At 70.4% G+C, this 55,747-nt stretch carries 50 protein-coding genes and 1 pseudogene (1 of these 51 cut by a window edge); 24 read left to right on the top strand and 27 right to left on the bottom strand.

The genetic code is table 11. The features are described from left to right. From E3O23_RS16750 to E3O23_RS16680, 15 genes and pseudogenes are all read right to left on the bottom strand, one after another. A pseudogene (locus tag E3O23_RS16750) lies at nucleotides 1-827 on the bottom strand (hypothetical protein); the annotation flags it as partial. Further along, nucleotides 824-1,462, bottom strand: a complete 639-nt coding sequence (locus E3O23_RS16745) for a C40 family peptidase (RefSeq protein WP_134493005.1) — start codon at nucleotides 1,460-1,462, stop codon at nucleotides 824-826. The gene E3O23_RS16745 and the pseudogene E3O23_RS16750, both read right to left, overlap by 4 nt. After that, complete coding sequence (locus tag E3O23_RS16740) at nucleotides 1,459-1,893, bottom strand: flagellar export protein FliJ (RefSeq protein WP_134493003.1); 435 nt, start codon at nucleotides 1,891-1,893, stop codon at nucleotides 1,459-1,461. Before E3O23_RS16740 ends, E3O23_RS16745 begins: the two co-directional genes overlap by 4 nt. Further along, nucleotides 1,890-3,218, bottom strand: a complete 1,329-nt coding sequence (locus E3O23_RS16735; RefSeq protein ID WP_241983524.1) for a FliI/YscN family ATPase — start codon at nucleotides 3,216-3,218, stop codon at nucleotides 1,890-1,892. The genes E3O23_RS16740 and E3O23_RS16735 overlap by 4 nt, the downstream gene beginning before the upstream one ends. Beyond that, nucleotides 3,215-3,823 (bottom strand): FliH/SctL family protein, encoded by a 609-nt coding sequence (locus tag E3O23_RS16730; protein ID WP_166790565.1) that lies wholly within the window; start codon nucleotides 3,821-3,823, stop codon nucleotides 3,215-3,217. Before E3O23_RS16730 ends, E3O23_RS16735 begins: the two co-directional genes overlap by 4 nt. Then, on the bottom strand, nucleotides 3,813-4,841 hold the full coding sequence (gene fliG, locus E3O23_RS16725) for a flagellar motor switch protein FliG (protein ID WP_134492999.1): 1,029 nt from the start codon (nucleotides 4,839-4,841) through the stop codon (nucleotides 3,813-3,815). The genes E3O23_RS16730 and fliG overlap by 11 nt, the downstream gene beginning before the upstream one ends. After that, a complete protein-coding gene (gene fliF / locus E3O23_RS16720; RefSeq protein WP_134492997.1) occupies nucleotides 4,838-6,439 on the bottom strand; it encodes a flagellar basal-body MS-ring/collar protein FliF in 1,602 nt (533 codons plus the stop codon). Before fliF ends, fliG begins: the two co-directional genes overlap by 4 nt. Then, nucleotides 6,439-6,771 carry a flagellar hook-basal body complex protein FliE gene (gene fliE / locus E3O23_RS16715; protein ID WP_134492995.1) on the bottom strand — a complete coding sequence of 111 codons (333 nt, stop codon included), beginning with the start codon at nucleotides 6,769-6,771 and terminating at the stop codon, nucleotides 6,439-6,441. Before fliE ends, fliF begins: the two co-directional genes overlap by 1 nt. Next, entirely contained in the window at nucleotides 6,771-7,163 is a 393-nt protein-coding gene (locus E3O23_RS16710; RefSeq protein WP_134492993.1) for a flagellar basal body rod protein FlgC, read from the bottom strand. Before E3O23_RS16710 ends, fliE begins: the two co-directional genes overlap by 1 nt. Beyond that, nucleotides 7,163-7,504: a flagellar basal body rod protein FlgB gene (locus tag E3O23_RS16705; RefSeq protein ID WP_134492991.1), complete on the bottom strand. Its 342-nt coding sequence runs from the start codon at nucleotides 7,502-7,504 to the stop codon at nucleotides 7,163-7,165. Before E3O23_RS16705 ends, E3O23_RS16710 begins: the two co-directional genes overlap by 1 nt. A gap of 186 nt (nucleotides 7,505-7,690) precedes the next feature. Beyond that, complete coding sequence (locus E3O23_RS16700) at nucleotides 7,691-7,996, bottom strand: hypothetical protein (protein WP_134492989.1); 306 nt, start codon at nucleotides 7,994-7,996, stop codon at nucleotides 7,691-7,693. Beyond that, complete coding sequence (locus tag E3O23_RS16695) at nucleotides 7,989-8,417, bottom strand: flagellar export chaperone FliS (protein WP_134492987.1); 429 nt, start codon at nucleotides 8,415-8,417, stop codon at nucleotides 7,989-7,991. Before E3O23_RS16695 ends, E3O23_RS16700 begins: the two co-directional genes overlap by 8 nt. Then, nucleotides 8,417-9,727 carry a flagellar filament capping protein FliD gene (fliD, locus tag E3O23_RS16690; protein ID WP_241983526.1) on the bottom strand — a complete coding sequence of 437 codons (1,311 nt, stop codon included), beginning with the start codon at nucleotides 9,725-9,727 and terminating at the stop codon, nucleotides 8,417-8,419. The genes E3O23_RS16695 and fliD overlap by 1 nt, the downstream gene beginning before the upstream one ends. Before the next feature lie 162 nt (nucleotides 9,728-9,889). Further along, the gene (locus E3O23_RS16685) at nucleotides 9,890-11,080 is read right to left on the bottom strand and encodes a flagellin N-terminal helical domain-containing protein (RefSeq protein ID WP_134492983.1); all 1,191 of its coding nucleotides are present in this window, start codon (nucleotides 11,078-11,080) and stop codon (nucleotides 9,890-9,892) included. 243 nt (nucleotides 11,081-11,323) lie between these two features. Then, on the bottom strand, nucleotides 11,324-12,187 hold the full coding sequence (locus tag E3O23_RS16680; protein ID WP_134492981.1) for a sigma-70 family RNA polymerase sigma factor: 864 nt from the start codon (nucleotides 12,185-12,187) through the stop codon (nucleotides 11,324-11,326). Nucleotides 12,188-12,489: 302 nt separating this feature from the next. On the opposite strand from E3O23_RS16680, the gene E3O23_RS16675 reads away from it, so the two are divergent. The 8 genes from E3O23_RS16675 (at nucleotide 12,490) to E3O23_RS16645 (ending at nucleotide 20,537) form a co-directional block, all read left to right on the top strand. After that, nucleotides 12,490-12,981 (top strand): flagellar protein FlgN, encoded by a 492-nt coding sequence (locus E3O23_RS16675; RefSeq protein WP_134492979.1) that lies wholly within the window; start codon nucleotides 12,490-12,492, stop codon nucleotides 12,979-12,981. A 10-nt stretch (nucleotides 12,982-12,991) separates the two neighbouring features. After that, a complete protein-coding gene (flgK, locus tag E3O23_RS16670) occupies nucleotides 12,992-14,449 on the top strand; it encodes a flagellar hook-associated protein FlgK (RefSeq protein ID WP_134492977.1) in 1,458 nt (485 codons plus the stop codon). Nucleotides 14,450-14,452: 3 nt separating this feature from the next. Continuing rightward, nucleotides 14,453-15,343 (top strand): flagellar hook-associated protein FlgL, encoded by an 891-nt coding sequence (flgL, locus tag E3O23_RS16665; RefSeq protein ID WP_134492975.1) that lies wholly within the window; start codon nucleotides 14,453-14,455, stop codon nucleotides 15,341-15,343. After that, nucleotides 15,340-15,723 (top strand): flagellar assembly protein FliW, encoded by a 384-nt coding sequence (locus E3O23_RS16660; protein ID WP_134492973.1) that lies wholly within the window; start codon nucleotides 15,340-15,342, stop codon nucleotides 15,721-15,723. The genes flgL and E3O23_RS16660 overlap by 4 nt, the downstream gene beginning before the upstream one ends. 230 nt (nucleotides 15,724-15,953) lie before the next feature. Next, nucleotides 15,954-16,775, top strand: a complete 822-nt coding sequence (locus tag E3O23_RS16655; protein WP_134492971.1) for an FAD binding domain-containing protein — start codon at nucleotides 15,954-15,956, stop codon at nucleotides 16,773-16,775. Next, a complete protein-coding gene (locus E3O23_RS16650) occupies nucleotides 16,772-19,609 on the top strand; it encodes a molybdopterin-dependent oxidoreductase (RefSeq protein WP_134492969.1) in 2,838 nt (945 codons plus the stop codon). The genes E3O23_RS16655 and E3O23_RS16650 overlap by 4 nt, the downstream gene beginning before the upstream one ends. Nucleotides 19,610-19,676: 67 nt before the next feature. Further along, entirely contained in the window at nucleotides 19,677-19,850 is a 174-nt protein-coding gene (locus E3O23_RS18235; protein WP_166790564.1) for a hypothetical protein, read from the top strand. A 33-nt stretch (nucleotides 19,851-19,883) separates the two neighbouring features. Then, complete coding sequence (locus tag E3O23_RS16645; RefSeq protein WP_134492967.1) at nucleotides 19,884-20,537, top strand: nucleotidyltransferase family protein; 654 nt, start codon at nucleotides 19,884-19,886, stop codon at nucleotides 20,535-20,537. Nucleotides 20,538-20,583: 46 nt separating this feature from the next. Here E3O23_RS16645 and E3O23_RS16640 read toward each other — a convergent pair whose 3' ends face one another. Together E3O23_RS16640 and E3O23_RS16635 are read right to left on the bottom strand one after the other, a co-directional pair. Beyond that, the gene (locus E3O23_RS16640; protein WP_134492965.1) at nucleotides 20,584-21,897 is read right to left on the bottom strand and encodes a glycosyltransferase; all 1,314 of its coding nucleotides are present in this window, start codon (nucleotides 21,895-21,897) and stop codon (nucleotides 20,584-20,586) included. Continuing rightward, nucleotides 21,894-24,128 carry a glycosyltransferase gene (locus E3O23_RS16635; RefSeq protein WP_134492963.1) on the bottom strand — a complete coding sequence of 745 codons (2,235 nt, stop codon included), beginning with the start codon at nucleotides 24,126-24,128 and terminating at the stop codon, nucleotides 21,894-21,896. The genes E3O23_RS16640 and E3O23_RS16635 overlap by 4 nt, the downstream gene beginning before the upstream one ends. A 131-nt stretch (nucleotides 24,129-24,259) precedes the next feature. Between E3O23_RS16635 and E3O23_RS16630 the strand changes: the two genes are divergently transcribed. From E3O23_RS16630 to E3O23_RS16620, 3 genes are all read left to right on the top strand, one after another. Continuing rightward, a complete protein-coding gene (locus tag E3O23_RS16630) occupies nucleotides 24,260-24,598 on the top strand; it encodes a hypothetical protein (RefSeq protein WP_134492961.1) in 339 nt (112 codons plus the stop codon). Between the two features lie 60 nt (nucleotides 24,599-24,658). Next, a complete protein-coding gene (locus tag E3O23_RS16625) occupies nucleotides 24,659-25,219 on the top strand; it encodes a hypothetical protein (protein ID WP_134492959.1) in 561 nt (186 codons plus the stop codon). 197 nt (nucleotides 25,220-25,416) lie between these two features. After that, nucleotides 25,417-25,785: a hypothetical protein gene (locus E3O23_RS16620; RefSeq protein WP_134492957.1), complete on the top strand. Its 369-nt coding sequence runs from the start codon at nucleotides 25,417-25,419 to the stop codon at nucleotides 25,783-25,785. A 67-nt stretch (nucleotides 25,786-25,852) separates the two neighbouring features. Here E3O23_RS16620 and E3O23_RS16615 read toward each other — a convergent pair whose 3' ends face one another. Beyond that, entirely contained in the window at nucleotides 25,853-26,653 is an 801-nt protein-coding gene (locus E3O23_RS16615) for an HNH endonuclease family protein (RefSeq protein ID WP_134492955.1), read from the bottom strand. 80 nt (nucleotides 26,654-26,733) lie between these two features. Here E3O23_RS16615 and clpS point away from each other — a divergent pair, with 80 nt between their 5' ends. Both clpS and E3O23_RS16605 read left to right on the top strand, forming a co-directional pair. Next, nucleotides 26,734-27,018 carry an ATP-dependent Clp protease adapter ClpS gene (gene clpS, locus E3O23_RS16610; RefSeq protein WP_241983523.1) on the top strand — a complete coding sequence of 95 codons (285 nt, stop codon included), beginning with the start codon at nucleotides 26,734-26,736 and terminating at the stop codon, nucleotides 27,016-27,018. Continuing rightward, nucleotides 27,015-27,611: a DUF2017 family protein gene (locus tag E3O23_RS16605; protein ID WP_134492953.1), complete on the top strand. Its 597-nt coding sequence runs from the start codon at nucleotides 27,015-27,017 to the stop codon at nucleotides 27,609-27,611. Before clpS ends, E3O23_RS16605 begins: the two co-directional genes overlap by 4 nt. Nucleotides 27,612-27,636: 25 nt before the next feature. Here E3O23_RS16605 and E3O23_RS18895 read toward each other — a convergent pair whose 3' ends face one another. Further along, the gene (locus tag E3O23_RS18895; RefSeq protein ID WP_420897678.1) at nucleotides 27,637-27,738 is read right to left on the bottom strand and encodes an MFS transporter small subunit; all 102 of its coding nucleotides are present in this window, start codon (nucleotides 27,736-27,738) and stop codon (nucleotides 27,637-27,639) included. Between the two features lies 1 nt (nucleotide 27,739). Next, nucleotides 27,740-29,131 (bottom strand): OFA family MFS transporter, encoded by a 1,392-nt coding sequence (locus tag E3O23_RS16600; protein ID WP_134492951.1) that lies wholly within the window; start codon nucleotides 29,129-29,131, stop codon nucleotides 27,740-27,742. Between the two features lie 146 nt (nucleotides 29,132-29,277). Here E3O23_RS16600 and E3O23_RS16595 point away from each other — a divergent pair, with 146 nt between their 5' ends. Next, complete coding sequence (locus E3O23_RS16595) at nucleotides 29,278-31,593, top strand: FdhF/YdeP family oxidoreductase (RefSeq protein ID WP_134492949.1); 2,316 nt, start codon at nucleotides 29,278-29,280, stop codon at nucleotides 31,591-31,593. 143 nt (nucleotides 31,594-31,736) lie between these two features. Here the strand turns inward: E3O23_RS16595 and fdhD are convergent, their stop codons facing one another. Then, nucleotides 31,737-32,597: a formate dehydrogenase accessory sulfurtransferase FdhD gene (gene fdhD / locus E3O23_RS16590; protein ID WP_134492947.1), complete on the bottom strand. Its 861-nt coding sequence runs from the start codon at nucleotides 32,595-32,597 to the stop codon at nucleotides 31,737-31,739. A 6-nt stretch (nucleotides 32,598-32,603) separates the two neighbouring features. Next, entirely contained in the window at nucleotides 32,604-33,728 is a 1,125-nt protein-coding gene (moaA, locus tag E3O23_RS16585) for a GTP 3',8-cyclase MoaA (protein ID WP_241983522.1), read from the bottom strand. Between the two features lie 214 nt (nucleotides 33,729-33,942). Between moaA and E3O23_RS16580 the strand changes: the two genes are divergently transcribed. Both E3O23_RS16580 and E3O23_RS16575 read left to right on the top strand, forming a co-directional pair. Continuing rightward, nucleotides 33,943-34,260 (top strand): hypothetical protein, encoded by a 318-nt coding sequence (locus tag E3O23_RS16580; protein ID WP_134492945.1) that lies wholly within the window; start codon nucleotides 33,943-33,945, stop codon nucleotides 34,258-34,260. A 32-nt stretch (nucleotides 34,261-34,292) separates the two neighbouring features. Beyond that, on the top strand, nucleotides 34,293-37,658 hold the full coding sequence (locus tag E3O23_RS16575; RefSeq protein ID WP_166790563.1) for a DNA polymerase III subunit alpha: 3,366 nt from the start codon (nucleotides 34,293-34,295) through the stop codon (nucleotides 37,656-37,658). 8 nt (nucleotides 37,659-37,666) lie between these two features. Here E3O23_RS16575 and E3O23_RS16570 read toward each other — a convergent pair whose 3' ends face one another. Then, a complete protein-coding gene (locus E3O23_RS16570; protein ID WP_166790562.1) occupies nucleotides 37,667-39,985 on the bottom strand; it encodes a transglycosylase domain-containing protein in 2,319 nt (772 codons plus the stop codon). Nucleotides 39,986-40,265: 280 nt separating this feature from the next. Between E3O23_RS16570 and E3O23_RS16565 the strand changes: the two genes are divergently transcribed. From E3O23_RS16565 to E3O23_RS16545, 5 genes are all read left to right on the top strand, one after another. Beyond that, on the top strand, nucleotides 40,266-41,105 hold the full coding sequence (locus E3O23_RS16565) for a TIGR00645 family protein (RefSeq protein ID WP_241983521.1): 840 nt from the start codon (nucleotides 40,266-40,268) through the stop codon (nucleotides 41,103-41,105). 121 nt (nucleotides 41,106-41,226) lie between these two features. Continuing rightward, entirely contained in the window at nucleotides 41,227-42,702 is a 1,476-nt protein-coding gene (locus E3O23_RS16560) for a maltokinase N-terminal cap-like domain-containing protein (protein WP_166790561.1), read from the top strand. A gap of 88 nt (nucleotides 42,703-42,790) precedes the next feature. Further along, entirely contained in the window at nucleotides 42,791-44,512 is a 1,722-nt protein-coding gene (locus E3O23_RS16555) for an NAD(P)/FAD-dependent oxidoreductase (RefSeq protein ID WP_134492939.1), read from the top strand. After that, nucleotides 44,509-45,909 carry an adenylate/guanylate cyclase domain-containing protein gene (locus E3O23_RS16550; protein WP_134492937.1) on the top strand — a complete coding sequence of 467 codons (1,401 nt, stop codon included), beginning with the start codon at nucleotides 44,509-44,511 and terminating at the stop codon, nucleotides 45,907-45,909. Before E3O23_RS16555 ends, E3O23_RS16550 begins: the two co-directional genes overlap by 4 nt. An 89-nt stretch (nucleotides 45,910-45,998) precedes the next feature. Beyond that, the gene (locus E3O23_RS16545) at nucleotides 45,999-46,538 is read left to right on the top strand and encodes a flavodoxin domain-containing protein (RefSeq protein WP_134492935.1); all 540 of its coding nucleotides are present in this window, start codon (nucleotides 45,999-46,001) and stop codon (nucleotides 46,536-46,538) included. 32 nt (nucleotides 46,539-46,570) lie between these two features. Here E3O23_RS16545 and E3O23_RS16540 read toward each other — a convergent pair whose 3' ends face one another. Further along, the gene (locus E3O23_RS16540; RefSeq protein ID WP_134492933.1) at nucleotides 46,571-48,229 is read right to left on the bottom strand and encodes an ABC transporter permease; all 1,659 of its coding nucleotides are present in this window, start codon (nucleotides 48,227-48,229) and stop codon (nucleotides 46,571-46,573) included. Beyond that, the gene (locus tag E3O23_RS16535; protein ID WP_134492931.1) at nucleotides 48,226-49,167 is read right to left on the bottom strand and encodes an ABC transporter ATP-binding protein; all 942 of its coding nucleotides are present in this window, start codon (nucleotides 49,165-49,167) and stop codon (nucleotides 48,226-48,228) included. Before E3O23_RS16535 ends, E3O23_RS16540 begins: the two co-directional genes overlap by 4 nt. Nucleotides 49,168-49,365: 198 nt before the next feature. Here E3O23_RS16535 and E3O23_RS16530 point away from each other — a divergent pair, with 198 nt between their 5' ends. Then, nucleotides 49,366-50,418: an ATP-dependent DNA ligase gene (locus E3O23_RS16530; RefSeq protein WP_134493022.1), complete on the top strand. Its 1,053-nt coding sequence runs from the start codon at nucleotides 49,366-49,368 to the stop codon at nucleotides 50,416-50,418. A gap of 30 nt (nucleotides 50,419-50,448) precedes the next feature. Here E3O23_RS16530 and E3O23_RS16525 read toward each other — a convergent pair whose 3' ends face one another. Further along, the gene (locus tag E3O23_RS16525; protein ID WP_134492929.1) at nucleotides 50,449-53,346 is read right to left on the bottom strand and encodes a putative bifunctional diguanylate cyclase/phosphodiesterase; all 2,898 of its coding nucleotides are present in this window, start codon (nucleotides 53,344-53,346) and stop codon (nucleotides 50,449-50,451) included. Between the two features lie 233 nt (nucleotides 53,347-53,579). Here E3O23_RS16525 and E3O23_RS16520 point away from each other — a divergent pair, with 233 nt between their 5' ends. Both E3O23_RS16520 and E3O23_RS16515 read left to right on the top strand, forming a co-directional pair. Then, nucleotides 53,580-54,449 carry a TIGR03084 family metal-binding protein gene (locus tag E3O23_RS16520; RefSeq protein ID WP_134492927.1) on the top strand — a complete coding sequence of 290 codons (870 nt, stop codon included), beginning with the start codon at nucleotides 53,580-53,582 and terminating at the stop codon, nucleotides 54,447-54,449. Beyond that, a complete protein-coding gene (locus E3O23_RS16515) occupies nucleotides 54,446-55,042 on the top strand; it encodes a TetR/AcrR family transcriptional regulator (RefSeq protein ID WP_134492925.1) in 597 nt (198 codons plus the stop codon). Before E3O23_RS16520 ends, E3O23_RS16515 begins: the two co-directional genes overlap by 4 nt. 70 nt (nucleotides 55,043-55,112) lie before the next feature. Here the strand turns inward: E3O23_RS16515 and E3O23_RS16510 are convergent, their stop codons facing one another. Further along, a protein-coding gene (locus tag E3O23_RS16510) for an acyl-CoA dehydrogenase family protein (RefSeq protein ID WP_134492923.1) crosses the window boundary here: on the bottom strand, nucleotides 55,113-55,747 show its 3' portion. Its footprint extends 517 nt past the window's final position; the window shows 635 of its 1,152 coding nt (coding positions 518-1,152); its start codon lies off the right edge, out of view; its stop codon occupies nucleotides 55,113-55,115.

Below are 55,747 nucleotides of genomic sequence, written 5' to 3'. Positions count from 1 at the left end.
GTGGACGCGGCATCCGGGGCGAGGCTGCTGTCCGGTGCGCTCGGCGCGACGTCCGCCACGGTCCGCGCGAAAGCCGCGATCGGCGGAGCCCCCGCAGCGTCCGGGGTGGCCGCGGAGGCTCCCGTGCTGGCGCTGGGCCGGCTCGGTGCGGCCGGTGCGGCCGGGGCGGCCGTCGTCGGAGACTGCGGCAGGGCGGTCGGCGCGGCCGGGGTCAGCGATGCGGGGGCCAGAGCCGCCGGGGTCAGTGAAGCAGAGATCAGTGACGCCGGGATCAGTGACGCCGGGATCGCCGTGGCGGGCGTGGCTGGTTCCGTCCGCTGCGCCGGTGCGGCGCGGCGATCGGCCGTTGCCGGGGCGACGGCGGAGGCCGGAGCGACTGCGCTCCCCGCGGCCAGGTCGGACAGGTCGGGTGCGGGCAACTCGGGCTGCGCCGGCTCGCCAGCCGCCGGGACGGCCACTGGAACTGACACTGGAGCGGCCACTGGAACGGCGTTCCATGCTGCGTCGGAGACGGGAGCGGCGACTCCGCTGCCGGGCTCGGACAGAGCACGTTCGGCGCCGGGCCTGGGCTTAGCCTGACTGGCCTCAGCCGGCGCGGACCCGGCAAGCACGGACATGGCAGGCGTGGCCTCGGCCGGCGTGGACTCGGCAGGCGCGGGGTCGGCGGGCAGGGTCTCGGCGGGCAGGTGCGCGGAGGTGTCCGCTCCGAGGGCGCCGGTCAGGACGGCGGCGAAGCCGGTCGCGCCCGCACGGGGGCCGGCCGGCGCGGACGCGGTGGGCTGCGGCGCGGACTGCGGCGCGGTCATCCGCGCGAGGGAGAGGCTCACTTCGACCCGCCCGCGGCGAAGGCGGCCAGCGCGGCGCTGAAGGCGTGACTGCCGCCGGAGGCGAGCGACGCCGGCGCGGACGCGGTCGGGATGACCCGGCGGATCGTGTCGATGTCGGAATCCTTCATGTAGGCGTCAACGAGGCAGACGGTCCGGCCGGGATAGGGAGCGTGGATGACCTTGTTGTTGCCGGCGTAGATCAGGATGTGTGCGCCGCCGCCGGTCACGATCAGGTCGCCGGGCAAAGCCTGGGCCAGGGAGCCCACCTCGGTGCCGATCTTCATCTGGCCGGAGACGAGACGGGGAACCTTGACCCCGACGTCGGCGTAGACGCGCTGCACGAGACCGGAGCAGTCCATGCCCTTTCCGTCCTCACCGCCGAAGACATAGGGCACGCCGAGGTACTTCTTCGCGGCGTTCGTCACGTCGGTGCCGGAGACGCCGGAACCGGACCCGGGCGTGGCCACGGAGGGCACCCCCGAGGTACCGGGTGTGCCAAGGGCCGTGGCCAGCTTCGCGGCGAAGGCGTCGACCGGAGCCGGGGCGGCGGTCTTCTGCCCCGCCGGAACCCCGGTGAGCTGGATCAGGGTGGACTGGATCTCGGCGACCCGGCCGAGGGCTGCGACCATCGTCATCGTGCGGCTCCCGCCTGGTCCCGGTGCCAGCGGGCGGAGGCGATCTCGTCCAGTGCGGTCTGTTCGCCGTGGAGTTCCTCGGCGTTCCACGCCGCGGCGTGGCGGGTCGCCAGCTTCTCCAGTCCGATCGACTGCGCCCTGGCGACGTCGAAGGCGTTCTGGGCCTCCCCCACGGCGACGGCGTAGTTTCTGCCGAGCCCGTCCAGGTCGGCGAGCATGCTGCGCGACGACGCGCGCGCGGCCGCCATCGCGTTGAGGGCGGCGCTGGTGGTGGCCGACACCGGGGTGTTCGCCAGCGCGCTGTGGGTCTCGGTGCGGTGGGCGCTGTTCTCCGTGGCGTTCCGGTTCGCCGCGGCCAGCGCGCCGGCGGCTTCGTCCTGCTGCAGGTGGCGCAGTCGGAGCAGTCCGGTGAGCGAGAATGCGCGATTCATGAGATGCCTTCCAGGGTGTTCGTGAGCCGGGTGAGGGCGTACCAGGATGCCGAGGCCGGCGTCTGGTCGTCCATCGTCTGCTGCAGGAAGGCCGTGATGGAGGCCTCGTGGTCGACGGCTGCATCGACCAGCGGGTTGGTGCCCCGCCGGTACGCGCCGACGTCGAGCAGGTCCTGCGCGGCCCGGCGCGCGGCCAGCACGCGCCGAAGGGCGCCGGCGACCCGGTTGCGTTCGGCGGTGTTGACCCGGGAGGCGACCCGGGAGATGGAGCCCAGCACGTCCACGGACGGGAAGTGCCCGGTGATCGCGAGCTTGCGGTCGAGCACCACGTGCCCGTCGAGGATGGACCGTGCGGCGTCGGCGATGGGCTCGTTGTGGTCGTCGCCGTCGACGAGGACCGTGTAGATGCCGGTGATCGACCCGGTCGCGTCGGTTCCGGCCCGCTCGAGCAGCCGGGCGAGCACGGAGAAGGTGGAGGGCGGATAGCCGCGCGTCGCCGGCGGTTCGCCGACCGACAGGCCGATCTCGCGCTGGGCCATGGCGACCCGGGTGAGCGAGTCCATCATGAGCATCACGTCGGTGCCGCGGTCCCGGAAGGACTCGGCGATGCGCGTGGCGGTGAAGGCGGCGCGGAGCCGCATCATGGCCGGTTCGTCCGAGGTGGAGACGACGACGATGGAGCGGGCGAGGCCCTCGGGGCCGAGGTCGTCTTCGAGGAACTCGCGCACCTCCCGGCCGCGCTCCCCCACCAGGGCGATGACGGACACCTCGGCATCCGTGCCGCGGGCGATCATCGAGAGCAGGGAGGACTTGCCGACGCCGGATGCCGCGAACAGGCCCATCCGCTGGCCCTTGCCGACGGTCGTCATGGTGTCGAGCACCCGCACGCCCAGCTGCAGCGGGGTGTCGATGCGGGCGCGGTGCATGGCCGAGGGGCTGTCGTTGTCGAGGGAGACCATCCTGTCGTTCAGGAGCGGCCCCTTGCCGTCGATGGGACGGCCGAGCCCGTCGAGGACGCGCCCGAACAGGCCGGTGCCGGTGGGCACGAGCAGCGGGGTCCCGGTGGACCTGGCCGTCGTGCCGATCCTGACCCCGGTCATCCGGCCGAGCGGCATGCAGCGCACTCCTTCGCGAGTCGTCGCGACGACTTCGGCGTCAATGCCGGGACCCTCGCCGATCGTGACCAGGTCGCCGATCGAGGCGGGCAGGCCGGTCAGCTCGACGCCGAGGCCGACGATCGAGGAGACCACGCCCATTCGCTGGGGCCTGGCCGCGTGGAGGGCCGCGTCGAATTGCCGCGCCCGCGGGCGCCAGGTCGTGGTCACTGCCGGACTCCGTCGAGGGCCGCCCGGGCACGCCGGAGGGCCGTGCCGATCCGAGCGTCGAGGAATCCTTCGCCGAATTCCGTCATGGCGTCGCCCCGCGCCAGCTGCGGGTCGGCGGTGAACCGCACACCGGCGCGGGCCGCAATCTCGGTGCCGAGGAGTTCGAGGTCGTCCGGATGCATCCGCACGGTGTGCACTTCGGGCGCGTGTTCGTGGTCGAGCGCCCGGCGGAGGGCCAGGCGGGCCGCGGACTCCCGGTCGCCGAGTTCGGCGCCGATGACGGCCTCGGCGAGGTCGACGGCCGACGCGACGAGGGCGAGCTCGACGCCCTGGATCAGGGGAAGCGCGCTCGCGTCCAGGGCGCGCGCGGCGGCGGCCAGGAGCTCGACCGTCCGGTCCGCCTTCGCCTCGGCGTGCCGGAGGGCCGCGGCGTGGTCGGCCTCGAGTCGCAGCGACTGCTCGTGCATCCGGGTTGCGGCCAGCCGGAGGCCTTCCGCGTAGCCCGCGGCGTGGCCCCTGGCCCGGGACTGCTCGTCGATGACCTCGCGGCCGTCCTGCCCGAGGCTGGGGAAGGCCACGCGCGAGAACGCCAGGTCAGTAGACATATTCTTCCTCGTCCCCGCGGACGACGGTGATGCTGCCCTGCGCGGCGAGATCGCGGATGGCGCGGACGATTTCGGCCCGGGCATCCTCGACATGCGACACGCGCACCGGGCCGATCGCGGCGATCTCGTCGTCGAGGGTTGCCCGGTTGCGCTCGGACAGGTTCGCCCGGATGACCTCGATGACCGATTCGGACGACCCCTTCATGGCGGCGGCCAGGATGCTGGAGTCGATGCCGCGCAGCACCTGCTGCACGTCGCGGCTCTCGAGCTTGACGATGTCGGCGAAGGTGAGCATCCGCGAGCGCACCTCTTCGGCGAGGGCGGGGTCGCGTTCGTCGAGGGCCTCGAGCATCGCCCGCTCGGTGGCGACGTCGGAGCGGTTGATGATGTCGACCAGCGGCTGGACCCCGCCGATGACCTCGGCGGCCTCGCTCGAGCCGACGACGGAGCCCGCCCGCAGCTTGAGGGTGTCGGTGACGATGCGAACCGCCTCCGGCGTTGCCGTCCCCATGGTCGCAATGCACTGGGCGACGTCGGTGCGGCGCGAGGCGTCGAGCCCGGCGAGCACGGCGGATGCCCGCTCCGGCCGCAGGTGCGCCAGCACCAGGGCGATCGTCTGCGGAAGCTCCCCGTCGAGGAGGGTGAGCACCTGGCCGGGCTCCGCGGCGTCGAGGAACTCGAACGCCTTACCGGCCATCGACGAGGCGACCCGGTTCATGACTCCGGCTGCCTTCTCGGCACCGAAGGACGCTTCGAGCAGCCCGAGCGCGAAGTCGTGCCCGCCGTGCGACTGGCGTGCGCCCGTCGCCATCAGCCGATGGAACTCCGTCAGGGTTTCGTCAGCGACGGTGTCGTCGACGCGGCGCAGGCCGACGATCTCCGCGATGATCGCGGCGGCTTCGAGCTCGCTGAACTCCTTCATCACCTCGGCGGCATGCTCCTGGCCGAGGTTCATCAGCACGATCGCGACCTTCTGGGTGCCCGTCAGGGTCTTCGCGGTAGCCGGGGCGGCGCTCATGCGGGCTGCCGTTCGTCCATGAAGCCGCGGAGGTACTGCGCCGTGCCCTTGGGGTCGCGCTGGGCGAGGGCGTCGATCTCCGACCGCAGGTTCTCGGCGTCGGTCGCCTCATAGGCGATCGACGGTCCCGGGTTGATGACCCGCGGGGCGATCGACGGGGCTCGGACCAGCGGAACCGTCGGTGCGTCCAGGGCGCTGCGCAGCTCGGACAGGTCACCGACATCCATCGGTTCGCGGCTCTGCCGGCGCGACCGACGGGCGTACACGATCAGGCCGAGGATGAACGGGATGACCAGCGCGGCCGCGATGATGGCGATCCGGATCAGGCCGGCGACGCGGTCGGCGTTCTCGGCCGCCTGGGCGGCGGCGAGGGCGGCCGCGGCATCCTGCGCCCCGGCCGTGTTGAAGTTGACGACCTCGACCGTCACCGCGTCACCGCGGGCGACGTCGATCCCGGCCGCGGAGGCGACGAGGGAGGACAGGTCGGACACGTTGATGTCGCCGGCGGCCGCGGAGTCCACGGCAACGGACACGGTCTGCCGGTTGATCGCGCCGGACGGGATCGTGCGGGATTCGGTGACCTTGTTGACGGCGTTGTTGCGCGTGCTGTCCTTGGACGTGAAGGTTCCGTCGCCGTTCGCCCCGGCCGGGACGGCGATGTTGTCGGGGCCGAGCACACCGGTGGCGCCCGCGCCGCTCTTGCCGCCCGCGTATGTCTCGGACTTGACCGCTTCGTTCAGCGCCGGGGCGTCCGTGGGGGTCGTGAAGGTCTCTTCGACTCGCTCGGCGGACTCGTAGCTCATGTCGGCGGCGACCACGACGCTGGCATTGCCCGGCCCGACGATCTTGTCGAGCATGGCCTGCACCGAGCCCTGGACGCGTTCTTCGTACACCGAGGACTGCTTGTCGGCGCTGCCGGTGGCGCCAACGCCAACGGCCGAGAGCACGGCGCCGCCGGCGTCGACGACGGCGACATCGGACGGGGACATGCCGTCGATCGAGGAGGAGGTGAGGTGCACGATGGCCTCGACCTGCTCGCTCGTCAGGGTGATTCCGTTCTCGGCTTCGATGAAGACGGATGCCGTGGGGTCGTTCGCCTCGGCGACGAACACGCTCTCCTTGGGGATGGCCAGGCGCACCGAAGCGGTCCGTACACCGTCGAGCGCCTCGATCGTGGCGGCGAGCTCTCCTTCGAGCGCCCGCTTGTAGGTCACCGACTGCTGGAACTCGGAGGCGGTGACGCCCATCTTGTCGAGGAGCGCGTATCCCCCGGTGCTCGAGGAGGGCAGCCCGGCCGACGCGGCCTTGAGCCGTTCGTCGTAGACGCTCTTCTCGGGAACCAGGATCGTCGCACCGCCGTCGCTGAGCTCGTACGGCACGCCGTCCGTGCGGAGCTGGTCGACGATCGTGTTGGCGTCCGACCCGCTGAGACCGGAGAACAGGGGCGTGAAGGCGGGCTTGGTTGCCCACATCGAGAGCGCGGCGATGCCCAGCACGAGCACCGCCACGCCGATGAGCGCGACAGTGCGCTGCGCGATGGTGAACTCGCGCAGCGCGTTTCCGAAGCGCCGGAACGCCGAGGTGACCTGAGCCGGCATCAGGCCTGCATCCGCATGATCTCGTTGAACGCGTCAACGCCCTTGTTGCGAATGCCGGCGACGAGCTCCATCGTCACCTGGGCCCTGGTCGAGGCGATCATGGCCGTGTGGATGTCGTTCAGGTCGCCGGTGACGGCCTGGATGGCGAGGGTGTTCGAGGCGGACTGGGTCTGCTGGAGGTTGTCGACCGCGCCGGTGAGCGCGTTCGCGAAACCGGCGCCGCCGGCATCCTGGGTTCCCTGCGTTCCCTGCGTGGCCAGGAGGCCCTGCAGGCCGGAAAGCGCGCCGGTTCCGGCCGTGCCCTGCACACTGTCAATGGCGCCGAACGGCATCAGGAACGTCCAATCTGTAGGGCTGCTTCGTAGCTGGTCTTCGCGCGGTCGACGACGGCGGCGTTGGCCTGGTAGCCGCGCTGCGCCATGATGAGCTGGCCCATCTGGGTGGCCATGTCGATGTCCGGCAGGCGCACGTACCCTTCCTTGTCGGCGAGGGGGTGGTCGGGCTGGTACGACAGCCTTCCCGCCGCGTCGCCGAAGGCGGCCCCGGCGACATACGCGCCGGAGTTGCCCTCGCCCTCCTGGGCGACGACGTACCGGGCCTGGAAGGCGCTCCCGTCGGTGCTCTTGACGGTGTTGATGTTCGCCATGTTGTCGGCGACGGCGTCGAGCCACTTGCGGTGCAGCGTGAGCCCGGTTCCGGCGATCCCGATCGCGTCGAACGTCATCAGCTGGTCCTCAGGGCGGCGCGAACGGCGCTGAACGGGGCATCGGCGGCGCGGGCGGCGAACTGGAAGCGGAGCACCGTGTCGATGTTCGAGAGCGTCTCGGTGTCGAGGTTGACGTTGTTGCCGATTTCGTTGGTCGGCTCGAGGGAGCGTGCCGTGGTGGCCGAGGCGTGGCCGTCGCCCGCCGCCACCGACTTCGCCAGCGCGCCCTCGAAGGCGACTCGCTTGGCATGGTAGTTGGGGGTGTTGACGTTCGCGATGTTGTTCGCGATGGTGCGCTGGCGCAGGGCCAGCCCATCCAGGGCACTCGCCAGAGCGCTGGCGGTCACGGATTCAAGCACGGAGTCCCGCTTCGTCAAAGGAACAGACGGCCGATCCGTGGCCAATTGGCGAGCAATCCGTGCTCGGTGTCAGCTATCGGGCGCGCCCGGGGCTTCGTTAGGGAATCCTGGGAAGTTCACCCGGATGGGGGGTCTGCGCCCCCTCAGGACATCGCCGGCTCAGGACATGGCCGGCTCATCACGTCGTCAGCTCATCACGTCGACGTACACGGATGTCTCGGCGCTGCGAGCTGCCGAGACCGCGCGAACCGCCGCGAGGTGCCTGCCGGTTTCCTGCTGTGCGGCCTCGAGTTCGCGCACGAGCTCCCGCTGGCCGGCCAGGACCTTGTGCGCCCGTCCGACGAGTGCGGGCGGAAGCGGACCCAGGCGAACCGGCGCCGTCCACGGCGTGGCGTCCATGCCGTCGCCGACGGAACCGAGGAACCTTTCGAGTTCGTCGAGCACGCGCATCCATTCGTCGTGTGGGTCCTCGGCCCACTCCGCGCTAGCCAATTCCGAGCCCCCCGCCCGTGGAGCGCGCCGGCTGCGCGGGAATCGACTGCGCGGCCTCGTGCCAAGCCTGGCGCAGCGGTTCGAGCAGCGCGATGCTTTCGCGGGTGCGCTCGACGTCGCGGTGGATGTTGCCGTTGACCAGGGAGTTCGACACATACGTGTAGAGCGCGAGCAGGCCTTCGCCGCCGTCCCAGAGTTCGACTTTGAGCGACCCGGAGAGCTCGCTGACGATCGCCTGCGCGTGCAGCAGGTTCTCCGAGGCGACGGCCCAGTTCGCCGCGATCTGCGCGGCCTCGGCCCGGCCGAGGTCGAGCATCAGCCGGTCGTAGAGCATGGTGAGCAGCCGCACGGGCGTGGCCGAGAGCACCGCCTCGCGGTTGTACCGCAGCCTCTGGGCCTCGGCCCCGGCCGTCATGCTCATCAAGCACCGCCTGACGGGAGGCCCGCGATTTGCGCGCTGAGCCAGGACGACTGGGAGTTCATGTTGCTCAACTGAACCTCGAGTGCGGCGTAGGTGCGCTCCAACGAGGACTTGCGAGACGCCAACCGCAGATCCCAGTCGGCGATCCTGTTCCCGAGGTCCTTCACGAGCGACTGCTGGCCGGTGACCTTCGCGGTGATCTGGCCCGAAAACTTGTCGGATGCCGAGCTCGCCGCGACCGAGACCCGGGAGGCGATCTCCTGCAGGGTTGCCTCGACGCCGGCCGGGTCCTTCTGCAGGGCCGCGGCGAACTTCGTGGCGTTGAATTCCATCGTGCCGGTTTTCGAGATGCTGATCCCGATTTCCGAGGGCGAGCGTCCGTTCACCGGAAGCGAGGCCGCCGAGAGGATGCGCTGGTTGATGTCGCGCACCGTGCTGTCGCCGGTGAAGACCCCGCCGGAGACAACCGCGGCCCCTGAGCCAGTGGTGCTGTTCACCACGGCCGACTTCGTGGCGATGAGGGCGAAGACCCCGTTGAGGCCGTTGACGAGGTCCGAGGCAACCGTGCTGATCGCCGCGTCATTGCGGGCGACCTTGACGGACACCGGGTCAACCGAGACCGCGGAAACGGTGATCGCGACCCCTGGGAGCAGGTTGGCGAAGGTGTTCGTGGACGAGGTGATCGCCTGTGCGGCGCTCGTTCCGGCCCACAACGTGACCTGGGCATCCTGGCCGGCCTTGACCTCGGTCATCGCGGCGGCCGTGCCGGAGACGGTGAAGCTGCCCGCCGCACCGCTCGCGGTCGCGGTGAGCTGCAGGCGGAAGCCGGCCGCTCCGACGGCGACCTTGGTCGCGGTGACGCCGGCTCCGGCGGTGTTGATCGCCGAAACCACGTCATCCAGCGAGGTCGAGGCTGCGGTGATCGTGGTGGGCGTGCCGCCGGCGCTGGTGATGGTCAGGCTGGTGTCGGGCCAGGCGGTGAGCGCGTCGGAGACCGACACGTGGGTCTGGGCGAGTTTGTCGACGACGAGGTCGATCTGGCCGGCGCTTGCGCCTGTCGTCACCGCTGCGGTGACCGTGGGGGGGCTGCTCGACGCGGTGAAGAGATCGAGTGAATCGGTCTTCGCTGTCTTCGTTGCGAGGGTAGCGAGGCCGGCGACGCTCGTGTTCAGGCCCTGGAGGGCGGAGATGAGCGCCGTTGACTCGGAGACCTTGTTCTTGAGCAGGGTCTGGGGAACCGCTTCGAGCTGCATGAGGGACTTGATCAGGCCCGTCGTATCCAGGCCGCTGACGAGACCATCGATTGCCATCGACACGATGTGTTCCTCTCTTGCTGTTCGATGCGAAAGTGCTTCAGTGATGCTGCGGAAAGCGCCTGGTGACAATCGCGGGAGAGGTCCAGTTCTCCCTCGATTGCCACCAGGCGCCGTTCACCGTGCGTGAGCGCGGATGAGTTGGGCAACCCCGCTTAGTTAGCGGAGGAGCTGCAGAACGCCCTGGTTGGACTGGTTCGCCTGCGCGAGCATGGCGGTACCGGCCTGGGTCAGGATGTTCGAGCGGGTGAACTTGACCATTTCCTCGGCCATGTCGGTGTCGCGGATGCGAGATCCGGCCGCCGTCAGGTTCTCCTTGGAGATGGCCAGCGTCTTGACAACGCTCTCAAACCGGTTCTGGTTCGCACCCAGTTCGGCGCGAGCGGTGGAGACGCTCTTGATCTGGGAGTCGATCAGGGTAATCGATGCCTGCGCGTTCGCGGCGGTATCGAACCGCACTCCACCGGTCAGGGCAGCGCTCGCCGAGCCGGCTGCCAGCCCGACGGCACCGTCGGGCGACGTCACTCCGACTGAACCGCCGTCGAGTGCGGTGACGACGATCCCGTTGCCCGCGCCGTTAGCGTCCTTGGACACCGAGACGCTGAAATTGGCCGAGAAACTTGCATCGGAGCGGAGCGCCGATGCGTACTCCTCCACGCTCTGGAAGGAAGCCGCGCTCCCGTCAGCCGTGTCCGCCAGCGCCGCTGTCACAACGGTAGTCGTGACTCCACCGCTCGTGGAAGTGAACGTCGCTGCACCGGTGGTGAGTGCCGTGATGTCAGCAATCGCGAACGAGGTTCCCGCAGCTGAAATGCTGCCTCCGGTCAAAGCGTTCGCGATAGCGGTCACGTTCGCGCCGCTCAGGTTCACGTCGATCTGGCTGTTCAGATCGCCGTTTGCGCCGACCTGGAACTTCAGCGAGGTGGCGGAGCCATCCAGCAGCTTCGTGCCGTTGAAGTTCGTGGAGCCGGCGATCCGGGTGAGCTCCTTACCCAACGCATCGACCTCGGTCTTGATGGCGGTGCGCGAGTCGGCGTTGTTCGAGTCGTTACCGGCCTGAACGGCGAGGTCACGAACGCGCTGCAGGATCGACTGCACCTCGCCCAAGGAACCTTCAGCGGTCTGGAGAACGCTGATGCCGTCCTGGGCGTTGCGGCTGGCGACCGTGAGGCCACCGACCTGCGACTTGAGGCCCTCGGAGATGGCGAGGCCGGCCGCGTCGTCCGCAGCGCGGTTGATGCGGAGGCCGCTGGACAGCTTCTCCAGCGACTTGGACATGTCGTTCTGCGTTGCGGCGAGGTTGCGGTACGAGTTGTTCGCCGCGAGGTTGGTGTTGACCTGCATACCCATGATGATTTCCTCCGTGATTGGGTGGTGTTACCGGCCCATCCATGGGCCGGCACAATGAACCATCGGCCGGGTGCGGAGGCGCGTTAGCCGTTCTGCGCGGAAAGTTCCTCCCGACTCGGTGACCCCGCCACGAACTGCCCCAAAAGGGTTGAGTTGCGGAGAAAGCACCTTGATTCTTGAAATTGAGGTGCTTTTTCCGCAACTCAACCTGGAATGCCGTTGACCGTAGCTGAGCCGGGCGCGTTAGCCGTTATGCGCGGAAAGTTCCTTGGCCGGCACTCCGGCCGCGGAGATCGCGGCGATCGCGGCCGGCACCCGGTCGTGGGCGAGGCTGGCGATGCCGATCATCGCGTGGTCCGCGAGCCGGGCCAGGTAGGCGCTGCGGCGAGCGGGCGCGACACGCGACTCCGGCACGTACGCGGTGTCGGAGTCGTCGGAGTAGTGGGTCCCGAGGCCGTCGCGGAGCAGCCGGATGGCCTCCGCGCGCTGCTGCGAGACCGCCGAGTGCGTGATCCCCAGCTCGGCGGCGATGTCCTTGACCGGTCGGTCGTCGAAGTAGATCTGCTGCACGACCAGGCGCATGTTCTCCGGCAGGGCCGCGATGGCAGCTCGGAGGTAGGCCAGCCGTTCCTCGGAGAGGAGCGACTCCTCGGGGAGCGCCGTGTCGGCGACGAGGAACTCGGCGGTCGTGTCATCCAGCGTGGACAGCGTGCGCGAGGCGTCGGCCAGGCCGGCGGCCGCGGTTTCGCGGTCGACCCCGAGGGCCGCCGCGATCTCGTCGACGGTGGCGGTGCGGCCGAGCGCCGCGGCCAGGGTTTCCTGCACGGCGACGGTCTCCTTGATGCGCCGCCTGGCCGAACGGGTTGCCCAGTCGCTGGAGCGCATGTCGTCGGCGAACGCGCCGATGATGCGTCGCCGCGCGAACGCGCCGAACGGGACCCCGAGGTCGGGATTGAACGCATCCGCCGAGGTGATCAGGGCAAGCGCGCCGGCCGAGGCCAGGTCGTCCCGGGAGAGGTGGCGGGCCTTGGCCCACACCTCCGAAACGAGGTAACCGACCAGCGGGAGGTTCTCGACGACGAGCTTGTTGCGCTCTGCACGATTCACTGGTGGGACCCTTACGACGGTGCAAACGGACTATTAGGACTATTAGCCGGACGGGATTCGGGCCCCTGCGAGGGGATGATCCCTCGCTTAGGTCCAAGCTAACAAGCGCGGCAGCCGGGGGTAGACCGGATGCGCCCCCCACAACGGGTCAAACCTTGTCCTCTCTTCAGAGGACACCTTTGGAGTTGGATATGCCTCGAATCGCTAACATTGTTCCTGCGCGTGCCGATAGTCCCCACGAATGGACCGGAAGCCGTACCTCCGTACGAGCAGTCCGCATAGGCCGGAAGGGTGGATGACACATGGGCGCCAATGAACTATCCGCCTTGCTCTGGCGTGAGCGCGAGTTGCTCGACCTCCTCGTCTTCAAGCTCGAGGAAGAACAGCTCCTGCTTCAGGGCGGCAAGGCCCGCTGGCTGCAGCACGCCACCCGTGAGGTCGAGCAGGTGCTGGGCCTCGTGCGCGAAGCCGGCCTCGGCCGCTCCGTGGAAGTCGCCGCCCTCGGCCTCGACTGGGGAACGGGCGACGACGCCACCCTCCGCGAACTCGTGGCCAGGGCACCGGACGGCCCCTGGGCGGACATCTTCGCCGCGCACCTCTCCGCGATGACCGTGCTCACCACCCAGATCAAGGAACTGCGCGACACGAACGAACGGTTCCTGCGCGCCGCCGCCCGGTCCAGCCAGGAGACCCTCGCGGGCCTCCAGCCCGAGACCGACGCCAACACCTACGACGCCACCGGCGCCGCGGGCTCCGCAGCGACAGGCTCGCGCCTGGTCGACCGAAGCCTGTAAGGAGAATCACGTGAGCACCTTCAGCGGACTGAACACCGCCTACTCCGGCCTGGTTGCGGCGCGCCAGGGTCTCGACGTCGTGGGACAGAACATCGCCAACGCCAACACTGAGGGCTACACCCGGCAGCGCGTCACCACCTCCTCCGTCGCCGCGGCCGCCGACGCCGGCCGGCTCGACGGCGGAGTGCGACCGGGCCAGGGCGTGTCCGTCGACGGGATCGCGCGCCTCGGCAGCGCCCCCTTCGACTCGCAGGTGCGCTTCTCCGCCGCGGAAGCCGGGTACTCGGCCGTGCGGGCGAACGCGCTGAGCGCCCTCGAAACGTCGCTGCGCGAACCCGGCGACAACGGGCTCTCCACGCGGCTGCAGGAATTCTGGGGCGGCTGGCAGGACATGTCCAACCGGGCCGGCGAGGCCGCGCCGGCAGCGTTGCTGCTCGGCCAGGCCGGCGACCTCGCGACCCAGGTCTCGCAGGGCTACCAGGCCGTCACGGCCCAGTGGTCCGGCCTGCGCGCGGATGCCGTCGGCATGGTGTCCGAGCTCAACAACGCCGCCACCCAGGTCGCCGAGCTGAACGGGCGCATCCGGATGGTGCTCGCGACCGGCGGATCGGCCAACGAACTGATCGACCAGCGCAGCGCCTTGACGACAACGATCGCCGCGCTGAGCGGCGCCACCGTGCGCGAGCTTCCCGACGGCACGGTCGACGTGGGAATCGGCGGCAACGCGCTCGTCTCGGGCGACCGAGCCCGCGCGATCGCCGTCACCGGCTCGACCCGGCTCGAGGGGGCGGCGGCGGACGCGGTGCGCCTGGTCTGGACGAACCCCGCCACCCCGGTTTCCCTCGACGGCGGCGAACTCGCCGGCGCCCTGTCGGTGCTTGCGACCGCCAACGGCAGCGGCGCCGGTGGCGCCCTCGCCGAGGCAGCCGCCTCGTACAACGCCTTCGCAACGGACCTGGCCACCACGGTCAACGACATCCACCGCCTGGGCGCGACCTCCACCAACACCACCGGGCTCGCGGACGGCCTGGACTTCTTCGCCTTCGACCCGACCAGGGCGGCCCTGAGCCTCCGGGTCATCCCCACCGACCTCAGCGGGATCGCGGCGGCACGGCCCGGAGCCGGAGCCCGCGACGGGTCCATCGCCGATGCCATCGCCCAGCTCGGCGCAGGCAAAGCCGTCGACGCCTCCGGCGCCGCCATCGCCTCCCCCGACACCGCCTGGGCCTCGTTCGTCACGGCCGTGGCGGTGGACACGCGGATGGGGCTGCAGCAGGCACGCCTCGCCGACCTCACCGCGACATCCGCCCGGGGCCGGCAGCTGTCCAACTCCTCCGTCGACCTCGACGAGGAAAACGTGAACCTGCTCATGCTGCAGCACGCCTACCAGGGTGCCGCCCGCGTGATGACGGCCGTGGACGAGATGCTCGACACCCTGATCAACCGCACCGGAGTGGTGGGAAGGTAAGCCATGATCGCCCGCGTGACCAGCCACACCCAGATGCGCTCCGCCCAGCGCAACCTGCACGACAACATGGCCCAGCTGGCGAAGCTGCAGGACCAGGCGAGCTCGCTCAAGGCGATCACCCGCCCCTCCGACAACCCGACTGCGGCCGCGGATGCGATGAAGGTACGCGCCGAGCTGCGCGCCACCGAACAGTACGGCCGCAACGTCGACGACGGGAACGGCTGGGTGTCGACGCTCGACGCGACGCTGTCGTCGGCATCCGCAACCATGAACCGCGTGCGCGACCTGACCGTGCAGGGGGCCAGCGACGGCGCTCTGTCCCCCGCGGCCAAGGAAGCCATCGCGATGGAACTCGAGGGCCTGCGACGCGAGATCCTGGGCCAGGCCAACACCTCCTACCTCGGGCGCAGCGTCTTCGCCGGCAACTCCGACTCTGGCGTCGCCTTCTCCGGCGCCCCCGGCTACGCGCACAGCGGGGCTCCCGGCAGCACGGTCGAGCGCCGCATCAGCCCCGACTCCACGGTTCGGGTCGACGCCGACGGCGCGGCCGTCTTCGGCGACGGCGCCGGTTCGGTTTTCGCGCTGATCGACGCCATCGCCGGGGACCTGCGCAACGGCACGAACGTCGGCTCCCGCTTGGCGGAGATCGACGCCCGGATGAGCGCCATGACCACCGAACACACCAGGGTCGGCGCCCAGCAGGCACAGATCGAGAGAGCGGAAGAGTCCCTGATGGAGCAATCCGGCCTGCTCGAGTCCCAACGCGCCGGGATCGAAGACCTCGACCTCGGCCAGGTCATCCTGGACCTCAAGCTCCAGGAGGTCACCTACCAGGCGGCCCTCGCCGTCACCGCCCGCGTGCTCCAGCCGACCCTGATGGACTTCCTCCGATGAGCGTGACCCTGACCTTCGTCACCCCTCCCCCCGGCTTCGCCCCGCTGACGGACTTCTCGCTCGAGGAGATCGAGGGCGCCGACGGCCTGTACTCGCTGCGCGCGACCGAGGCGCCGGGCACCCGGATGTTCGTCGTCGACGCCGGCGTGCACCTCACGGACTACCAGCCGGTCATCTCGACGGAGCAGTGCACGTCGCTCGACCTGACCGTTCCGGAGGATGCGTTCGTGCTCGTCGTCGTGAACCCCGGCGAGGCGGGAACCACGGCGAACCTGATGGCCCCGATCGTGGTCAACGCCACCACCGGTGTGTGCGCGCAGGTCATCCTCGACGGGCAGGACTGGCCGCTCCAGGCCGCCCTCGGAGCCCGCGCGGCCTGACGCTCCTCCCGCGGGGTTGAGATGCGGACAAAGTACCTTCCTGGGCGCCACGAAGGTACTTTGTCCGCAAGTGAGTCTGGCTGGCGCCCAGCAAAGCACCTTCTCGCGCGCCATCAGGGTGTAAGGTAACTAACCTAGTTAGCTACTTTCGACGCCCGGGCATCTCGCTTCGCGTCGGATCCGTGTACGTTGTCTCGACGAACACGCCGACGCCGAGCCGAGGGGGCCAGATGGACCTCAACACCGTGACGAGCATCACGCCCGCTCGCCACCGCGACGACCTCCGTGCGCTCGCCCCGGATGTCGCCCCCCTCGCCGGCGGATCGGAACTGTTCGCCTCGCCGCAGGCCCACCTCACCGGGCTCGTCGACCTCCAGACGTTCGGCTGGCCGGCCCTCACCGTTACCCGCGACGGCCTCGAGATCGCGGCCACCTGCACCCTCGCGGAGCTCTCCCGCCTGCCGCCCGAACCCGGCTGGAACGCGCATCCGCTGTTCCTCCAGTGCTGCACCGCGCTCTTCGGCTCGTTCAAGGTGTGGGAGGTCGCCACGGTCGGCGGCAACCTCTGCGCCGCGCTGCCGGCCGGCCCGATGACCACCCTGGCCGCCGCCCTCGACGCCGAGCTGCTGGTCTGGCGTCGTGACGGAACCGACGAGCTGCTGGCGGCAGCCGACTTCGTGACCGGCAACTCGACCAACGTGCTCGAGACCGGTGATGTGCTCCGATCGCTCCGCCTGCCGACGTCGTCGCTCCGCTCCCACACGGCCTTCCGCTCGATCTCGCTCTCGCCGGTCGGCCGGTCCGGCGCCGTGCTCGTCGGCCGGCTCGACTCCGACGGCGGCTTCGTGCTCACCGTGACCGCCGCGACGGTGCGGCCGATCCAGCTGCGCTACCCGAGCCTGCCCGAGGCGGCGGGACTGCGCCGAGACATCGACGCCATCGACGGCTGGTTCACGGATGCGCACGGCGCCGCGGACTGGCGACAGGCGATGAGTCGCCTGCTCGGCGAGGAGGTCCGGCAGGAACTCGAGCGGAAGCTCCAGGCCGCATGAAGCTGCTCGTCAACGGTGCGCCGATCGACGCCGAGCCCGCCCCCGGCCAGTGCCTGCGCTCGTTCCTCCGAGAGCAGCAGCAATTCGATGTGAAGAAGGGCTGCGACTCCGGAGACTGCGGCGCGTGCACCGTTCTGCTCGATGGAACGCCGTTCCACTCCTGCATTCTTCCCGCCTATCGCGCCGCCGATCGCGCCGTGACGACGGTGGCCGGCCTCGGCACGCCCGAGCGACTCGCGCCGATCCAGCAACGGTTCGTGGATGCCGCCGGCTTCCAGTGCGGGTTCTGCACCGCCGGCATGATCGTGACCGCGTCCACCCTGGACGAGGGCGATCTGGCGGAACTGCCGCGGCTACTCAAGGGCAACCTGTGCCGCTGCACCGGCTACCGCGCGATCGAAGACGCGATCCGCGGTCGGGGTGCCGCCTGCGGCACGACCTCCGGCACGACGTCCGGCACGCCCTGCGGTGCCACCGACAACACGACGCCCGGCACGCCCTGCGGCACGACCTGCGCCGCCACCGGCGACACGACCCCCACCACCGCGGACACCGCCGAGCCGACCAGCACCGGCGCTGCGCACGGCCGGGTCGGGTCGTCGCTCGGCGCCCCCGCCGGCGCCCGCGTGGTGAGCGGGCAGGAACCGTACACGCTCGACATCGCGGTGCCCGGCCTGCTGCACCTGGGCGTGCTGCAGAGCCCGCACGCGCACGCGCGCATCCGCTCGATCGATGTGAGCGCCGCCGAGTCCCTGCCGGGGGTGCACGCGGTGCTCACACACGCCGACTCCCCCGCCACGCTCTTCTCCACCGCCCGGCACGAGAACCGGCTCGACGACCCCGACGACACCCTCGTCTTCGACCGGGTGCTGCGTTTTCGCGGGCAGCGGGTCGCCGCCGTCGTCGCCGACTCCGTGGGCCTGGCCGAGGCCGCGTGCCGCCTGATCGTCGTCGACTACGAGGAGCTCCCCGCCGTGTTCGACCCGGACCAGGCTCTCCGTGCCGGCGCTCCGCTCGTGCACGGCGACAAGGACGCCGCGGCCTCGCGCCTGGCCGACCCGGGCCGCAACCTCGTCGCCGAGCTGCACGGCGAACGCGGCGACTTCGAGGCGGGCCTGGCCGCGGGAACCACCGTGGTCTCCGGCACCTGGCAGACCCAGCGCGTGGCGCACGGCCAGCTCGAGACGCACGCGACGATCGGCTGGCGCGAGGACGACGGGCTCGTGCTGCGCACCAGCTCCCAGGTGCCGTTCCTCGTGCACAAGGAAATTTGTCGGATCTTCGACCTCGACCCGGCGCTGGTTCGCGTCTTCACCGCCCGGGTCGGCGGCGGCTTCGGCGGCAAGCAGGAACTGCTCACCGAGGACGTCGTCGCACTCGCCGTCCTGAAGACCGGGCGGCCGGTGCAGTACGAGTTCACCCGCAGCGACGAGTTCCGGCTGGCCCCGGTGCGGCATCCGATGCGAGTCGGCGTCACGCTCGCGGCCGGCGCCGACGGGCGGCTCACTGCTCTCGGCCTCACGGTGCTGGCCGACACCGGGGCGTACGGCAACCACGGCCCCGGCGTGCTGTTCCACGGCTGTTCGGAATCGCTGAGCCTCTACTCGGTGCCGAACAAGCGGGTGGATGCCGAGTGCGTGTACACGAACAACCCGCCGTCGGGCGCCTTCCGCGGCTACGGCCTCGGCCAGGTCGTCTTCGGCATCGAATCGGCGCTGGACGAACTGGCCCGCAGGCTCGGCATCGATCCGTTCGAGCTTCGCCGCATCAATTCGGTGGTCCCCACCGACCCGTTCGTCTCCGCGCAGGGCGAGGGCGACGATGACCTGGCATTCGGCAGCTACGGGCTGGACCAGTGCCTCGACCTGGCCGAGGCGGCGCTGGCCAGGGGCAACGGCGCGGTCGTCCCGGACGGCCCGGCCTGGCGCGTCGGCGAGGGCATGGCCAGTGCGATGATCGCGACGATGCCGCCGCGCGGGCACTATTCGCACGTCTCCGTCACGGCCACGGCGGAGGGCCGCTACACCGTGCGGGTGGGCACGGCGGACTACGGCAGCGGCACCTCGACCGTGCACGCCCAGATAGCCGCGACCGCCCTGAACACCAGCCCCGACCGGATCGACTTCCGCAGTTCCGACACCGATGAGGCGGGCTACGACTCCGGCGCGTTCGGTTCGACCGGGGTGGTCGTGGCCGGGAAAGCGCTGCTCGGGGCGGCGACCGCCCTCGCCCGGGAACTCCGGCAGCTCGCATCCGGGCGGACCGGTCTCCCGGCGCACTCGTGGGCGCTCGAGCAGGGCGGACTGCGCTCCGGCGAGCTCTTCCTCACCCTGGCCGAGCTCGCCGGGCCGGACGGGGTGACCGGTGTCGGCACGGAGTCCGGCGCCGAGCGGTCCGTCGCCTTCAACGTCCAGGCCTTCCGCGTTGCCGTGAACACGCTGACCGGAGAGGTGCGCATCCTGCAATCGATCCAGTCAGCGGATGCCGGCTTCGTGATGAACCCGGCACAGTGCCGTGGGCAGATCGAGGGTGGTGTGGCGCAGGCGATCGGCAGCTCGCTCTACGAGGAGGTCATCCTCGACGGCGCCGGAACCGTGACGACGAACGTGCTGCGCAACTACCACCTGCCCCAGCTCGCAGACCTGCCCGTGACCGAGGTTTACTTCGCCGACACGGCCGACGACCTGGGTCCCTACGGCGCCAAGTCGATGAGCGAGTCGCCCTACAACCCGGTCGCGCCAGCCCTGGCCAACGCGATCCGCGACGCCATCGGCATCCGCCCGTTCGAGTTGCCGATGTCGCGCGACCGCATCTGGCGGATGCTCCAACCCTGATCAACCGTGACATCGCCGCGCCGTGCGCCTGCGCGGCGGCGGCCGTTTCGACTGTGACACTGACCTCATGGTCCCTAACCTCTCGTTCTGGCACGTCGGCGTCTTCCTCATCTACCCCGCGGCGATCGCCCTCGGGTTCTGGCTGCTCTACACGGTGATCCGGCTCGCCGTGCGCAGGGGGCTCCGCCAGCACCAGGAGTGGCTCGAGAGCCGCGCCGAGCCGGGGAACGCGGCCCCCTAACCCACGCGCGGCCGGCTGCGTACGATGGCAGGCATGGACAGCGCCCTTCCGCCCAGCGCCCCGGCGCCGGTCGCCCGGCCGCCGGTCGCCGGCCTCCTGCTCGCCGCGGGAGCCGGCTCCCGGCACGGCAGCCCCAAGGCGCTCCGCCGGGGCAAGGATGGGGAGCCCTGGCTCCTCCGGGCCATCAACGCGCTGCAGACGGGCGGCTGCTCGCCGGTGATCGTCGTTCTCGGCGCCCGCGGCGACGAGGCGGAACTGCTGCTGCCCGGCCGGGGCGACTCTCCCGAACGCGCCGGCGACCTCGTCGTGGTGCACGCCGCGGACTGGGCCACGGGCGTCTCGGCCTCGCTGCGGGCCGGCCTCGCCGCGGCTGCGGCCCTCGAACCCGCCCCGGCGGCCGTCGCGGTCGTCCCGGTCGACGTGCCCGACCTGGACGGCGCGATCGTGGCCAGGCTCATCGGCGACCGGCCGGACGACGGGCAGCCGGGACCGGTTGCCCCGGACACCCTCCGCCAGGCGAGCTTCGACGGCCGCCCCGGCCACCCGGTCGTCATCGGCCGGGGGCACTGGGCGGCGCTCGGCACGCGCCTCGCCGGCGACCGGGGCGCCCGCCGCTACCTGGTCGAACACGGTGTGCGGATGATCGACTGCGGCGACCTGGGGACGGGCGTCGACGACGACGACTGACGGGCGGGCGGACGACGACTGACGGGCGAGTGCGACCGAGGTCGGGTCAGCGCACCTCCGGCACCACCCGGAGCGCGTCGAAGGCGCGCGCCGGGCCGGCCTCGTCCGCGAGGGACGCGGAGAGGCGGTCCAGGCGGTCCCGCGCCTCTCCGCGGAGGGCGAGCAAGCGGATCACGGCCGCCCGGATCTCGTCGGGCGACCCGGCATTGGGGTCGAGGGCCTCGCCGAAGCCGGCCGCTTCGACGGCGGCCGCGCCGGCGAACTGGTCGGTCGAGAACGGCAGCAGCAGCAGCGGGACGCCGTGGGTCATCGCCTCCGTGACGCTGTTGTTGCCGCCGTGGGACACGGCCAGCGCCGAGCGCCGCAGCATGCTGACCTGCGGCAGGAACTCGCGCACCAGCCACGAGCCGGGAATCGGGCCGAGCTCGGCCGGGTCGGTCGATCCCGTGGCCAGTGCCACCCGCACGTCGAGGGGGCGCAGCGCCTCGACCACGCGGGCGAGCACGTCACCGCGGACCGAGAGGAAGCTGCCGAAACTGACGTAGACCACGGGGACCGCATCCCTCGCGAGCCATTCCCGGGCCTCGGCATCCGGCTCATCGTCGCGAACCGCCGAGCCCAGGAAGGCGTGCGGGGGAAGCAGCAGGCCCCGCGCCGCCTCGTGCAGCTCGGCCGGATAGTTGAGCAGGAGCACATCGCCCGATTCGGTGAAGGCGTCGGCCGTCGGAGTGGCCCCCGGGTCGAGGCGGAGCAGCGCGTCGTTCCACTGCACGGTGAACGCGTCGCGCACCCTCCCGCAGAGCCCCCGCAGCGAGTCCAGGTCGCCCGGGTCCGGGCTGAACGCGTCCGGCCAGGTCGAGACGAATCCGTACACCTCGGTCCCCACCGGGAGCGCCGTCGGGTGTCCCAGCACGACGTCCGCGTGGCTGATCCCCGCGCTCTGCAGGGCCAGCCGCGCGCTGAAGGCGAGGTGGTCGACGATCACGTGGTCGGGGCGGACTCGCTCGACCACGCGCTGCACGTCCCTGGCCACCTCGACCGGATTCCAGAGGAGGTCGCTGCTCCGCGCCTCGGCCTGGAACCGCAACGTCTCGACCATGCCACGGCGGGTGGCCGCGAAGAAGCCGCGCAGCGCGTCATCCTCGCCGGCCGGCTGCTGTTCCGCCCTGATCACCCCGGGATTCGAGCCTCGGCCCAGCTGCAGCGGCACACGCTCGTAGCCGAACGACCGGACGATCCCGGCGGTGGCGTCACCGGTGGCGACGACGACCCGCTCGCCCGCGTCCCGCCACGCGGTCGCCAGCGCGGCCAGCGGATAGAGGTGCGAGGCGTAGTCGGGGCTGATCACGAGCACGGTCACGAGGCACTCGTTTTCCTGGCCGTCGTGCCGGCCGTCTCGCCGGCATCCCGGTAGACCCGGGAGAGGGCATCCGCCATGGTCTGGATGGCGAAATCGCGCGCCACCCGGTCATGGGCGCGCTGCGCGTTGACGGCGCCGAGCGCCCCGCCGGACAGGTCGAGGGCGCCGGCGATCCCCTGCGCCAGCGAGCGGGCGTCACGGGTGTCGACGAGGAACCCGGTCACCCCGTTGTCGACGAAGGTCGCCGGCCCGCCTCCGGCCGGCGCGACGACCGGAAGCCCGGTCGCCATCGCCTCGAGCAGGGCGATCCCGAACTCCTCCTTGACGCTCGCGCAGACGTACGCGCCGTGCGGGGCGGCCAGGCCGGGACGCCCGTAGCGCGTGGCCGCGAGCCAGTGTGCGACGGTGTCGTTCGCCCGGTGCCCGGCCAGCAGCAGGCCGCCGGCCGCCGCCTGGGCGCGCGGCAGCGCCGTGTCGATCCGGTCCAGCTGGCGGCGCTCCTCGCCCGACGGATGCTCGAGGTCACCCCCGACGACGAGCAGGTTGCAGCGTGCGCGCAGTCCGCCATCCGCGAGCCAGGCCTCGACGAGGGTCGCCATGCCCTTGACCGCGTGCAGCCGGCCGACCGAGATGGCCAGCGGCAATCCCCGCCGCTCGGCCGGTAGACCGCCCAGCAGCACGTCGAGGGCATCGAAGGCTGGATGCCCGGCCGCCGCCGGAGAGCGGGCGGCGAGCGCCTCAGCGCCGGCACGCTCGATCACCCTGAGGTCGATGCCTTCCGCCACCACGGCGTAACGCTCCGGGTCGAGGTCGATGTCGATGCCCATCAGCTTCCGAAGGTCGCGGTGCAGCTCCGGCCGAGGGAAGAGAATGATCCGCGCGGCCTCCCCGCTCACCCGCTGCGCCAGGCAGGTGCGGAACCAGAAGTGCTCCCGCTCGTCGAGGGCACCGAAGTTCTGCCGCGTCAGCGCCCCCGCCGCTTCGAGGGCGTGGATCGCGGCGTGGGGATCGGGCGCCAGCGTGAAGACCACCGGGATCTCGAGTTCGCGCGCGACCGTGGCCGCGGCGAGGGTGCCGACATCGGCCATCCGGAGATGGATCGCGTCGACCGAGCCGGCCGCGCGAAGGATGCGGCGGAGCCCGCGCTGCGCCTCGACGCGGCGCGGCCACGCGTCGACCGAGGCCACCGGCTCGCCGAGGAAGGGAACCGTCGCGAAGACGTGGCCGGGCCGGGAGGAGGCGAGGTCGGCCAGGCCGCGGAGGGCGCCGGCGTGGTTCCCCCTGGAGAGGGTCAGCACCCGCGTCACCGTCGCTGGGTTGTGGGTGGCCGCCGCCCGGCCGGTGCCCGCGCCGTCGACCAGCGCGTCCCCCAGCCGCACGAGGAGCGTGGCGATGCCGCCATTGTCGCCCGAGCCCACCTGGGAGAGCTCCCGGTCGATGTCGGCCGGGAGGAACACCTGGGCGATCGTGCGGCCAGGGCTCCCTCGCCCGGCATCGCCGGGCGAGGCCGGCTCGCTCGGCTCGGCCGGGTCGGCCAGGTCCGCCAGGTCCGCCAGGTCCGCCAGCGCGAGCCCGGCCACGTCGGCGAGCACGTCGGTTCCACGGGCGAGGTCGGCCACGATCCGGATGCCCGCGTCGTTCGCCCCGAGATCGCCGAGCGCGGCGATCGCCGCCGCGCGCACCTCGGTGGCCTCGGCCGGGTCGAGGGCGACCCGCCGGATGAGCCGCCCGGGAATTCGCCCGGGAATCAGCCCGATTGTCTCGACCAGCCGCGCCCTCGCGCCGGGCTCGCCGAGCCCGAGGAGAGCGCCGTCGAGCGCAAGCGCAATCGGTTCCGGTGCGGACGCGCCCCAGCGTTCCAGGCTGCGCTGGGCGACCATCCCGGGAAACCCTCCGGCGGCGACCAGGCGCACGAGCCCGGAGATGGCGTCGGCTCGAGGCCTCCGAACGCCCAGCGCCCAGGCCGCATGCTCGCGGAGAAACGGTTCGTCGCTGCCCAGCAGGGAAACCAGCACAGCGCCGGCGGACTCCTCGGCATGCCGGGCCAGGGCATGGACCGCGGCGATGGCGGTGAGCTGGTCCCCGGGGTCGGTCGCCGTTCGCGCGAGGAGCCGCACGGCTCGTTCCCCGCCGTTGCCGTCGACGGCTCCGGCCAGGTCGTCGGCGCTCCGAATGCCCTCGAGGATCGATCCGGCGCGCCTCACCGCGTCCAGTGCTGCCTGCGTCCCCATGGCCCGCCACCTCCCTAGAGTGGAATCCTCCGCTGTGAAATCCTCCGCTGTGAAATCCTCCGCGACTGTACCACTCGCCGATTGGCGTGCCACGCCTTGTGCTGCAGGGTCGCCGGGTAAAGAGTGGTCGCATGATGAGGGTGACTTACGCCGGTGCCTCGTTCCTCACGAGCGATGACATCGCCAACGGACTCTTCCAGTTCGTGGCCGCGCTGGGAGACAACAACGCAGCGTCGTCTCTCGAAGTCCCCGCCTTCACGGACGACGGCAAGGCGGTCATGGTGCGGCTCGTCGTCGGCCCCGCGAGCGAGCTGGTCGGGGTTCCGGAGGAGTCCATCCTCGAGGAGCCGAACACCGTCGATTTCGTCTCCGAGCTACACAAGCGCACGCTGGCCTTGTCCTCCCCCAGACCGGTTGTCGACACGGAGGCGGGCTTCACCACGGCGTACGACTGGGACGACCTCCAGTAGTAGTTCCGCGTCCGCTGGCATCGCGTCAAGACGACCCAGTGCTCAGGACGGGACCCCCGCGTGAATCGGCACCTCATCAGCCCCATCGTCGGTTTCGCCCTCCTCGCCGGTGGACTCTCCGGATGTTCCGATGGGGGCGGTTCGGACGTCCTCGGTTTCGCCGGAGCGGGCAAATCACTCTCCGGTCTGCCGGCCGACCGGTACGACAGCGTCGTTGCCGGCATTGCCATTGACAACACAACCGGGCAGGACATCGTCCTGATCAACGTCACGCCGATCGGCGTCAGGAACGCGCGCATCGGGGAAATATCCATCGCGCCAATCCAGGACCTGCCGGACGGGACGAGCCTGATGATCATGGCGGCTGCTCCCCCGCTCAGCGGCACCGAACTGCGCGCGTGGCGGCAGCGAAAGGCGGTCAGGGGCTTCGTCGTGCGGCCCGGGGCGGAAGCGGAGTGGAACGCCCTCTACGAGATGCGGCCGATCGATCCGTCGAAGGAAGCGCGCACCACGGGGGTCCGGATCACCTTTCGGATCGGCCGGGTCACCCTCACCGAGACCCTCAACGACGGCGTCTGTTTCGCCCCCGGCGGCGATGCCGAGGCCTGCCAACTGGACTAGGTCCTGGGGCCAACTGTGGCCCGTTCGGACAACTGTGGCCGGCGTGCCGGCCACAGTTGTCCGCTTCGACAACAGTCATGCCGCGCTGTTGACGGGGCGCCGCTCCTGAGTAGGGTTTCATTGCAGCCGGATTGGGGGCGGCATCAGGACGCGGTTGCGGCTCTTATACACAGTCACCCACATCCGAAGGAGTAATCGTGTTGAGAAAAACCCTCGCCGCAGCCGCTCTGGCCGCCGCGTTTGTGCTCGTCCCCACGGCCGCGCAGGCCCTGGACTGTATCAACGTCTCCAAGCCGCCGGCCGCGTGCGGCTCCAACTGCACCGCCGGGCCGATCATCCAGGGCAACTGGGCCTGGCTGCCCAGCGTGTTCCCGGGGGCCCCGGAGGTCTGGGCCTTCGTGCCTCCCGGTACCGTCCAGGGCTTCGGCCTCCCGGGCGAGAACGGCAACTACCAGAACGGCGAAGGCTACGCGCTTCTCGTGAATGCGATCTGCGACTCCCAGGGCTCGGTCCTGGTCAACCGCCAGACCGACCACGGTATCCAGCTGCTGGAGGGCTGCCCCTAGGCAAGCCCGAACGACCCCCGGACGCCCACGCGACGCCCTGGGTTCGGCCTGCGTTGGGCCGGCCCGCTCAGCAGGTCCTGAGCACGGCCGACATGGCCGCCCGGTCCTCCGGGGTGACTCCCAGCTCATAGGCGACGAAGACCGGGACGAGCTTCTTCACGTACCAGCACTGCAGCGCCGTGTCCGAGGGGAGGTCGTCCCAGACGACCCGCTGGCCGGCATCGTGCCGGTCCGAGACATCCGGGTAGACCCCGGGCAGCCACTCGCTCGGCAGGGAGTCGGACTTCGAGCCATTCTCGGAGCCCTTCACCGCCAGAAGGTTCACCGGGTCATTGGCCAGCGCCCGGCGCTTCTCGAACGTCCAGGCCGCTCCCCCGGTGGCGTACACGGCCTTGAGCGGCAGCAGGTGGTCGATCTGCACGTCATCCGACGTGTCGGCGCCCTGCACGAAGCTGATGCTCTCGCCGGTGTACGGGTCGGCGAGCGTGCCCGTCTCGACTACGCAGCGGGCGGGCTGGAGGCTGACAGCGGTGAGGTCGCGGCGCAGGATGTCGTTGCGCGCGTCGCAGCCGTTGCCGTCGAAGTCGAAGGACCAGGAGTCACCGAAGAGGTCGTCCCGGTGGCCGGCGTAGCTCCCGTCGTCGCGGTAGGCGGCGTCGGGGAGCGCGGCGACGGCGGCCGCAGCGGCCGCGGAATCCAGGGTCGGACCGGGCGGGGCCGGCACTGCGGCGCCCGCGGACGCGCCCGGGGGCGGGGCGGGTGCGGAAGCGGGCGCATCCGTGAAGTACAGGACCGCGGCCACGGTGATGGCCAGCACCAGCGACGCGGCGGCCAGCGACCCCTTCGAGGTTCTCGCGCGGCGGGTCATGGACAAGTCACGCGAGGCATCCGGCCATCCTCCCACGCGGCCGGGTGGCAATGCGCGCCGGACCGTGTGAGGCTGGGGGCGTGTCCCTTCCCGCCCCGCTCCCGGACCTTCGCGACGCCCCGCTGCTGGAGCGTCCGTGGGTCACCATCGTCTGGGACGACCCGGTCAACCTCATGTCGTACGTGGCCTACGTCTTCCGCAGCTACTTCGGCGTCTCCGCGGAGCAGGCCGAGCGGCTCATGCTGCAGGTGCACAACAACGGCCGCGCCGTGGTGGCCACCGGGAACCGCGAAGAGATGGAACGACACGTGGAGGCCATGCACGACTACGGCCTCTGGGCCACCCTCGCCAGGGCCGAAGAATGATGCGCTTCACGCGCGAGGCCTCCGGAAACGTGTCCGGGCAGTTCTTCCCGGTCGAAATCGACCTCCTGCGCCTCGCCGTGTCCCAGCTGATCGACCTGCTGGATGCCGCGGCGAGCCACGCGCTCGGGGCATCCGCCGACCCGGCCGTGCGCCGTCTGCTGCCGGACGCCTACCGCGAGGACGCGGAGGCCGCCGCGGAGTTCCGGCGGTTCACGGCCGACGGTCTCATCGACCGCAAGGAGGCGAACGCCCGCGCCGTGCTGGCCTCGCTCGGCGAGGAGGAATACCCCGGCGACGCGGACGAGCGCGACGCAGCTGAGCACGACGCGGACGAGCGCGAGGACGAGCCAGGCGCGTCCGTCGGGGCCGACGGACCGGAGGACCTCCCGCCGGTGACCGTGCTGCTCGACGACGCCGCCGTGCAGTCGTGGCTGCGCACGCTCACCGACCTGCGGCTGACCCTCGCCGAACGGCTGGAGATCACGCCGGACGGCGTGCAGCACCTGAGCGGCGAGGAGGCCCCCTTCCTGGCCAACGTCTACGAATGGCTCGGGATGGTGCAGGAGTCGCTCGTGCACGCCATCGACGTCTGACGGCCGCACACCGCCGGCGGCACCGCTAGCCGAAGAGCGCGGCGACCCTGGTCAGGGTCATGAACACCCCGTAGGCCAGCGGTAATCCGACCAGCGCCCAGGCGACTGAAAGTTGTGCCCTCGTCATGTCAGGACTCCAATGCTGGTTCGCGCACCGTCGACGTCGCGGCGGTTTCATGGAAGGTGGAATGGACCGGCCGCACCAGCAGGTTCGCGATGAATCCGACCACCAGCAGCCCCACCATCGTGAGCAGCGCCGGCTGGTACGCCTGGGCGGTGAGCTCGCCCGGGGTTCCCTGGGCGTCCAGGAAGCCGTTGACGATCAGCGGCCCCGCGATCCCGGCCGCGGACCACGCGGTGAGCAGCCGGCCGTGGATGGCGCCGACCTGGAAGGTGCCGAAGAGGTCCCGCAGGTAGGCGGGCACGGTCGCGAAACCGCCGCCGTAGAAGGAGATGATGACGAAGGCCAGCAGCACATAGAGCGCCGTCGTGCCCGACCCCACGAGGGCGAGGAGGAGGTAGAGCACCGTGCCGACGCCCAGATAGACCATGTAGATGTTCCGGCGCCCGGTCTTGTCGGAGGTGGCGGACCAGGCGAACCGGCCGCCCATGTTGGCAATGGAGAGCAGGCCGACGAAGCCGCCGGCGACAACGGCCGACACGAGGGAGCTGCCGTCCGGCTGGCGGAAGAAGTCCTGGATCATCGGCGCCGCCTGCTCGAGGATCCCGATGCCGGCCGTGACGTTGCAGAAGAGCACGACCCAGACGAGCCAGAACTGCCGGGTGCGGATCGCGTTGGCCGCAGAGACGTTGTTGCTCGTGACGAGCGGCCTGGCCGCGACCGTTGCCGGGTCAAAGCCCGCCGGCTTCCAGCCGTCGGCGGGAACCCGGATCGTGAACGCGCCGAACATCATGTAGGCGAGGTAAACGACCGCGAGGGTGAGGAAAAGCTTCCCGACCGCGTCGCCGCTGGCCACCCAACCCTCCGCCCCCGAGTTCGGGTCGTAGAGACCCAGCAGGGCCGTGGAGACCGGGCTGGCGATCAGGGCGCCGCCGCCGAAGCCCATGATGGCCATGCCGGTGGCGAGGCCCGGGCGGTCCGGGAACCACTTGATCAGGGTCGACACGGGGGAAATGTAGCCGATTCCCAGCCCGATCCCGCCGATGAATCCGTAGCCGAGGTAGACGAGCCAGAGCTGGCCGGAGAAGATTCCCAGCGAGCCGAGGAGGAAACCGCCCGACCAGAAGAGCGCCGACACGAACATCGCCTTTCGCGGGCCGTTCGTGTCGACCCAGGTTCCCATCACCGCCGCCGAGAGGCCGAGCATGACGATCGCGATCGAGAAGATCAGGCCGATCTGGGTGAGGCTGACGCCGAAGTGTGCGACCAGCGCGGTCTTGTACACGCTCGTCGCGTAGGCCTGGCCGATGCACAGGTGAACGGCGAGGGCGGCCGGCGGGATGAGCCAGCGGTTGAATCCGGGAGGTGCAATCGTGCGTTCTCGGTCGAGCCAGCCCATACTGATCCCCCATCACCTGAGAGCTGGATATCCAGCTCCGTTGCTGTCGGCATGTGTGCCGTGTGTCACAGACTAGCGTTCTACCCTTGCCGCGCCGGGATGGGGCGGTATTCGGCATCCGGCCGCGATAGGGGCAGACTGGGCTCATGACACGTGGAGCGCCCGTCGAAGACATCAACGAGAACAACCTGGTCGTCAAGAAGCCGAAGAAGTCCGCGGCCGGCGTCGAGGCCGTGGTCGTGGCGCTTGACCGCGGCATCGCCCAGGCCGGCGTCACCCGCACGGCCCGGTCGCTGCTGCGGCTGAACCAGCGGAACGGCACCGACTGCCCCGGCTGCGCCTGGCCCGAGTCGCAGGGCCACCGCAAGACCGCGGAGTTCTGCGAGAACGGCGCCAAGGCCGTCGCCGAGGAGAGCACACTGCGCACGGTGACCCCGGAATTCTGGGCGGAGCACTCCATCGCCGAGTTGTCCGAGAAGACCGAGTACTGGCTGGGCAACCAGGGGCGCATCACGCATCCGGTCGTCATCCGGCCCGGCGACACCCACTACTCGCAGATCTCCTGGAACGACGCCTTCGAGCTCATCGGCGAGCGGATCCGGGCGACGACGCCCGAGCGCACGGTCTTCTACACCTCGGGGCGCACGGCCAACGAGTCGGCATTCATGTACCAGCTGTTCGCCAGGTCGATCGGCACCAACAACCTGCCGGACTGCTCGAACATGTGCCACGAGTCATCCGGCTCCGCGCTGAACCCCACGATCGGCATCGGCAAGGGCACCGTCTCGCTCGAGGACATCCACCAGGCCGAGCTGATCTTCGTCGTCGGGCAGAACCCCGGCACGAATCATCCGCGGATGCTGTCGGCCCTGGCCGAGTGCAAGGACAACGGCGGCAAGATCGTCGCGGTGAACCCCCTGCCCGAGGCCGGGCTGTTCAACTTCAAGGACCCGCAGACCCCGTCGGGGCTGGTCGGCAAGGGCACCAACCTCGCCGACGAGTTCCTGCAGATCAAGGTCGGCGCCGACCTGGCCCTGTTCCAGGCCCTCGGCCACCTGCTCCTCGAGGAGGAGGAGCGCGTGCCCGGCTCCGTGGTCGACCACGAGTTCGTGGCGGCCAACACCGACGGCATCGACGCCTACCGGGCCGCCCGCAAGACCATCGACTGGGACGAAACCGAGGCGGCGACCGGGCTGTCCCGGCTGGAGATCGCCACGGTGGCGCGGATGATGGTGAAATCCAGGGCCACCATCATCTGCTGGGCGCTCGGCCTCACCCAGCAGCCGCACTCGGTCAACACGCTCAAGGAGATCATCAACCTGCTCCTGCTGCAGGGCAACTTCGGCAAGCCCGGCGCCGGCGCCTGCCCTGTGCGCGGCCACTCGAACGTGCAGGGCGACCGCACGATGGGCGTGTGGGAGAAGCCGCACGAGTGGATGCTGGATGCCCTGGACAAGGAATTCGGGATCGACGCCCCGCGCGCGCACGGCCTGGATTCCGTCGACACGGTCGAGGCGTTCGAGAACGACGCCGTCGACGTGTTCGTGTCGATGGGCGGCAACTTCGCCCTCGCCGCCTCTGACACCGTTGCGCTGGGGGCCGCGCTGCAGCGCGTCGGCCTGACCGTGCACGTGTCCACCAAACCCAACCGTTCCCACGTGATGCACGGGATGACCTCGCTGATCCTGCCCACGCTCGGCCGCACGGACACCGACGACAAGCATCCGGGCGGCCGGCAGGTGCTCTCGGTCGAGGACTCCATGTCCGTGGTCCGCACCACGCAGGGACGGCTGGAGCCGGTGTCGGAGCACCTCCTGGCCGAGCCCGTGATCGTGGCCCGGATGGCCACGGCGACGCTCGGCGAGGACCACCGCGTCGACTGGAGGGCGATGGCAGAGGACTACGACGTCATCCGCGACCACATCTCGCGCGTGCTGCCCGGCTTCGAGGACTTCAACCGGCGCCTGCGCACGAAGAACGGCTTCGTGCTGCCCAACCCACCCCGCGACACCCGCAGCTTCGCCACCGACATCGGCCTGGCCCGGTTCACGGTCAGCCCACTCGAGTACCTGACCCCGCCGCCCGGGCACCTGATCCTGCAGACCATGCGCAGCCACGACCAGTACAACACCACCTTCTACGGGCTGGATGACCGCTACCGCGGCATCTCGGGCGGCCGCCGGGTCATCCTGATCAACAAGGACGACGCCGCCGACATGGGTTTCGCGGACCGCGACCTCGTCGACGTGATCAGCACGTTCCAGGGCGAGGAGCGGCGGGCGGACAGGTTCCGGCTGGTCTTCTACCCGACCCCGCGGGGCTGCGCGGCGGCCTACTTCCCCGAGGCGAACGCGCTGATGCACCGCGAGCTGGTCGCCCGCGAGTCGAACACCCCCGGCTACAAGGCGATGGCCGTGCGCTTCCTGCCGCGCGCCGAGGACAGCACCCCGCAGCTCAGCTAGCGTCTCCCGCGGGCTCGCGCTCGCACTCGCACTCGCCCAGCGCGCCACTCGCATTTCACTTGCGGAGAAAGTACCTTCCCGCGCGAAATGAAGGTACTTTCTCCGCAACTGAACGGCATCCGTCGCGAGTCAGCGCGCGGGAGTCAGTGCGCGGGGCTCAGTTCGCCCTGCTCGACTCGCTCTCCGCCGGCGTAGACCACCATCGAGTTGCCGCGCAGGAACCCGACGAGCGTCATCCCGACCTCGGCCGCGAACTCGGCGGCCAGCGACGACGGCGCCGAAACGGCGGCCAGCACCGGGATGCCGGCCATCAGCGCCTTCTGGGCCAGCTCGAAACTCGCCCGGCTGGAGACCATCAGCACCGTGCCGCGCAGCGGCAGCCGGTCCTCCTTGAGCGCCCAGCCGATGACCTTGTCGACCGCATTGTGCCGGCCGACATCCTCCCTGAGCACGAGCATCTCCCCCGTCGTCCCGTCGAACAGGGCCGCCGCGTGCAGCCCGCCGGTCTTGTCGAAGACCGCCTGGGCCGCGCGCAGGGTGTCCGGGAAGGCGACGAGGAGTTCCGGGTCGATTCGCATCGAGTCATCGCGGATGTCCCAGGCCGACCGGGTGCGCACGGCGTCGATGCTGGCCTTGCCGCAGAGCCCGCAGGAACTCGTGGTCAGGAACGACCTCTCCGCGCTCGGATCGGGCGCGGCGACCCCGGGCGCCAGGGTCACCTCGAGGACGTTGTAGGTGTTCACGCCCTCGTCCGTCGCCCCGGCGCAGTAGCGCGCCGTCGCGAAGTGCTCACCGCGGGTGATGACGCCCTCGGAGACGAGGAACCCGGCGACGAGGTCGATGTCATTGCCCGGGGTGCGCATCGTCACCGCGAGGGCGCGGCCGTTCACGCGCATCTCCAGCGGCTCCTCGACGGCGAGCGTGTCTTCCCGCGAGACCCGGGACGTCGCGGAATCGCCGACGGTCACCCGGATGGTCTTGCGGCGAGCTGTGATCCGGCTCAACCCCGCTCACCCGCCAATGTAGGACATCTCGATCTTCTTCTTGCCGGTCGTGCGCAGCTCCCTGGTCTTCGAGCTCCGCAGGTCCGAGTACCGATCGGTGCGCTCGCGCCAGATGGTGGCCATGACCTCGGTGAGCGCCTCGTCCGAGCATCCGGCCCGCATCAGGGCCCGCAGGTCGTGGCCCTCGGTGGCGAACAGGCAGGTGAACAGCTTGCCGTCGGTCGAGACCCTCGCCCGGGAGCAGGAGCGGCAGAACGACTGGGTGACGCTGGAGATGACCCCGAGCTCGCCGCTCCCGTCGAGGTAACGCCACCTGGCGGATGTCTCGCCGTCGTAGTTTGGTGCGATCGCCTCGAGCGGAAGCTCGGCCGTGATCCGGCTGATCACCTCGGCGGAGGGGACGACCTCGTCCATCTTCCAGCCGTTGCTCGTGCCGACGTCCATGAACTCGATGAACCGGAGGATGTAGGGCGAACCCTTGAAGTGGCGGGCCATCGCGAGGATGTCCTGGTCGTTCTGGCCGCGCTTGACCACCATGTTGATCTTGATCGGGCCGAGGCCGGCCTCGTGGGCCGCGTCGATGCCGCCCAGGACCTTCGCAACGGGGAACTTCACGTCGTTCATGGCCTGGAACGTGGCGTCGTCGAGCGAATCGAGCGACACGGTCACCCGGTCGAGCCCGGCGTCCCGCAGCGCCTGCGCCCGCACCGCGAGCGCGGAGCCGTTTGTCGTCAGGGCGATGTCGATCTTGCGTCCGTCCGGCGTGCGGAGCGCGGCGAGCATGCCCACGAGTTCCTCGAGCCCCTTGCGCAGGAGCGGCTCTCCCCCGGTGAGGCGGATCTTCTCCACACCGTGGGCGACGGAGATCCGGGCGAGCCGGGTGATCTCCTCGAAGCTGAGCAGCTCGTCACGGTCCATGAAGGCGAAGTCCCGGCCGAAGATCTCCTTGGGCATGCAGTAGACGCAGCGGAAATTGCACCGGTCGGTCACCGAGATGCGCAGGTCGCGCAGACGGCGGCCGTGGGTGTCCGTCACCGTGTCCGGCATTTGCGGGTCCGGCATTTCCGTGTCCGACAATTCGGCGCGCGCGGCATCGCCCGGTACCGGGGCGAAGACGTCGACGCTGGTCATACCTCGAGACTAACCCTCGCAGCGGTGGGTCGCGTCAGTCGTGCTGGTTGCCGGTGACCGTGCGCGCGCACTGTTCGCCAACGCTGTAGCGGGTGTCGGAGGTCTGGCGTACACTTTTCAGTATCGAACATACGTTCGAGTTCATGCGAGTGCATAAACGTTGCACCAAGCCGAGTGCATGAACGCTGCACGAGGCAGTACGAGAGGTCGGGCCATGTCGCAGGTCGCATTTCCACAGGTCGCATCTTCACAAATCACATTCCCGCGGATCATCGACGCGCGGGTCGACGTGGAGCTCTCCGCAGACGGCGATCCGCGCGCGTTCATCTGGAATCGATTCGAACACACCGTCATCGGGCAGCCCCAGGCGGTCTTCTCCCGCACCAGCTGGTGGGAGAACGACGGGGTGCCCACCCGCATCGACACCGAGCTGTGGCGCCTCGATGCGTCACGCGGAGGCGAGGAACAGCACCGTTACGACCTGCGACACGATGTCGACGGGTCCTGGGTGCTGGCTCTCGACTGGGGATGACAGTGGGGATGACACCGGGGACGATACCGGGCATGGCGTTCCCGCACCTCCACGTTGCCAGCGCGTACTCCCCGCACTACGGCGTGACGCTCCCGGAGGCCCTCGCCGAGCAGGCCGCGGCGCAGGGCGCCGGATTCCTCGCCGTGACCGACCGGGACGGCCTCTACGGCGCGGTCAAGCACGTGCGCGCGTGCGTGGCGGCGGGCATCCACCCGGGGCTCGGCGCCGACCTGGCCGTGCATGACGACGAGCACCGGTCCATCGGGCGGGTGGTGGTGCTCGCGCACGGCACCACGTCCGGCCGCGGCTACGCTGCTCTCTGCCGCGCGGTCTCTGCTTGTCATGAAGTCCCTGCTTGTCATGAATCCGGCTCCGCCCACCGGGCCGGCAAGACACCGTCGATCAACCGGGCCCGCCTCGCCGAACTGGCCGGCCTCCGCGCCCTCACGGTGCTCATCGGTCCCGATTCCGACGTGGGCGCCGCCCTGCTCCGCCGCGACACCGCCGAGGCCCGTGCCCGCCTGGCGTCGTGGCTTCGGGCGATGCCTCCCGGGTCGCTGGCCCTCGAGGTGGTCTGCCACCTCGCCGACTCCGGCCGACCCGGCAGCGTGGCCCCGGCCACCCGGATGCTCGGCCTCGCCGAACACACGGGGCTGCCGGCCGTGCTCACCAACGCCGTTCGCTACGGCACCCCGGAAGAGGCGGTCACGGCCGACCTCGCCGACGCCGCCCGCGCGCTCACCCCGCTCGCCCAGCTGGAGCAGCTGCAGTCCAACGGGCAGGCATGGCTGAAGCCGGCAGCGCTGATGCGGCAGGTCGCCCGGATGGTGGTCGACGCCGGCACCCACGAGGGTGGAGCCCTCGAGCGTCTCCTCCGGGACACAGAACTGCTCGCGGAACGATGCGCGCTCGACCCGGTCGCCGACATCGGCCTGGGCCGGCCGCGCATGCCGGAGGCGAGCGTCATCGGCGTCACCGGCGACCCGGTCGCCGAGCTATGGCGGCGCGCGCGGCACGGCATCGACACCCGGTACGCCGGAACCGGCCAGGTCGAGGCCGCGCACGCCCGCCTGGCCCACGAGATGGAGACCGTCGAACACCTCGGCTTCGCCAGCTACTTCCTCACCGTGGCCCGGGTCGCGGACCTCATCCGGGACATGGGCGTGCGCATCCAGGCGCGCGGCTCCGGCGTGGGCTCCGTGCTCAATTACGCCCTCCACACCTCGTCGGTGGAACCCCTTTCCAATGGACTGCTCTGGGAGCGTTTTCTCTCCCCCGAACGCCAGACCCTGCCTGACATCGACCTGGACGTGGAGTCGGCCAGGCGACACGACATCTACCGGGCCATCTTCACCACCTTCGGCAGCGACCGGGTCAGCCTGATGTCGATGACCAACGCCTACCGGGGGCGCGGCGCCGTGCGCGATGCGGGCCTGGCCCTGGGGCTGCCCGACGACCAGGTCGCCGCGATCGCGAAACAAATGTGGCGCTTCAACGCCCGCGACTTCCGGCGCGCCCTCGACGAGAAACCGGAGCTCGAGGCGCTGGCCGCCGAGGTGCGCGAGTCGCAGCAGCTCGACCTGCTCGTCGACCTGACCGCGAAACTCGACCGGCTCCCCCGGCACATCTCGGTGCACCCCTGCGGCGTCATCCTGTCCGACACCTCGCTGCTGGACCGCACCCCGGTGCAGGCATCCGGGATGGGCCTGCCGATGTCCCAGTTCGACAAGCACGACATGGACCCGATGGGCCTGATCAAGCTCGACATCCTCGGCGTGCGCATGCAGTCCGCGATGGCGCACGCCGTCGCCGAGCATCGCCGGCTCACCGGGGAGACCATCGACCTCGACCGGGTGCCGCTGGATGACCCGGCGACCTATGAGCTCATCCGCTCCACCCGCACGCTCGGGATCTTCCAGCTGGAGTCCCCCGGCCAGATGGAGCTGGTCGGCAAGCTCCAGCCCGAGGTGTTCAACGACCTCACCGTGGAGATCTCCCTGTTCCGGCCCGGGCCGATGCAGAACAACATGCCGCTGCTCTACCTGCAGGCGCGGCACGGCGAGGTCGCCCCCGATTACCTGCACCCCCGGTTCGAACCGATCCTGCGGGAAACCAAGGGTGTCGTCATCTTCCACGAGCAGGTGATGCGCCTCTTCGACGAACTGACCGGCTGCGGCCTGGGCAAGGCGGATGTCTTCCGCCGCCACCTGGGCAAACCCGACCAGCTCCCCGAGATCGAGGTCTGGCTTCGAGAGCGCGCCCTCGAGCGCGGGTTCCCGCCCGCGGTCATCAGCCGGGTCTGGAAGGTCCTCGCCGGGTTCGGCAGTTTCGGCTTCGCCAAGGCCCACGGCGCCGCCTTCGCCCTGCCCACCTACCAGTCCGCGTGGTTGAAGACCCACCATCCGGCCGTGTTCCTGGCCGGCCTCCTCACCCACGACCCCGGCATGTGGCCCAAGGACCTGCTCGTCGCCGAGGCGCGCACGCTCGGCGTCCCCGTGCTGGGGCTCGACGTGCAGCACAGCGCCCTCGATTCCCGGGTGGAGGAACTCGTCGACGGACGGCAGGGCATCCGGCTGGCGCTGCCGGAGCTGGCCGGCAGCAGCGAAACCGAGCGCGCCAGGATCGCCCGGCATCAGCCCTTCACCTCGCTGCAGGACTTCCGGGATCGCGTGCGGCCGAGGCGCAGGACGTTCGAGGCCCTGGCCAGGGTCGGTGCGCTAGACAGTTTCATCGGCTACGACCGTGATCGCCGCCACGAACTCCTTGCCCACATCCAGGGGCTGCAGGGCACGGCCGTCGCCATCGACGACGACCAGCTCGCCTTCGATGTGGACCTGCCCGTGCCCGACTACCTGGGCGCCGTCACCTCACTCGACCTGCGGGGCCGCACGCAGACCGACCTGGAGCTGCGGGATCTCCACCTGGCCATCGGCCACCACCAGATGGAACGCTTCCACTCCCTCTTCACCGAGCTCGGGGTGACCCCGGCGTCAGCGCTCGGGTCGCTGCCCGGCGGGACCGAGGTGCTCATCGCCGGAGTCCGGCGCGCCACCAATACGCCGCCGATGCGGGGCGGGCGGCGGGTGGTCTTCGTCAGCCTCGACGACGGCACCGGCCCGGTCTCCAACGTCGTCTTCTTCCACGACGCCCAGGAACGGGTCGGCGGGCAGGTGTTCTCGACGAACTATATGCTCGTGCGCGGCCGCACCCGCCGGTCCGGCGCGAAGGGCGTTTCCGTGACCGGCGAGAACCTCTGGGACCTGTTCGAGGTGGCCCGCCAGGTCGCCGCGCGGAAGGCGGCGGATCGGCTGGCGGCGGCGAACACCGCGGCCCAGCACACCGCGGAGCAGCACCACAGCAACGTGCAACGGCTGTGGCCACTGAGCCGACGAGCCTGAGCCGACGCCTACCCGCCCTTTCCGCCCTTGCCGCCCCCGCCGTTCTTGTCCTTGCCCGGATTGTCCCGCCCTTCCTTGCCGGGTGTCGGCTTCTCGCCCGGCGGCTTGGCGGGCTCCGGCTTCGTGGGCGTCGCATCCGGCTTCGGGGTCGCCGGCTTCGGGGTCGGTTTCGGCTTGGGCGCCTCCACCTTGCCGATGACCGAGCCGGAGGCCTCCGGGAAGGAACCGCCCCCGTACTTCGCGTTCGCGACCGACATCACTGCCGGCCACATGCGGTGGCGGGCGGTGGCGGCGTAGCCGCTAGCGAAGGAGAAGTGCCGCTGGTTGAGCGTGCCGGTCACGGCGACCACCCCGACGACCGTGGCCACCTTGGTGCTCGCCCCGCTCATCCAGGTGTCCTTGGCGCCGTCGGTCGTCCCGGTCTTGCCGATCATCGGCACCCGCGGCGACGTGTCGGCGTAGGACTGCTGGGCCGTGCCGTTGGTCATGACCCGCTGCATGGCGTAGTACATGCCGGCGACGAGCTTCGGGTCCAGGGAGCGCTTGCACGCGGTCTTCGGCACCGGCAACTCGGTGCCGTCGGCCCCGACCACCCGGTCGATCGCGACCGGTGAGCAGGTCACGCCCTTGTTCGCGATCCCGGCGAAGGCGACGGCCATGGTCAGCGGTGCGATCTCATTCGTCCCGATCACCGAGCTGGCCCCCTGGGCGAGCGCCCTCCGGTCGGCCCGGTGCACTCCGAACGACTCGGCCGTCTTGCGGATGCCGCAGAGGTCGAGTTTCTTCGCCATCCCGATGAAGCCCGTGTTGATGGATCCCACGGTCGCCTGCAGTGCGCTGTAGTTCGAGCCGGACTCGTTCTGGTCGTTTCGCGGGTTGAACCCCTGGGCGTCGTAGTTCTGCGGCCCGAGGCAGCTGTCCCGGAACGTTCCCCAGTTCGACTTGCGGCGGGTGTCGGACCGTTCGTTGAGGGTGTGCCCCTCCTTGAGCCACTCGGCGAGGGTGAAGACCTTGTAGGTGGACCCGGGCTGGAACCCGCTCGAGCCGCCTTCGTCGTAGTCCGTGTTGTAGTTGATGCCGGTGTAGTTGCGGCCCTTCGCCTGCACGGCCGGGTCTTGGCTGTAGTCCTTGTTCTGCACCATCGCGAGCACCCGGCCAGTGCCGACCTGGACGCTGGAAATGACGCCGCCGACATCGCCGCCGGCGAAAACCTTCGGGATGTTCTTGTTCATCGTGGCGATCGCGGCACGCTGCAGGTCGAGGTCGAGGGTCGTGTACACGTTGTAGCCGCCCCGGCGGAAGTTGAGCCTGCGCTCGTCCGCGTCTTTGCCGAAGACGGGATCGTTGAGCAGCTTCTTCGTGACGTAGTCGCAGAAGTAGGCGCTGGAACCGGCGCTCTGGCAGCCCGTGCTCGGCTCCGTGATCTTCGGCTCCACCGGCGTGGCGACCGCCGCCTTGTAGGCCGCCCTGGTGATCTTGTCCTGCTTGTACATCTCCCTGAGGATGTAGTCCCGGCGTTCCCGGTTGGCCGCATACCCGTTCGCCGCGCCGTTGCTTTCGCTGTTCGGGTAGTCCAGCTGGAACTTGACCGGGTTGTTCACGATCGCCACGAGGCTGGCGGCCTGCGGCAGGGTCACCTTCGCCGCGGTCGTGCCGTAGTAGTAGTTGGCGGCGGCCTCGATGCCGTACACCGTTCCGCCGAAGCCGGTGATGTTGAGGTACTGCCGGAGGATCTCGTCCTTGGAGTACCGCTTCTCCACTCCGATCGCCAGCCGCATCTCCTTGAGCTTGCGCTCAGGGGTGGTCTCGGTCGCGGCGAAGTAGCAGGCGTCGTGTTTCCTGGTGTCGGCAATGGCCTCGCACTTCTGCACCAGGACGTTCTTCACATACTGCTGGGTGATCGAGGAGCCGCCCTGGGTCTGTCCGCCGGCGGCGGTCTTCACGGTCGCCCGCACGGTGCCCTGCAGATCGACGCCGTTGTGCTCGTAGAAGCGGGGGTCTTCGCCGGCGACGGCGGCATCCTTCGCGTACTGGCTCATCGAGTCGAACGGGATCTCGACGCGGTTCTGGTCGTAGAACGAGGCAAGGAGCACGTGGCGCCCGTTGGCTTCGGTGGCGTAGATGTTGCTCTTCTGGGCGAGCTGGTCGATGGCCACGTAGTCGGGCAGGTTCTCGAACACATTGATCGTGTTCGTCGCGGCCATCCCCGTCACGGCGAGGACCGGGGCGATGCCCGCGGTGACGAGCACGCCCGCCATGGCGCTCACGATCACGAGCCCGAGGAATCCGCCGAGCACCCCGCCGGGAGTGCGGTGCTCGTGGAACATCGAATTTCGTGACCGTCTCGACATCACCCGACTACCCCCAAACTGGAAGCCTCATCCACCCGCAAGCGGCCGACGGCGAACTCGCCATCGGCAGTCCAGCATCATCCGGACGGCAGATTCGGTCAAGGGGGTCGACCGCACTCGTTCTACAATCGATCCCGACGGGCACCGGGAGGGATGCGGGCATGACCTCACCGTCACCTTCGGCGGCGCTCGTGCGAGTCCCCGGATGACTCCGGTCACAGCGGGCTCCCATCCGGGACTGCCCTAAACTCGTACGGTGACTCCAACAGCCAAACCGCGCCTTTTCCGTGAGCAATCCAGTTGGGTGCAGGGCGTCGGATTCATGATCTTCTTCAGCCGCTGGCTGCAGGCACCGCTCTACATCGGCCTGATCCTCGCGCAGATCATCTATGTCGTCGTCTTCATGGTCGAACTGTTCCACCTCGGCTCCGGCGTGGTGGACTCCCTCCTGAACCCCGGGTCGCATGGCATCGAGATTGACGAAGCCAAGATCATGCTCGCGGTCCTCGGCCTGATCGATGTCGTCATGATCGCGAACCTCCTGATCATGGTCATCATCGGCGGCTATGAGACGTTCGTGTCCAGAATCCGCATCGACGGACACCCCGACCAGCCGGAATGGCTCTCCCACGTCAACGCCAACGTGCTCAAGGTCAAACTCGCGATGGCCATCGTCGGCATCTCGTCGATCCACCTGCTCAAGACGTTCATCGAAGTCGGCGACCTGGCCGCCCGCGGTGCGACGCCCAGCGCCGGCGCTGAGAGCGTCACGGGCGAGGCCTACACCTGGGACGGGGTGCTCTGGCAGGTCATCATCCACATGGTCTTCATCCTCTCCGCCATCGCGCTGGCCTGGATCGACCGGATGTCCCAGTCGGGCGGCCACGCTCCGGCAGCCTCCCCGTCCGCCGCCGGCCCTGCCTTCCCCGCCGGACCGGAGCCGCGGCTGGCCCTGGACGCTCCGCACCGGGGCGACCCGGCGCTCGGGTCCGCGGCTGCGGGCCACCTGCTCCAGCTCGGGCAGCTCCGCGATGCGGGAGTGGTGACCGAGGTCGAGTTCGAGACCAAGAAGTCCGAGCTCCTGGCGCGATTCTAGGCCCCGCCTGCGAGGTCCGATGGTCCCGCGACTACCTCCACACGAGGCGGCACCATGCCGCGGGCGTCACGCCGTCGGCGAACAGGTCACAGGCTCCGGCGCGCCAGCGTACTGTGACCATATGGGTGAGCACAGGTCCGATCCGGACCGAGACGTTGCGGCGCTCGCACGTCCGGGCGCCGACCGCGGCACGGCGCTCCCGGAGTACGTCAACCGGTGGGTCGCGCGGCAGCGCTGGTACGGGGGGACGGGGCGCCTCCCCGCCCTGCGGAGCATCGGCGACTGGACCCTGCCGACGACCGAACCCGGGGTGAGCATCCGCACCCACCTGGTGCTCGACACGGCGAGCCCGGAGCTGCCGCTATTCCAGCTGCCGCTCACCGAGCGCGTGACGGCCCTGGCGCAGGGCGAACCGGCCCTCGTGGGCAGGGGCGCCGGGGGCGTGTTCGTCTACGACGCCCCGCAGGACCCGGGCTATGCGCCGGCACTGCTGAGCTTCATCCTGGGGCGGGCATCCTCCCCCGCCGCTCTGGATCACGACGCTTCCGCCCACGGCGAGACGCTGCCGGCGGGCACGGCGGCCGCGGACGCGGCGACCGTCGTGGCCAGCCGGGTGGTCAGCGGCGAGCAGTCCAACACCTCGATCATCGTCGACACCGCCGACGCCCACGGGATTCCCTCCCGTCCGATCATCTGCAAGGTGTTCCGGGCCGTCCACCACGGCGAGAATCCGGATGTCGTCCTGCAGCCCGCCCTGGCAGCGGCGGGTTCCCGGTTCGTGCCGGCCCCGCTGGGCTGCCTGCTGGGCGAGTGGGATGATCCCGGTCAGCCCGACGGGCGCGCTCGTGGCCACCTGGCGTTCGCCCAGGAGTTCCTGCCGGGCGTCGAGGATGCCTGGCGGGTGGCGCTCGCCGCCGCCGAGGCCGGCGACGATTTCAGCGCCGAGGCGCGCACGCTGGGCGAGGCGACGGCCTCCGTGCACGCGGACCTCGCCCGCGCCATGCCGACCCGCGAGGCCACGCCCGAGTTCATCGGTGGCGTGTTCGAGGGCATGTGCGAGCGCCTGCGCGCGGCCGCCCAGGAGGTGCCGGCCCTCGGCGCTTACCGCCCGGCGATCGAGGCCGTCTTCGGCCGGGTGCGGTCGGCTCCCTGGCCCAGGCTCCAGCGCATCCACGGCGATTATCACCTCGGCCAGGTCCTGCACGCCCCAGGTCGGGGCTGGGTCCTGGTGGACTTCGAGGGTGAGCCCCTGCGGCCCATGCACGAACGCGACCAGCCGGATGTCGCCCTGCGCGATGTCGCGGGCATGCTCCGATCCTTCTCCTACTCGGCGGGCACCATCGGCATGGCGCACCCGGAACGCGATCCCGCCCGGGCCGCGGAGTGGGCCGCGGCCTGCCGCCGGGCGTTCCTCGAGGGCTACGCGGCACGTTCCGGGCGGGATGTGCGGGACGACGGAGCCCTCCTCGACGCGTTCGAGCTGGACAAGGCCGTCTACGAGACGGTGTACGAGACCCGCAACCGGCCCGCGTGGCTGCCGATCCCCCTGGCCGCGATCCGGAGCCTCGTCGAGGCGGCCGCCGGCACCGCCCGCTGAGCCTCGCGGTGGCCGGGGCGAATGGCCGAGAGTACACTCGGCTCCGCCGGCCCGTCCGGTCGGCTCAGCCAGGGGTGGAGGAGCGGAAATGGTTGCGGGCACCCGGTCACAGAAGCGGCCCATCATCCTGTTGTCGATCGGGGAGGCCGGTGCACGGGCAAGCGTGCGTGAGGAGCTGGAGCGCCGCTACTCCGCCGACTACCAGGTCATGGAGTCTGACACCGCCGCCCGGGCGAGCGAGGTGTTGCGCGAGGCCGCGAACCGCGGCGAGCAGGTGGCGCTGCTGCTGGCGGACGACGCGAAGCTCCTGCCCGGCGGCGAGACGGTTTTCGCCGAGGCTCGACGTCTGTTCCCGGACATCCGCCGCGGGCTCCTGATCAACTGGGGCGCCTGGGCGGATCGGGCAACGACCGAGAGTGTGCTCCAACTCATGGCGACGGGCCAGATCGACTACTACGTCATCAGGCCGTGGCAGTCGCCCGACGAATACTTCCACCGCACCGTCACCGAGTTCCTCCTCGAGTGGGAGCGGGCGATCGGCCTGCGGCCCCGCGAAGTCACCGTGATCGGAGACGACGCGCAACCGCGCGTCCATGACCTGCGCAGCGTCCTCGCTCGCGGAGGCGTCCCGCACGCCTACGCGGCCCCCGACTCCGACGAAGGCAAGCGGATGCTGGCCCAGTCGCGAGTGCGGTACGCCGGAGTCCCCCTGGTGCGCCTTCTCGACGGCCGGATCCTGAGCGACCCGAGCTACGCCGAGCTGGCGCAGGCCTACGGGCTGACCACCGAGCTGCCGGAGGCAGGCGAGGTCGACGTCGTGATCGTCGGCGCCGGGCCGGCCGGACTGTCGGCGGCCGTCTACGCGGCATCCGAGGGACTGCGCACCTTCGTGATTGAACGCGAATCGATCGGCGGGCAGGCCGGGTCCAGCTCGCTCATTCGCAACTACCTCGGCTTCGCCCGCGGCATCTCGGGCTCGGAGCTGGCCGCGCGCGCCTACCAGCAGGCGTGGGTCTTCGGCGCCGGTTTCGCCCACTCGCGAGACGTCGTCGGCCTCCACGCCGACGACGGCGGATTCCGGGTCACGGTCGCCCCCGGGGAGGTCCTTCGCGCGCGCTCGGTCGTGATCGCCGCCGGGGTGTCGTACCGCCGGCTGGCGGTGCCCGAGCTGGCCGAGCACGTCGGCGTTTCGGTCTTCTATGGGGCGTCGGCGGTCGAGGCCCGGGCGCAGGCCGGGAAGACCGTGCACGTCGTCGGCGGAGGCAACTCGGCCGGCCAGGCCGCGCTTCACCTGGCCCGCTACGCGAAGTCGGTCACCCTGCTCGTCCGAGGCCTGACCCTGGCCGAGAGCATGTCCCAGTACCTCATCGACCAGCTCGAGGCCGCCGGCGTCCGGGTGGAGACGAATGTGGAGGTCGTCGGCGGCGGCCCGTCCGGCCGCCTCGACCACCTCGTGCTGCGCGACCGCGCGACCGGCGTCGACCGCGTCGTGCCCAGCGACGCACTCTTCGTGCTGATCGGCGCCGCGCCGCACACGGAATGGCTGCCGGAGGGCGTCGTGCGCGACCGCTGGGGGTACATCCTCACCGGCGAGGACGTCCTGGCCGAGGGCGGCCGCCGGGCCTGGCCGCACGAACGGGCGCCCGGCGCCCTCGAGTCCTCGCTGCCGGGCGTGTTCGCGGTCGGCGACGTGCGCCGGGGCTCGGTCAAACGGGTGGCGTCCGCGGTCGGCGAAGGATCGGTCGTCGTGTCCGCCGTGCACGAGTACCTGGCGCGGGCCGGCGCCGGGGACGCCTCGCGACGCGCATGACCGGGCCGTCGAGCGCGCCGTCAACAAGACCGACCCTGCGGCTGGCCGTCCCGACGGCGGCTCTCCTGCTCGCACCCCTCGGCGGTCTGGCGCTGCTCGTCTTCCGGCCCGACCTGGACGGCGCCTGGGAGCACCACCCGGCGCACTTCTGGCTGGTGCTCGGGATCGGCGGGATCAACGCGGTGCTGGCCTACGCAACCGGATCCGCCGCCCGGCTGCGCGGGGACGCCCGGCTGCTGCTCGTGTCCCTCGCCTTCCTGGCCGCGGCCGGCTTCCTGGCCCTGCACGCCCTCGCCACCCCGAAGGTCCTGTTGGACGCACCCAACCCCGGCTTCGTCCTCGCCACGCCCGCAGGCCTCCTGGTTGCGGCCGTTTTCGCCGCCGCCTCGAGCCTGCGCCTCAACGATGATCGCGCCCGCAGGATTGTGCGGAGGGCACCCTGGCTGCTCTGGGGCCTGATCGCCCTCATGGTCCTCTGGGGCGTCGCCTCTCTCGCCGGCGTCGGTCCTCAGGGCCCGGCCGTCGCGGAAACCGCGTCCGGCCCCCTGACCTGGCTCGCCGTGTCGGGCTTCGCTCTGTATGCCCTCGCGGTCGTCAACTACCTGCGCCTGCCTCGTGCGGCGGGGTCAACGCTGACCCTGGCCATGGCAGCGGCTTTCACCCTGCTGGCCGAGGCGGAGATCGCGCTCATTTGGGGCCGGAACTGGCATGCCTCCTGGTGGGAATGGCATCTGCTCATGCTGGCCGCGTTCGTCGTGATCGCGATCGCCGCGCAGCGGTCCTGGCGCGAGGAGCGCTGGGCCGAGCTCTACCGGGCGGAGACGGCCTCGTCCGATCGACCCATTTCGGTGGTCTTCGCCGACCTGCAGGGCTTCACCACGTTCTCCGAGAAGCACTCGCCGGCGCAGGTCACCGAGATGCTGAACCAGTACTTCACGGTGGCCATCCCGCCGATCGTGGAGCGCTTTGGCGGCCACATCGACCGGATCATCGGCGATGCGATCATGGTGACCTTCAACACCCACGGCGACCAGCCCGACCACGCCCGGCGGGCAGCCGGCGCGGCGCTTGCGCTGCAGGCGGCGACCGCGTCCGTCGCGCAGGCGCACCCGGGCTGGCCTCGGTTCCGCGCCGGCGTCAACACCGGGATCGCGACCGTCGGCGTCGTCGGGACCGCGGGCGGACGAACCTACACGGCGATCGGCGACGTGGTGAACGTCGCCTCCCGCCTCGAGGCGCTCGCCCCGGTCGGCGGCGCGGTGGTGAGCAGCGAAACGCTGGCCGGCCTGGCCGGCGCCCAGACCACGCCGCTCGGGCGGCACCCCGTGAAGGGGCGAACGGAACCCGTCGACGTACACCTGCTCGTGGCGCTCCCGGCGGCCGAAGGCCCGCCCTGAACAGGCACGCTCCGAACGGAACGCCCGAGTGTATTGTCGCGAAGAGCACCCAGGATCCGAAGACACACCAGGAGCTGAAGGAGATCCCCATGACGGTACTCGTCGCGTACTCGAGCAAATACGGCGCCACCGAGGGCATTGCCGAGCGGATCGCGGCCGCGCTGCGGACGGCCGGCGTCGAAGCGGATGCGCGCCCGGTGGAGTCGGTGGACGACCCCGCAGCCTACGACGCCTTCGTGATCGGCGCGTCAGCCTACATGGGCTCGTGGCGCAAGGACGCGACCAGGTTCGTGCGGCGGCACCGCGACCTGCTCGCCGCCCGCGCGGTGTGGCTGTTCAGCAGCGGCCCCCTCGGCACGGAGCGCACGGATGCCGAGGGCCGAGATGTGCTCGTCCAGGCGCAGCCGAAACAGTTCGCGGAATTCGCGGAGAGCATCAAGCCCCGCAACGTGCAGGTCTTCTTCGGGGCGATGGACCTCTCGAGGCTCCGGGGACGCGACCGCCTGGTCAGCAGGATTCCCGCCGTGGAGAAGATCCTGCCCAACGGAGACTTCCGGGACTGGCCCGCGATCGACGCGTGGGCGCAAGGCATCGCCCAGGAACTGGCGTCTGCGCCAACGGGGGCATAGCCAACGGGGGCATAACCGACCGGGGCCCAGGCTCACGCCCGACGCGGCTCCCAGCGAAAGAATCGCACCGCCAGCGCAGCGGCGCCGGCCGCCCAGACGAGCAGCACCGCGTAGTGGACCCAGTCCAGCACCGGTCCGCCCGGATCCCAGGCGTCGGCGAGGGCGTTCTGCAGGTGCTTGAGCGGGAACAGCGAGCCGAAGGTGCTGAGCCAGTCCGGTCCCCCGCCGCCGATGAATACGTCGGAGGCGAACGAGAGCACGAACAGGAACATCAGCCCGACCGCCCCGACGGCGCGAGCGTTGGGCACCAGGGCCGCCAGCAGGAATCCACAGGCGGCCAGCGTCAGGGTCCCGAGCAGGACGACCAGCACCCCCAGGGCCAGGCCCGCCGCCGGGATCCGCAGCCCGAAGAAGGCGTAGCCGGTGGCCAGGACGAGCACGGCGATCAGGAAGGTCAGGGCGAGCCCCGCGGCGGTGACCCCGACCAGGTATTGGCTCGCCGACAGCGGCGTGCCGCGCAGGCGCTTGAGTCCGCCCCGGTCGCGCGCGCGGGCCACCGCCTCTGGCAGGTTCATGAAGACAGCCGTGCCGGCCCCCCAGGTGATCATGCTGGCGGCGAAGAAGGTGGCGAACGGCATCCCGCCCGGCAGCACCACGTTGCCCTGCATCGTCAGCAGCAGCGCGTAGAGCCCGACCGGGATGACGACGAAGAGGAGGGATCCGGGGTCGCGCCAGGTTGCCCGGTTCGCGGCGCGCGCCTGGTCGAACACCAGCCGCGAGGCCGAAGGCCGCCTGGCCGTTCTCGCCGGGCCGGGGGCGCCGGCCTTCTCGCGCGCGGCCGGCCCGGCTTCGGCTACGCCCGGTGCGTGCGTGCGCACGGAGCGCGGCTGCCGGCGGAACGCCCAGACGGCGACCAGCGTGCCGGCCACCCCCCAGGCCGCGACGATCGCCAGCGCGGCCGGGTCCCAGCCGGAGCCTTCCTCGAACGGGTCGAACTGCGTCTTCAAGGCATCCGTGTAGGGCTTGAGCGGGAACGCGGCGGCGATGCGGGACAGCCATTCGGGAAGTTCACCGCCGATCACGAACATGCCGGAGATGAAGGCCAGCACGATGGACGCGCCGATGGCGATCGCCTGGGCCATGGCGGCCGTGGCGGACACCGTGGCGACGGCCAGGCCGAGCGCGGAAAAGGACGCGATGCCCACCAGGAGGGTCACCACCAGGGCCAGGGCGGTCTCCGCCCGCACCTCCACGCCGTAGGCGACGACGGCGACCGCCAGGGTGACCGCGAGGGAGGCCACCGCGAAGATGAGGGCCGCGCCGATCTGCCCGGCCAGGTAGGCCCAGGCGGGCAGCGGCGTTCCGCGCAGGCGCTTCAGGACACCGCCGTCCCTGGCCTCGGACAGCGAGGTCGCCAGGGTGGGGAAGGTGGCGAAGAAGGTGCCCATCGCCACCGCGACCGGCGTCACGAACTGCATCACCCGAACGCCCGATACCGGGTCGACGGTCTCGTTCCCGGCCACGATGCCGATGACCACGAGCCAGACGATGGGCATGGCAAACGTGAAAATGAGGACCATCCTGGTGCGCCACAGTGCCCTGACGGCATAACCGACCTGGGCCAGGGCCAGCCGGGCCGCGGCCGGACGCCCCGCCTCTGCCGCCCGGACCGGCGCGGCCGGCCTGGTCATGGCTGCCGCGACGGGGCCGGCGATGAGACGTCCTCCCCCGTGGCCACGCCCCCGATCAGTGCCAGGTACGCGTCCTCGAGGGACGGACGGCGCAGGCCCAGCGCGGGCAACTCACCCCCGCGGTCCAGCGCCCACCCGGTGAGCGTGTGGAGCACTGCGGCGGGGTGGTCCGTTTCCACGACCCACCCGACCCCCTCGGCAACCGGGGCCGCCCCCAGGGAGGGGAGCTCCCCGATGCCGACGCCATCCGGCAGCCGGAAGGAGACCACGGCGTCGTGCTGTTCCGCGGCAAGCTCGTCCGGCGTCCCCAGCGCCACCAGCCGTCCGCGGACGATCACGGCCACCCGGTCGGCAAGGTGTTCGGCCTCGTCCAGATAGTGCGTGGTCAGCAGCACCGTCTTGCCCAGGTCTCGAAGCCCTTCGACGAGGTCCCAGGCCCGCCGGCGTGCGGAGGGGTCGAAGCCGGTCGTCGGTTCGTCCAGGAACAATAGCTCCGGGTCGCCCACGAGCCCGAGGGCCAGGTCCAGGCGCCGGCGCTGCCCGCCGGAGAGCGTCTTGACGCGGGCGTTCTTCTTGTCGGACAGGCCGACCTGGCCGATCACGGCCTCGACGCCGAGGCGCCGGGGGTACATTCCGCGATACAGGCTCACGAGCTCCCGCACGGTGAAGTCCTCGTCGAACCCCGCCTCCTGCAGCACGATCCCGATGCGTTCCCGGAACTCTCGCCCGCCGGTCTGGGGATCGAAGCCCAGCACCTCCACGGTGCCGCCGTCCGGACGCCGGTGCCCTTCCAGGATTTCGACGGCCGTCGTCTTCCCGGCGCCGTTCGGGCCGAGCAGCGCGAAGATCTCACCCTGCTCGATGGTGAACGACAGGTCATCGAGCACCGTGACCCCGCCGTACCGCTTTCGAAGACCGTCGACCTTGACCGCAATCACGGCACCACTCCCCTGCGTTGACCCCCGTGTGCCCCGATGTTAATCCTCGGTCCGCGCGGTCGATAGGCCTCCCGGCGCAGGCCCTAGCGGAGAACGAAAGTCGGAGTTAATATGAAACCGAGAGCCCCGGCGGCAAAGGAGATGAGAATCGACTATGTGTGACCCGGGGCTCTCCTCCTGCCTCGCGCCGTGCTCGGCATGACGCTCTCCGCGGCATCCCCGATCTCGCCCATGCTCGCGAAGGCGGTCGGAACGGTACCGGAACCGGACAGCGTGCCGGGCGGACTCTCGTACGAACCGAAGTGGGACGGCTTCCGGGGCATCGTCTACTTCGACGGCGATACCTGCGAAATCGGCAGCAGGGGGTCGAAGCCGCTGACGCGCTATTTCCCGGAGCTGACCGACGCCTTCACCCGGCTGCTGCCGGGGCCGTGCATCCTCGACGGCGAGATCGTCGTCCGCACCGGGGCCCCCGGGCGCGAACGGCTCGATTGGGAAACCCTCTCCCAGCGCATCCACCCGGCGGCCAGCCGCATCCGCACCCTCGCCGAGCTGACGCCGGCGGTGTTCGTGGCGTTCGACCTGCTCGGCCAGAGCGATACCTCCTGGCTCGATGTCCCGTTCGGGCAGCGCCGCACGGCGCTCGAAGAGCTGCTGGGCGGACTCGGGGCCCCGATCCACCTGACCCAGGTCACCACGGACGTGGAGCTCGCCCGCCGCTGGCTGGTCGAGTTCGAAGGCGCGGGCCTCGACGGCGTCGTCGCAAAGCCTCTGGCCGCCGCCTACGCCCCCGGCAAGCGCGTGATGCTGAAGACCAAGCATCAGCGCACGGCGGACGTCGTGCTCCTCGGCTACCGCGTCCACGCGAGCGGCTCCGGGGTGGGCTCGCTGCTGCTGGGGCTCCACGACGACAACGGGAACCTGGTCAACGTCGGCGGAGCATCCGCGTTCACCTATGCCCGCCGGCTCGAACTGGTCGATGAACTCGCGCCGCTCGTGCTCCGCGACGACGCGGGCGAGATGGTGCGCGGCGAGACGGAGCGCAGCCGATTCTCCGCCGGCCGGGACACCTCGTACGTGCGCGTGCGGCCCACCCGGGTGCTCGAGGTGCGCTACGACCAGATGGAGGGCGCGCGGTTTCGCCACACGGCCCAGTTCTTCCGCTGGCGCCCCGACCGCGACGCCCGGTCCTGCACGTTCGAGCAGCTCGAGCGTCCGGTCGCGTATGACCTCAGCCGCGTGCTGCTCTGACCCACCCCCGCGAAACCGCAGTTGTGCGCTTTATTCGTGCCGTTTAGCGCGCACAACTGCGGTTTCGCGGGAGGATATTGCGGTCGAACTCGCCAGGAAACCCTCGAAGTGCACGACCGGTGCCGCCTGCGGCGCGGGCTTCGAGAACAGGTAGCCCTGCCCGTAGCGGCAACCCATTTCCCGCAGCAGCTCCAGCTGGCCCGTCGTCTCAATGCCTTCCGCGACGACCTCCAGCTTCAGCGAATCCGCCAACCGCACGACGCCCTCGACGATGGCGCGATCGCGTGCCGAGTTTTCGATATCGCGCACGAACGTCATGTCGATCTTCAGCAGGTCGACGTCGAATTCCCGGAGGTGGGTGAACGACGAGTAACCCGTGCCGAAGTCGTCGATGGCCAGGCGCACGCCCAGGTCGCGGAGTTCCTGGAAGGTCCTGGCCGCCGAGCCGATGGCATCCATCACGGCGCTTTCGGTCAGTTCCAGCCAGAGCTGGTTCGGCGCGAGCCCCGAGGTGCTGAGCGCTCGTTTGACCACGGCGCCGAAGTCGTCTCGGACGAATTGCCGCGGAGAAACGTTGACGCTGACGGCCATGCCCCCCTCCAGCGCCGTGGCCGCCAGGCACGCCTGGCCGAGGACCGTGCTGCCGATCTCCTTGATCAGCCCCACCTCTTCGGCGATCGCGATGAATTCTCCCGGCATCACCAGCCCGCGCTCGGGCCGACGCCAGCGTGCGAGCGCTTCGGTGGCCACGACGGTCCGTTCCCGGAGGTCCACGATCGGCTGGTACCAGGTCTCGATCTGGCCGAGGTCCACCGCGCTCCGCAGGGCGATCTCCGTGTCGAGGCGCCGGTCGATCCGCCCACGCAGATCGTCGTCGAATACCTCGTAACGCGCGCGCCCGCGGTCCTTCGCCAGGTACATCGCCTGATCCGCGTCGCGCAGGATCGCTTCCGGGTCGTCGTGGCCGACCCCGAAGGCGATGCCGATGCTGGCGTCGACGGATGCGACGTGCTCGCCGATCTCGATCGGCAGGGCGACGGACTTCTGCAGGGCATCCGCGAGGTGGGCGACGTCCCGGCTGCTGTCGACATCGGGGCAGACGACGACGAATTCGTCACCGCCGATGCGAGCCACGGTGTCCGACGCCCGTGCGCCCTGGCGGAGCCTCGCGGCCACCTCGACCAGGACCGCGTCGCCGGAGTGGTGACCGAGGCTGTCATTGACGACCTTGAACCGGTCCAGGTCGATGAAGAGCACGGCGACTCCCCGGCCGTGGCGTGCCGCCTGCAGCAGGGCCTGGGACAGCCGGTCGAGCAGGAGCAGCCGGTTGGGCAGGTTTGTCAGCGGGTCGTGGAAGGCGAGGTGTTCCACGCGCGCCTCGGCCAGCCTGCGGGCCGTGATGTCCTCCAGTTGGTACAGCACACCTCCCACGTGCTCGCCTTCATGGATCTGGGCGACACTGACCTTCACCCAGGTTTCCTCGGCGTCGCTGCGCCGCATCCGTCGGTCCACGCGCTGCCGGGAGCTCTCGAGGGGCCCGCCCCGACGGGCATCCGCGCCGACGGTTTCGAGCGGCAGGAATACGGCCTCGATGGGCCCGCCCAGGACGTCGGTGGACCGGCCGGCCAGCTCGAAGAGGCGCCGGTTGGCTTCCAGCACCCGGCCGTCAAGTGACACGATGGCCGTTCCGAGCGGTGACCAGGCGAAGGCCGCCTCGAACCGCGCGCGAGCGGCCGACGCCGCCTGCTCCGCGGCACGCAGGGCGGTCACGTCCGTGACGCTGGCAAGATGCCCTGTCACGGTTCCCCGGTCGCGAATCGGCGTCGTGGTGACCTGCACCGAATTGACCTGCCCGTCCGGAGTGCGAAAGCGCACCGTGCTCGAGTAGGCGGTACCGGCCGAGACGCACTCTCCCCATTCGGCGAGCACCCGGTCGGCGTCGTCGGGGTGAAGCGCCGAAGCCCAGCCGGCGCCCAGGGACTCGTCCAGGGTCAGGCCGCTCACGCTGAGCCACTGGTTGTTTGCCGTGAGCAGCCCGCCCTGGCTGTCGAGCTGCACGATGCCCACCGGCGCGAGCCGAACGAGCGCCTGGAGTGCGTCGGCGGTCTCCGCCAGCTCGTGCGTTCGTGCCTGGACCGTGGTCTCGAGCATGCGGTTCGTCTCGGCCAGCGTGGCGAGGGCGCCGTCGCGTTGCCGGTCGAGTTCGCGCAGCCTCAGGGCGGCTACCCAGGTCAACGCGGAGCCGAGGATGGTCATGCTCAGCACCAGCGCCGCGACGGCGAACGGGGTGTCGAACCACCCGAGGCGCTGCGCGGTCAGGAACAGCCAGCCCAGGGCGAAGGGCCCGAGGATGAAGAAGGGAATCGCCGGACGTACCAGCCTTCCGGCACTGCCGGAGTCGCCGGCCAGCGCGGCCAGGCCAACGGAGGGGTGCTGCAGGAGTATCACCCCGGACAGCAAAGCGATCCCGACGGCGGTGAGCAGGGCCATGCTGGTGTACCCGCCGACGGTGTACAACGAGGAAACGCCGTAGACGTAGCCGAGGATCGCGATCTGGCTGACGCCCAGGGCGACAAAGGCGAGGCCGAGCGTCAGCGTGCTGCGCGCCCACCGGCTCGACATCACGGAGCCGCCCAGCACGAACAGCGAGAGGGCCGTGGACGGCGCCATCCTCGGCGCGTCCCCGTTGAACTCGATTCCGGGCAGCAGCGTGTCGACGCCGAGGGAAGTTCCCAAAGCGTACTCCGCGAGCGACAGGCCGCCGATGGCGAACACCGCGACGCCCAGGACCACCGTGACCCGTGGGCGCGCGTAAGCGACCAGGGCGATCGACAGGAGCACCAGCCCCAGCGCCGACGTCGGCTTCATCGCGAGGAGTCCGGGCATCATGCCCGCCAGCGCCGCCCCGCCGGTGGTGTACCACGCCAACAGCACGGTCAACGCAGCCGCGCCAACAAGGACCGCACCGAAACGCCCGACCAACTGCAATGTTTTCCCTTGTTACCGCAGGCGCAGACATGCCGCCCTACGCCAGAAGGATACAGCCCACGGCCGCCGGATCGGGGGCAGGGCGGGCCGCGGAGGCGTGTCGAGCAGGGAATTCCGGTGATCGGCGATTCACATTCGTTAAACTCGGAGAAACCCAACGTCTGGAGGCGCCCATGGCCATGGATGACCGGAGCTTCGCGTCTCTCCTGCGCGACCTCGCGACGGAGAGCGCTGAGCTGGCAAACGCGCTCCGCCGGCTCTCCGCCGCGGAGTGGTTGCTCGCCACTCCGGCGGCGGGCTGGGACATCCACGACCAGGTCGTGCACCTGGCCTTCTTCGGCGATCTCGCGCTGCTCGGCTTCACCGACCCGGAAGGGTTCGGGGCCGCCGCCGACGAACTCCGCGCGGCCGGACCGGATTGGGTCGACGTCACCAACGCACAGCGCACGGCGCTCGCACCGGACGACACCCTGCGCTGGTTCACGGACAGCCATGCCGCGCTCGGCCGGGTGCTCGCCGAGGCGGGCCCCGGGGCACGCACCGCGTGGTTCGGCCCCTCGATGAGCGCCGCCTCCGCCGCGACGGCCCGGCTCATGGAGACGTGGGCCCACGGCCAGGACGTCTACGACGCGCTGGGACTGGAGCACCAGGCCACGGACCGGGTGCGGCACGTGTGCCACCTCGGGGTCATCACCCGAGGCTTCGCCTACGAACTGCGCGGGCGGGGCGCTCCCCCGGAAGACGTGCGGGTCGAGCTCTTGGCCCCGGGCGGAGGCCGGTGGGCCTGGGGTCCGGCCGATGCCGCGGACCGGATCACCGGCAGCGCCAACGACTTCGCGCTGGTCGTGACCCAGCGGCGACACCGTGCGGACACAGCCCTCCGGGCGACGCCGGGCGCGGCCGAGGACTGGCTCGGAGTGGCCCAGGCCTTCGCCGGCGCTCCGGGCGGCGGGCGCCTGCCGGGACAATTCAGCGGCCGGCAGGCCGGCCAGCCCACCGGCCAACTCACCGGCCAACTGACCGAGGACGAAGGCTCGCAATGACAGACACCGGGCCCAAGTCAGCCAAGGGCGCCGACCGGCGCGAGCTGATCCTGCGGTCAGCCGCGGACCTCATGGCGGAGGCCGGCTACTCGGCCGTCAGCATGGCACAGATCGGGGCGGCCGCGGGGATCGTCGGTTCGGGCGTGTACCGCCACTTCGATTCCAAGGCGACGATCCTCGGCGTCCTCCTCGAGCGCGTGATCGACGCGATGCACTCGGGCACGCGCGACATCATCGCCACGACGGAGGCCGGGCCGGCCCGGCTGGATGCGATGATCCGCAAACAGACCGAAATCGTGATCGAGAACCGCTCACTCGTCGCCGTCTATCTCCGCGACTCCGGCAACCTGCCGGCCGAGGAACTGCGCCGGCTCCGCAGGCAGCAGCGCGAACTGATCGGCGAATGGATGCGCGTCTGCGCGGAGATCTCGCCCGGGTCGAGCGAGCCGGAACTGCGCATGGTCGTCCAGGGCGTGCTCGCCCTGATCAACTCGATCTGCACCTATGACAATCGGCTGCCCGCCCCCCAGATCATCGCCGCGATCACCGAGATGGCGAGTTCGGCGCTCAGGACGGGCGTCACCGTCCCCTGACAGTTTGAGTTGCGGAGAAGGAACCTTCAATTTCGTGACGAAGGTGTTTTCTCCCAACCGGGAGTTGCAATCAGTAGGACTTCGGCAGTCCCAGGCTGTGCTGCGCGATGTAGTTGAGGATCATCTCCCGGCTCACCGGGGCGATGCGCAGCAGGCGGGCCAGGCCCCAGTAGGGCAGGAGTCCGTATTCCTGGGCCAGGCCGTTGCCGCCCATGGTCTGGATGGCCGCGTCGATGGCGGCCAAGGCCGCCTCGGCCGCCGCGTACTTGGCCGTGTTCGACGCCTCGCCGGCCGGCAGCCCGGCGTCGTGCAGCCAGGCGGCCTTGCGCATCATCAGGGCGGCGAGCTCGGTCTCCATGCTCGCCTTCGCGAGGGGATGCGCGAGGCCCTGGTGGGTTCCGAGCGGAACGCCCCACACCTCCCGCTCGCTGGCGTACTTCGCAGCCTGGGCGAGGGCGAACCGTGCGATGCCGATGCACAGGGCCGCGCCGGTGATGCGCTCGGGGTTGAGTCCGTGGAAGACCTGCTGGAAGCCCTTCCCCTCCTCGCCGACGAGGGCGTCCGCTGGCACGCGCACATCGTCGAAGAAGAGGGTGTACTGCTTCTCCGGAAGCATGACGTCCATCTCGATCCGCGTCTTCTCGAGTCCCGGCGTGCCGACCGGCACGATGAAGAGCGACATCAGCGGCTTGCCGTCGTCCTTGC

Origin of the sequence: Cryobacterium tagatosivorans (assembly GCF_004402215.1) — a bacterium.
Taxonomy (GTDB): Bacteria; Actinomycetota; Actinomycetes; order Actinomycetales; family Microbacteriaceae; genus Cryobacterium; species Cryobacterium tagatosivorans.
The sequence above is the reverse complement of the archived record's forward strand: the minus strand, read 5'-3'. Positions and strand labels throughout refer to the sequence as shown.

Excerpts from the sequence above, each read along its gene's own strand:
- E3O23_RS16520 (WP_134492927.1), top strand. The coding sequence starts at position 53,580 with ATGGCCATGGATGACCGGAGCTTCGCGTCTCTCCTGCGCGACCTCGCG.
- E3O23_RS16745 (WP_134493005.1), bottom strand. The coding sequence starts at position 1,462 with ATGACGATGGTCGCAGCCCTCGGCCGGGTCGCCGAGATCCAGTCCACC.
- E3O23_RS16655 (WP_134492971.1), top strand. The coding sequence starts at position 15,954 with ATGGACCTCAACACCGTGACGAGCATCACGCCCGCTCGCCACCGCGAC.
- E3O23_RS16695 (WP_134492987.1), bottom strand. The coding sequence starts at position 8,417 with ATGAGCATGACGGCCGGGGCCGAGGCCCAGAGGCTGCGGTACAACCGC.
- E3O23_RS16615 (WP_134492955.1), bottom strand. The coding sequence starts at position 26,653 with ATGACCCGCCGCGCGAGAACCTCGAAGGGGTCGCTGGCCGCCGCGTCG.
- E3O23_RS16545 (WP_134492935.1), top strand. The coding sequence starts at position 45,999 with ATGACGGTACTCGTCGCGTACTCGAGCAAATACGGCGCCACCGAGGGC.
- E3O23_RS16605 (WP_134492953.1), top strand. The coding sequence starts at position 27,015 with ATGATGCGCTTCACGCGCGAGGCCTCCGGAAACGTGTCCGGGCAGTTC.
- E3O23_RS16595 (WP_134492949.1), top strand. The coding sequence starts at position 29,278 with ATGACACGTGGAGCGCCCGTCGAAGACATCAACGAGAACAACCTGGTC.
- E3O23_RS16600 (WP_134492951.1), bottom strand. The coding sequence starts at position 29,131 with ATGGGCTGGCTCGACCGAGAACGCACGATTGCACCTCCCGGATTCAAC.
- E3O23_RS16740 (WP_134493003.1), bottom strand. The coding sequence starts at position 1,893 with ATGAATCGCGCATTCTCGCTCACCGGACTGCTCCGACTGCGCCACCTG.
- E3O23_RS16645 (WP_134492967.1), top strand. The coding sequence starts at position 19,884 with ATGGACAGCGCCCTTCCGCCCAGCGCCCCGGCGCCGGTCGCCCGGCCG.
- E3O23_RS16580 (WP_134492945.1), top strand. The coding sequence starts at position 33,943 with ATGTCGCAGGTCGCATTTCCACAGGTCGCATCTTCACAAATCACATTC.
- E3O23_RS16540 (WP_134492933.1), bottom strand. The coding sequence starts at position 48,229 with ATGACCAGGCCGGCCGCGCCGGTCCGGGCGGCAGAGGCGGGGCGTCCG.
- fliG (WP_134492999.1), bottom strand. The coding sequence starts at position 4,841 with ATGAGCGCCGCCCCGGCTACCGCGAAGACCCTGACGGGCACCCAGAAG.
- E3O23_RS16555 (WP_134492939.1), top strand. The coding sequence starts at position 42,791 with ATGGTTGCGGGCACCCGGTCACAGAAGCGGCCCATCATCCTGTTGTCG.
- E3O23_RS16550 (WP_134492937.1), top strand. The coding sequence starts at position 44,509 with ATGACCGGGCCGTCGAGCGCGCCGTCAACAAGACCGACCCTGCGGCTG.
- E3O23_RS18895 (WP_420897678.1), bottom strand. The coding sequence starts at position 27,738 with ATGACGAGGGCACAACTTTCAGTCGCCTGGGCGCTGGTCGGATTACCG.
- E3O23_RS18235 (WP_166790564.1), top strand. The coding sequence starts at position 19,677 with ATGGTCCCTAACCTCTCGTTCTGGCACGTCGGCGTCTTCCTCATCTAC.
- E3O23_RS16575 (WP_166790563.1), top strand. The coding sequence starts at position 34,293 with ATGGCGTTCCCGCACCTCCACGTTGCCAGCGCGTACTCCCCGCACTAC.
- E3O23_RS16630 (WP_134492961.1), top strand. The coding sequence starts at position 24,260 with ATGATGAGGGTGACTTACGCCGGTGCCTCGTTCCTCACGAGCGATGAC.
- E3O23_RS16635 (WP_134492963.1), bottom strand. The coding sequence starts at position 24,128 with ATGGGGACGCAGGCAGCACTGGACGCGGTGAGGCGCGCCGGATCGATC.
- E3O23_RS16660 (WP_134492973.1), top strand. The coding sequence starts at position 15,340 with ATGAGCGTGACCCTGACCTTCGTCACCCCTCCCCCCGGCTTCGCCCCG.
- E3O23_RS16675 (WP_134492979.1), top strand. The coding sequence starts at position 12,490 with ATGGGCGCCAATGAACTATCCGCCTTGCTCTGGCGTGAGCGCGAGTTG.
- E3O23_RS16650 (WP_134492969.1), top strand. The coding sequence starts at position 16,772 with ATGAAGCTGCTCGTCAACGGTGCGCCGATCGACGCCGAGCCCGCCCCC.
- E3O23_RS16570 (WP_166790562.1), bottom strand. The coding sequence starts at position 39,985 with ATGTTCCACGAGCACCGCACTCCCGGCGGGGTGCTCGGCGGATTCCTC.
- fliE (WP_134492995.1), bottom strand. The coding sequence starts at position 6,771 with ATGCCGTTCGGCGCCATTGACAGTGTGCAGGGCACGGCCGGAACCGGC.
- moaA (WP_241983522.1), bottom strand. The coding sequence starts at position 33,728 with ATGACCAGCGTCGACGTCTTCGCCCCGGTACCGGGCGATGCCGCGCGC.
- E3O23_RS16730 (WP_166790565.1), bottom strand. The coding sequence starts at position 3,823 with ATGTCTACTGACCTGGCGTTCTCGCGCGTGGCCTTCCCCAGCCTCGGG.
- fliF (WP_134492997.1), bottom strand. The coding sequence starts at position 6,439 with ATGCCGGCTCAGGTCACCTCGGCGTTCCGGCGCTTCGGAAACGCGCTG.
- E3O23_RS16515 (WP_134492925.1), top strand. The coding sequence starts at position 54,446 with ATGACAGACACCGGGCCCAAGTCAGCCAAGGGCGCCGACCGGCGCGAG.
- flgL (WP_134492975.1), top strand. The coding sequence starts at position 14,453 with ATGATCGCCCGCGTGACCAGCCACACCCAGATGCGCTCCGCCCAGCGC.
- fliD (WP_241983526.1), bottom strand. The coding sequence starts at position 9,727 with ATGGCAATCGATGGTCTCGTCAGCGGCCTGGATACGACGGGCCTGATC.
- E3O23_RS16530 (WP_134493022.1), top strand. The coding sequence starts at position 49,366 with ATGACGCTCTCCGCGGCATCCCCGATCTCGCCCATGCTCGCGAAGGCG.
- E3O23_RS16710 (WP_134492993.1), bottom strand. The coding sequence starts at position 7,163 with ATGACGTTCGACGCGATCGGGATCGCCGGAACCGGGCTCACGCTGCAC.
- E3O23_RS16685 (WP_134492983.1), bottom strand. The coding sequence starts at position 11,080 with ATGGGTATGCAGGTCAACACCAACCTCGCGGCGAACAACTCGTACCGC.
- E3O23_RS16560 (WP_166790561.1), top strand. The coding sequence starts at position 41,227 with ATGGGTGAGCACAGGTCCGATCCGGACCGAGACGTTGCGGCGCTCGCA.